General features: G+C 67.7%; 51 protein-coding genes and 1 pseudogene (2 of these 52 only partly in view). 23 read left to right on the top strand and 29 right to left on the bottom strand.

The window, feature by feature from the left end:
- Positions 1–720: the 3' portion of a S1 family peptidase gene (locus tag FHS29_RS24980; RefSeq protein WP_246440797.1), read on the top strand. It extends 171 nt beyond the left edge of the window; only the last 720 of its 891 coding nucleotides appear in the window; the start codon falls outside the window, past its left edge; it ends in the stop codon at positions 718–720.
- A gap of 223 nt (positions 721–943) precedes the next feature.
- On the opposite strand, the gene FHS29_RS24975 is transcribed toward FHS29_RS24980, so the two are convergent.
- Genes FHS29_RS24975 through FHS29_RS24965 form a run of 3 tightly spaced genes read right to left on the bottom strand, consistent with a single transcriptional unit; the run spans position 944 to position 4397 of the window.
- Positions 944–2710 carry a tetratricopeptide repeat protein gene (locus FHS29_RS24975; RefSeq protein ID WP_184694446.1) on the bottom strand — a complete coding sequence of 589 codons (1767 nt, stop codon included), beginning with the start codon at positions 2708–2710 and terminating at the stop codon, positions 944–946.
- Complete coding sequence (locus tag FHS29_RS24970) at positions 2707–3957, bottom strand: ATP-binding protein (protein ID WP_184694444.1); 1251 nt, start codon at positions 3955–3957, stop codon at positions 2707–2709. Before FHS29_RS24970 ends, FHS29_RS24975 begins: the two co-directional genes overlap by 4 nt.
- Positions 3954–4397, bottom strand: coding sequence for a hypothetical protein (locus tag FHS29_RS24965; RefSeq protein WP_184694442.1), 444 nt, complete (start codon positions 4395–4397; stop codon positions 3954–3956). Before FHS29_RS24965 ends, FHS29_RS24970 begins: the two co-directional genes overlap by 4 nt.
- Positions 4398–5187: 790 nt before the next feature.
- Between FHS29_RS24965 and FHS29_RS38280 the strand changes: the two genes are divergently transcribed.
- The gene (locus FHS29_RS38280; protein WP_312865091.1) at positions 5188–6933 is read left to right on the top strand and encodes an AfsR/SARP family transcriptional regulator; all 1746 of its coding nucleotides are present in this window, start codon (positions 5188–5190) and stop codon (positions 6931–6933) included.
- Complete coding sequence (locus FHS29_RS38275; RefSeq protein WP_312865090.1) at positions 6861–7982, top strand: tetratricopeptide repeat protein; 1122 nt, start codon at positions 6861–6863, stop codon at positions 7980–7982. Before FHS29_RS38280 ends, FHS29_RS38275 begins: the two co-directional genes overlap by 73 nt.
- Positions 7983–8321: 339 nt before the next feature.
- On the opposite strand, the gene FHS29_RS24955 is transcribed toward FHS29_RS38275, so the two are convergent.
- A complete protein-coding gene (locus tag FHS29_RS24955; RefSeq protein WP_184694440.1) occupies positions 8322–8612 on the bottom strand; it encodes a DUF4342 domain-containing protein in 291 nt (96 codons plus the stop codon).
- A 333-nt stretch (positions 8613–8945) separates the two neighbouring features.
- Between FHS29_RS24955 and FHS29_RS24950 the strand changes: the two genes are divergently transcribed.
- The 8 genes and pseudogenes from FHS29_RS24950 to FHS29_RS24915 all read left to right on the top strand — a co-directional run bounded on the left by FHS29_RS24950 (position 8946) and on the right by FHS29_RS24915 (position 24471).
- Positions 8946–10100 (top strand): hypothetical protein, encoded by a 1155-nt coding sequence (locus tag FHS29_RS24950; protein ID WP_184694438.1) that lies wholly within the window; start codon positions 8946–8948, stop codon positions 10098–10100.
- 62 nt (positions 10101–10162) lie between these two features.
- A pseudogene (locus tag FHS29_RS24945) lies at positions 10163–10699 on the top strand (transposase family protein); the annotation flags it as partial.
- A 346-nt stretch (positions 10700–11045) separates the two neighbouring features.
- A complete protein-coding gene (locus FHS29_RS24940; protein WP_184694436.1) occupies positions 11046–12617 on the top strand; it encodes a nuclease-related domain-containing DEAD/DEAH box helicase in 1572 nt (523 codons plus the stop codon).
- A complete protein-coding gene (locus tag FHS29_RS24935) occupies positions 12614–15781 on the top strand; it encodes a helicase-related protein (protein ID WP_221456581.1) in 3168 nt (1055 codons plus the stop codon). The genes FHS29_RS24940 and FHS29_RS24935 overlap by 4 nt, the downstream gene beginning before the upstream one ends.
- A gap of 2 nt (positions 15782–15783) precedes the next feature.
- On the top strand, positions 15784–17562 hold the full coding sequence (gene drmB / locus FHS29_RS24930) for an MrfA Zn-binding domain-containing protein (protein ID WP_221456580.1): 1779 nt from the start codon (positions 15784–15786) through the stop codon (positions 17560–17562).
- A 149-nt stretch (positions 17563–17711) separates the two neighbouring features.
- Positions 17712–20714: a sigma-70 family RNA polymerase sigma factor gene (locus tag FHS29_RS24925; RefSeq protein ID WP_184694433.1), complete on the top strand. Its 3003-nt coding sequence runs from the start codon at positions 17712–17714 to the stop codon at positions 20712–20714.
- Positions 20711–22456 carry an AIPR family protein gene (locus FHS29_RS38270; RefSeq protein WP_221456579.1) on the top strand — a complete coding sequence of 582 codons (1746 nt, stop codon included), beginning with the start codon at positions 20711–20713 and terminating at the stop codon, positions 22454–22456. The genes FHS29_RS24925 and FHS29_RS38270 overlap by 4 nt, the downstream gene beginning before the upstream one ends.
- Before the next feature lie 146 nt (positions 22457–22602).
- Complete coding sequence (locus FHS29_RS24915) at positions 22603–24471, top strand: DNA cytosine methyltransferase (protein ID WP_221456578.1); 1869 nt, start codon at positions 22603–22605, stop codon at positions 24469–24471.
- A 350-nt stretch (positions 24472–24821) separates the two neighbouring features.
- Here FHS29_RS24915 and FHS29_RS24910 read toward each other — a convergent pair whose 3' ends face one another.
- From FHS29_RS24910 to FHS29_RS24825, 18 genes are all read right to left on the bottom strand, one after another.
- On the bottom strand, positions 24822–25421 hold the full coding sequence (locus tag FHS29_RS24910) for a hypothetical protein (protein WP_184694429.1): 600 nt from the start codon (positions 25419–25421) through the stop codon (positions 24822–24824).
- A gap of 8 nt (positions 25422–25429) precedes the next feature.
- A complete protein-coding gene (locus FHS29_RS24905) occupies positions 25430–26755 on the bottom strand; it encodes a hypothetical protein (RefSeq protein ID WP_184694427.1) in 1326 nt (441 codons plus the stop codon).
- On the bottom strand, positions 26748–27431 hold the full coding sequence (locus FHS29_RS24900) for an ATP-binding cassette domain-containing protein (RefSeq protein ID WP_312865089.1): 684 nt from the start codon (positions 27429–27431) through the stop codon (positions 26748–26750). The genes FHS29_RS24905 and FHS29_RS24900 overlap by 8 nt, the downstream gene beginning before the upstream one ends.
- A gap of 133 nt (positions 27432–27564) precedes the next feature.
- A complete protein-coding gene (locus FHS29_RS24895; RefSeq protein WP_184694423.1) occupies positions 27565–27942 on the bottom strand; it encodes a hypothetical protein in 378 nt (125 codons plus the stop codon).
- A gap of 1329 nt (positions 27943–29271) precedes the next feature.
- On the bottom strand, positions 29272–29712 hold the full coding sequence (locus tag FHS29_RS24890; protein ID WP_184694421.1) for a hypothetical protein: 441 nt from the start codon (positions 29710–29712) through the stop codon (positions 29272–29274).
- Positions 29713–30064: 352 nt separating this feature from the next.
- Complete coding sequence (locus FHS29_RS24885) at positions 30065–31105, bottom strand: sugar ABC transporter substrate-binding protein (RefSeq protein ID WP_184694419.1); 1041 nt, start codon at positions 31103–31105, stop codon at positions 30065–30067.
- Positions 31106–32816: 1711 nt separating this feature from the next.
- Complete coding sequence (locus FHS29_RS24880) at positions 32817–33827, bottom strand: MvdC/MvdD family ATP grasp protein (RefSeq protein ID WP_184694417.1); 1011 nt, start codon at positions 33825–33827, stop codon at positions 32817–32819.
- Between the two features lie 141 nt (positions 33828–33968).
- Positions 33969–34241: a hypothetical protein gene (locus FHS29_RS24875; protein ID WP_184694415.1), complete on the bottom strand. Its 273-nt coding sequence runs from the start codon at positions 34239–34241 to the stop codon at positions 33969–33971.
- A 93-nt stretch (positions 34242–34334) separates the two neighbouring features.
- Positions 34335–34613, bottom strand: a complete 279-nt coding sequence (locus tag FHS29_RS24870) for a MoaD/ThiS family protein (RefSeq protein ID WP_184694413.1) — start codon at positions 34611–34613, stop codon at positions 34335–34337.
- Positions 34614–34665: 52 nt separating this feature from the next.
- Positions 34666–35826, bottom strand: coding sequence for a YcaO-like family protein (locus FHS29_RS24865; RefSeq protein ID WP_246440826.1), 1161 nt, complete (start codon positions 35824–35826; stop codon positions 34666–34668).
- Positions 35827–35828: 2 nt separating this feature from the next.
- Positions 35829–36989: a TfuA-like protein gene (locus tag FHS29_RS24860; RefSeq protein WP_312865099.1), complete on the bottom strand. Its 1161-nt coding sequence runs from the start codon at positions 36987–36989 to the stop codon at positions 35829–35831.
- Positions 36990–37222: 233 nt separating this feature from the next.
- Positions 37223–39244 carry an ABC transporter ATP-binding protein gene (locus FHS29_RS38265; RefSeq protein ID WP_221456577.1) on the bottom strand — a complete coding sequence of 674 codons (2022 nt, stop codon included), beginning with the start codon at positions 39242–39244 and terminating at the stop codon, positions 37223–37225.
- A 115-nt stretch (positions 39245–39359) separates the two neighbouring features.
- A complete protein-coding gene (locus FHS29_RS38260) occupies positions 39360–40148 on the bottom strand; it encodes an AraC family transcriptional regulator (protein ID WP_184694405.1) in 789 nt (262 codons plus the stop codon).
- Positions 40149–40303: 155 nt separating this feature from the next.
- Positions 40304–40678, bottom strand: a complete 375-nt coding sequence (locus FHS29_RS24845; RefSeq protein WP_184694403.1) for a hypothetical protein — start codon at positions 40676–40678, stop codon at positions 40304–40306.
- Positions 40679–40765: 87 nt separating this feature from the next.
- Entirely contained in the window at positions 40766–41125 is a 360-nt protein-coding gene (locus tag FHS29_RS24840; protein WP_184694402.1) for a beta/gamma crystallin domain-containing protein, read from the bottom strand.
- Positions 41126–41258: 133 nt separating this feature from the next.
- Positions 41259–41621, bottom strand: a complete 363-nt coding sequence (locus FHS29_RS24835) for a beta/gamma crystallin domain-containing protein (protein ID WP_221456576.1) — start codon at positions 41619–41621, stop codon at positions 41259–41261.
- A gap of 232 nt (positions 41622–41853) precedes the next feature.
- Positions 41854–43017, bottom strand: coding sequence for a PucR family transcriptional regulator (locus tag FHS29_RS38255; protein ID WP_184694400.1), 1164 nt, complete (start codon positions 43015–43017; stop codon positions 41854–41856).
- A 602-nt stretch (positions 43018–43619) separates the two neighbouring features.
- Complete coding sequence (locus FHS29_RS24825) at positions 43620–44519, bottom strand: FAD-dependent monooxygenase (protein WP_184694398.1); 900 nt, start codon at positions 44517–44519, stop codon at positions 43620–43622.
- A gap of 356 nt (positions 44520–44875) precedes the next feature.
- Between FHS29_RS24825 and FHS29_RS36345 the strand changes: the two genes are divergently transcribed.
- Positions 44876–45046, top strand: a complete 171-nt coding sequence (locus tag FHS29_RS36345) for a hypothetical protein (protein ID WP_221456575.1) — start codon at positions 44876–44878, stop codon at positions 45044–45046.
- On the opposite strand, the gene FHS29_RS24815 is transcribed toward FHS29_RS36345, so the two are convergent.
- Together FHS29_RS24815 and FHS29_RS24810 are read right to left on the bottom strand one after the other, a co-directional pair.
- The gene (locus FHS29_RS24815; RefSeq protein ID WP_221456574.1) at positions 45031–45828 is read right to left on the bottom strand and encodes a hypothetical protein; all 798 of its coding nucleotides are present in this window, start codon (positions 45826–45828) and stop codon (positions 45031–45033) included. The genes FHS29_RS36345 and FHS29_RS24815 overlap by 16 nt on opposite strands.
- A 99-nt stretch (positions 45829–45927) precedes the next feature.
- Positions 45928–46434, bottom strand: coding sequence for a MarR family winged helix-turn-helix transcriptional regulator (locus FHS29_RS24810; RefSeq protein ID WP_184694396.1), 507 nt, complete (start codon positions 46432–46434; stop codon positions 45928–45930).
- A gap of 106 nt (positions 46435–46540) precedes the next feature.
- On the opposite strand from FHS29_RS24810, the gene FHS29_RS24805 reads away from it, so the two are divergent.
- Entirely contained in the window at positions 46541–46948 is a 408-nt protein-coding gene (locus FHS29_RS24805) for a RidA family protein (protein ID WP_184694394.1), read from the top strand.
- Between the two features lie 21 nt (positions 46949–46969).
- On the opposite strand, the gene FHS29_RS37065 is transcribed toward FHS29_RS24805, so the two are convergent.
- The 3 genes from FHS29_RS37065 to FHS29_RS24795 all read right to left on the bottom strand — a co-directional run bounded on the left by FHS29_RS37065 (position 46970) and on the right by FHS29_RS24795 (position 49624).
- A complete protein-coding gene (locus tag FHS29_RS37065; RefSeq protein WP_312865088.1) occupies positions 46970–47308 on the bottom strand; it encodes a DJ-1/PfpI family protein in 339 nt (112 codons plus the stop codon).
- 56 nt (positions 47309–47364) lie between these two features.
- On the bottom strand, positions 47365–48276 hold the full coding sequence (locus tag FHS29_RS37060; protein ID WP_246440790.1) for a hypothetical protein: 912 nt from the start codon (positions 48274–48276) through the stop codon (positions 47365–47367).
- A gap of 1147 nt (positions 48277–49423) precedes the next feature.
- On the bottom strand, positions 49424–49624 hold the full coding sequence (locus FHS29_RS24795; RefSeq protein ID WP_184694871.1) for a hypothetical protein: 201 nt from the start codon (positions 49622–49624) through the stop codon (positions 49424–49426).
- A gap of 417 nt (positions 49625–50041) precedes the next feature.
- Between FHS29_RS24795 and FHS29_RS24790 the strand changes: the two genes are divergently transcribed.
- The gene (locus tag FHS29_RS24790) at positions 50042–51400 is read left to right on the top strand and encodes a pentapeptide repeat-containing protein (RefSeq protein WP_184694392.1); all 1359 of its coding nucleotides are present in this window, start codon (positions 50042–50044) and stop codon (positions 51398–51400) included.
- Between the two features lie 151 nt (positions 51401–51551).
- Here FHS29_RS24790 and FHS29_RS24785 read toward each other — a convergent pair whose 3' ends face one another.
- Together FHS29_RS24785 and FHS29_RS24780 are read right to left on the bottom strand one after the other, a co-directional pair.
- On the bottom strand, positions 51552–52493 hold the full coding sequence (locus FHS29_RS24785; protein ID WP_312865087.1) for an NAD(P)-dependent oxidoreductase: 942 nt from the start codon (positions 52491–52493) through the stop codon (positions 51552–51554).
- An 8-nt stretch (positions 52494–52501) separates the two neighbouring features.
- Entirely contained in the window at positions 52502–53311 is an 810-nt protein-coding gene (locus tag FHS29_RS24780) for a GntR family transcriptional regulator (protein ID WP_246440789.1), read from the bottom strand.
- Positions 53312–53538: 227 nt separating this feature from the next.
- Between FHS29_RS24780 and FHS29_RS24775 the strand changes: the two genes are divergently transcribed.
- The 9 genes from FHS29_RS24775 to FHS29_RS24735 form a co-directional block, all read left to right on the top strand.
- Positions 53539–53970, top strand: coding sequence for a hypothetical protein (locus tag FHS29_RS24775; RefSeq protein ID WP_184694388.1), 432 nt, complete (start codon positions 53539–53541; stop codon positions 53968–53970).
- Positions 53970–54407: a hypothetical protein gene (locus FHS29_RS24770; RefSeq protein WP_184694386.1), complete on the top strand. Its 438-nt coding sequence runs from the start codon at positions 53970–53972 to the stop codon at positions 54405–54407. Before FHS29_RS24775 ends, FHS29_RS24770 begins: the two co-directional genes overlap by 1 nt.
- Positions 54407–54841: an RRQRL motif-containing zinc-binding protein gene (locus FHS29_RS24765; protein ID WP_221456573.1), complete on the top strand. Its 435-nt coding sequence runs from the start codon at positions 54407–54409 to the stop codon at positions 54839–54841. Before FHS29_RS24770 ends, FHS29_RS24765 begins: the two co-directional genes overlap by 1 nt.
- Entirely contained in the window at positions 54841–55038 is a 198-nt protein-coding gene (locus tag FHS29_RS24760) for a hypothetical protein (protein ID WP_184694384.1), read from the top strand. The genes FHS29_RS24765 and FHS29_RS24760 overlap by 1 nt, the downstream gene beginning before the upstream one ends.
- A gap of 50 nt (positions 55039–55088) precedes the next feature.
- Entirely contained in the window at positions 55089–55553 is a 465-nt protein-coding gene (locus FHS29_RS24755) for an NUDIX domain-containing protein (RefSeq protein ID WP_184694382.1), read from the top strand.
- A 97-nt stretch (positions 55554–55650) separates the two neighbouring features.
- On the top strand, positions 55651–56619 hold the full coding sequence (locus tag FHS29_RS24750; RefSeq protein WP_184694380.1) for a hypothetical protein: 969 nt from the start codon (positions 55651–55653) through the stop codon (positions 56617–56619).
- The gene (locus FHS29_RS24745; protein WP_184694378.1) at positions 56616–56912 is read left to right on the top strand and encodes a hypothetical protein; all 297 of its coding nucleotides are present in this window, start codon (positions 56616–56618) and stop codon (positions 56910–56912) included. The genes FHS29_RS24750 and FHS29_RS24745 overlap by 4 nt, the downstream gene beginning before the upstream one ends.
- Positions 56909–57181, top strand: a complete 273-nt coding sequence (locus FHS29_RS24740) for a hypothetical protein (RefSeq protein ID WP_184694376.1) — start codon at positions 56909–56911, stop codon at positions 57179–57181. Before FHS29_RS24745 ends, FHS29_RS24740 begins: the two co-directional genes overlap by 4 nt.
- A protein-coding gene (locus tag FHS29_RS24735; RefSeq protein ID WP_184694374.1) for an ABC transporter permease crosses the window boundary here: on the top strand, positions 57178–57671 show its 5' portion. Its footprint extends 457 nt past the window's final position; 494 of the gene's 951 nt are visible here — the first part of the coding sequence; its start codon is at positions 57178–57180; its stop codon lies beyond the right edge, outside the window. The genes FHS29_RS24740 and FHS29_RS24735 overlap by 4 nt, the downstream gene beginning before the upstream one ends.

The raw sequence follows: 57671 nt of genomic DNA, 5'->3' as shown, positions 1-57671 counted from the left end.
GTGGTGAACGGGAAGAACTCCACCGAGCGCTACGAGTTCATGGCCTCGATCCCCGAGATCGTGCCCGAGCTGAACAACGCCAAGGGCGTCTGCGGGGCGGTGCTGATCCATCCCCGGTGGGTGGTGACTGCGGCGCACTGCGTCGACCCGGGCCGCAACCCGGCCGTGCCGGAGGGCACCGTGCGCATCGGCAGCCAGCGACGGACCTCCGGCGGCACGGTACGCACGATCGACCGCATGGTGCGCCATCCGGGCTACCAGCCGGGCGAGCCGAACAAGAACGACATCGCACTCGTACGCCTGGACCGGCCGGTCTCCGAACAGCCGATCCGCGTCGCCGACCGCCCCGGCCGCCCTGGCACGCCGACCCGTTTGCTGGGCTTCGGCACCACGGTCGACACCGCCGACATCACCAAGGCGGTGTTCCCCGAACGGCTCCAGCAGCTCGACACCCGCCGCGGGGCGGAGTCCGAGTGCTCGCCCGGCTACGCGGATTCGACCCGGCTGTGCACGGTGAGCCGCAAGCGCGACGCGATGGCGTGCATGGGTGATTCCGGCGGGCCGCAGGTCCAGCGCGGCAAGAGCGGCCGGTGGGAGCTGATCGGCGTCACCTCCGGTCCCGGCGACAACGACGTGCCCTGTGCCAACGGCCCCGGCTTGTACACCAGCGTGCCCGCCTACGCCGACTGGATCCACCGCACCATCCATGGGCGCAACTGATCCCGCCTCGGCACGCTTCAGCGTGACCTGATGCCGGATTCCCACCGCTCGTGACAAGCGGCAATGCCGCTTGTCACGGTCGGTCTCGGATCGACCCTCGCCCGTGCCCGGCCTGGGCCGACCGCGCGGTGCTCACCGCTCTGGCACGCCGACTCCCCCGGCTGCTGCGCGAGCACCGGTTGGAAACGCCTCACTCGCCACAGGACGCCGCCGACGTCATCTCCTACCCGGCCATCGGCCGGCCGGCGGCGGACACGAAGATCCGAGCGAGTTTCCCTGTCTCCCACTCCAAGCCGAGTCGATGCTCGGCGAGGTCGTAGTTGACGGTGACCTCGCCGGTGGCGCGGTTCTCCCAACTGTTGTGCACAAGAGCGCCGTGCGCCTGCACGTAGGCATCGACTGTTCCGTGTTGCCCGTCGAGGTCGAGCCCGGAGATCACGCGGCCGGCGCTCGGACAGAGCGCGACGTCGACGGTGATCTTCTTGACCAGCCCGTCGAGCAACGCGATGTCGACGCCGTCCGGACTCGAGTCCACAGGGTCCAGTGCACTGTGCCGGACGGTCGCGTCGGGGAAGAGCCTGCGCAGTTCCGCGTACGGCGCAGAACGCTCGGACGCACCCAGAGCGGCGTACATCGTCGTGATGACACCGGCCAACGACGTCCCGGGGACAGCGGGCAGGTCGGTCGGGAGAGTCTCGGTCTGCCGAGGTGCTGGTCGCAGGTCCCGACCACCGAAGTCGGCCACCCGGTCCCAGATCCAGTCGGCCATCGACTCGGCGACGGGCTCGTCGGGATGTCCGGGTCGACGCTTGACCAGCGCCCCCAGCGCGACGACGACCAGGTACGCCCCGGCGTCGTCGGTCATCACCTGTTCCCAGACCTCGTTCTCGGGCCAGTCCGGGTGCGCTGCCGGATCGGCCTCGATCTCGGCGCTCATGGCGATGATCTCGGCCGCTGACATCAGGCGGAACGGCTCGGCCAGCCCCCAGGCGGCACCGGAGCCGGGCTGCTGGCCGTCGTGCCAGGCCATCAGTTCCTCCGCGGCCACGGAGCCGAGCTCGTCGCTCTCGGGCACATCGGAGATCGAAGCCCCTGGTCGGAGCGTGGCGCGCAGGCCGGCGGGCATCACGTCGTCCAACGCCGCCAGCGCGGAAGCCAGGTCGATGCCGAGCACCTGGTCGCGAAGTTGTCGCCACCCCACCTCGATCACCCCGGTGCGGCGGATGTCCTCCAGCGTGATGTCCTGGGCGTGAGCGTTCTCGACGATCCGCAGCATCGTCCGAGCCGTCCCCACCAAGCCCTGCAGCAGGTCTTCTGTCGGGTCCTCGCGCAGCAGCCGCAGACCGAGTCGTTCGGCGTCGGCGAACCGGTACTGCACCAGATAGGACCAGCCGAGCATCAGAGCGACCCACGAGTTCGCCGCATCGGCCCGGACGGCCTCCTCGGCCGTGGGGACGAACCGGTCGGGCGGCGCGAAGGTCCCCAGCAGGTACGCCGCGCGTTTCCCGAGCGCGACGGGGAGTTCGTCCGGTGTCGTCCGAGAGCACAGTGCCACCGCCTCGTCGAGTTGGCGCCACCCGTCCTCGTGCTCGCCGCAGAGTGCCTGGGCGAAGCCCAGCTCCATCCAGTCGCCCCACTCCTCCTGGTCCTCGCCCAGCGCCGTGCGCGCCCAGCGCAGCGCCTCGGGGTGATCGTGCTCGGCAAACGCCAGATGTCGAAGGGCACGAGCCGCGTTGACGAACTGGTGGTCGCGGCGGCCGGCCACCTGGAGGTAAAGCCGCCGCGCTTCGTCGGCCTGGCCACAAATCTCACGGTGGTTGGCGAGCAACAGCGACACGCTGCTCCGCTCCGGCTGGACCGCGAGCACCTGCAACGCCAGCTCGGCGACCTTGGGGTGCGCCGGCTGTGCTGCGAAGAGCTCCCAGGCCAGGTCCAGGTTGCGCTCGACGGCGTCGTTGTCGTCGGCGTCCGTGCGGCCGAAGTCCCTCATCGCATGCCTCGCTTGACCCGGTACGCCCGGAGTTGATCGAAGGTGCCGTCGTCGACGCCGTACTCCAGCACCGGCGCCACCTGGTCGAACCAGGACGTCGTGGACGGGGTGATGCCGCCGACCGCGGCCAGCACCGCGTCGGTGGTGACCGGCACCAGCTCACCGCTGTTCATCGACTCGACCATGGCCTGCTGCAGCACGGTGGTCGACAGGTGACTGAGGTCAGCACCGGAGAACCCCTCCGTGGCCGCCGCGACGGCGACGACGTCCACACCGTCGGCGGGCTTGCCCTTCAGCGCGCCTTGGACGATCGCCGCCCTGGCGACCGCGTCAGGTGGCAGCACCAGCACCGTCTTGTCGATCCGGCCCGGTCGGCGCAGCGCGGAGTCGATGTCCCACGGTCGGTTCGTGGCCGCCAGGAAGTAGACCCCGTCGTTCACGCTGGACACGCCGTCGAGCTCCTCCAGCAGCTGGGTGACGAGCATCCGCATCGTCTGCGACCCGCCGCCACCGGAGGTACGCCGTCCGCCGAGCGCGTCGAACTCGTCGAAGAAGATCACGCACGGCGCTGCCGCGCGTGCATCGCGGAACACGCTCTGGATCGCCTTCTCGCTCTCCCCGATCCACTTGCTGAGCAGGTCCGCGAGGGTCACGTGGATGAAGGACGCCCTGAGATCGCCGGCGATCGCCCTGGCGATGAACGTCTTGCCGCACCCGGGTGGGCCGTACATCAGCAGTGACCCGCCCGGCTTCTGCCCGAACGCCGCCGCCAACTCGGGATTGCGCAGCGGAGCCAGGAAAGCGGTGTCCAGGTGCCGCTTGACCTCGGCGAGGCCCGCGACGTCGGCCAGCGTCACCGCCGGGCGTTCGGCGTCCCACAGCGACGCCGACCCGGCAGCGCCGCTGTCCTGACGGTCCTCGTCGGCCGGGGCCGGAACCGGTTTCGGCTCGCGTCCCCCAGGCCGCACCGTCGGCGCGGATGACGTGGCCTGGTGCGCGGTCTCGGCGGGCGGTGGCGGGTTCGAGGTTCGCAACCGCGCCGCCATCAGCCGGGCGCGCAGCAGGCGGACCCGCGCCGGATCACCGCCGACCGCCTCGAACGCTTTCAGTTCGGTGGCGGCGCGGTCCGGGTCCTGCTCCAGCAGCAGCGTGATGAAGTCCTCACGCAACGCCAGGTTGCCGGGGTCGGCCTCCACCTCGCGCGCGATCACCTCGACGAAGCTGTCGCCCGGGTCGGCACCGCTCACTGCCCGGCCCCTTCGATCCAGCCCTTGAGCAGACCCAGGTTCGCCAGCGGGATGTAGTGACCGAGACGCGGGTGGTCCAGCGTCACCCCGAAGACGCCGGCCTTGCCGAACGAGGCGACGTAGTCGATCGCAGCCGGCATCGGCACGCTGAACAACGACGCCGCGCCACTCTGCGGGTCGACCAGTCCGAGGGTGCGGGCGGCTTCATCCGCCCGTGCGGCGCTGCTGTAGAGGCAGATCATCGGCCCCTGCTCGGCGGCCACGGCATAGGGACGGGGACTGTCGGCCGAGCCCCGCGCGATGAAGAACCAGTGCTCCAACGCGGTCACCTGCCGCCACAGCGCGATCTGCGCCGTCGTGTCTCCCGCAGGCGCTGCTTTGACCGCCGCATCGAGGCGGTCCAGCTCGGCGACCGTCTCGGGGTCGTTGTCTCGGGTCATCCGGTTCTCTCTCGTCTGCTCAGCTGTCCACAATGGCGGTCACGACCCTGAACGCGCGCAACCGTCCGGTTTCAAGCCAGAGGCAAGCATGCCGTCGTCGCGTCGGGCAGTTCGACCCACACATCGATGCGTCGGCTGGTGTGAACGCATAGGACACGTCGGCGCGTCAAGCGATCACGATGTCCACAACCATCGCCCAAAGCGAGCACCGTCAGCGCGGAGCCGGACAAGGTCGTTTGTCGACAGTCGACCTCGATCTCGCGACCGACAGGTTATTCGAGTGACGAACGGGCCGCATCGGTCGTTCGCACCACACCCGAGGTTCACGTCACGCCAGCCAAACCGCCACACCTTCCACGCCAACCCGAAACGCTCCCGCAGGCGTTACCCACCCGAACCGGTCACCGTCGCCTGCGCGGACCGGGTTGTCGGGTTCGTTGGCTGGTACTGCGACACGAGGCCGCCGTACTACGCCGGACCACTCCCGCCCGCGACTGGGGTGGTCCGATCGCGGGCGGCGCCCGCCGGACTGACGCCGAGGCGTCCGACCACAGCCCTGAGTTGTGTATTGATCACGGGTTTGCACAATGCGGTCGGCCGTGCTGAGTGCGGCGGCCCGACCCTGTCTCCAGGTGAGACGGCCCGACCCCCAGCATCTCCTCGGGCCGTCTCGGTCTCATGGTGCGCGGCCGTTCGTGTGAACCACTTGCCAGGTTCTGTTTCGCCCTGGTCAACGTGCTATTCCTGACCTCAGGTCGGGTACGCGAGCGGCGGCCGGGCAGGGGCGGACATGCCGGTGGAGTTCGGTTTACTGGGCGAGATCACCATGCTCGTAGATGGGCTGGCGGTGGAGTTGGGCCCGGCCCGGCAGCGATGTGTGCTGGCGGCCTTGGCAGTGGATGCAGGCCGGGTGGTGCCGGTGGAACGGCTGATCGAGCGGGTGTGGGGTGCGGACACGCCGCCGCGGGGACGGGCGGCGTTGCACAGCCACATCTCGCGGCTACGCCACGCTCTGCCGGCGGCGGACGGCGTTCAGATCGTCCTGCGCTCAGGCGGCTACGTCTTGGTGGTGGACCAGGCCGATCACGCGGTGGATCTGCGCCGTTTCCGCGACCTGTGCACCCGCGCCCGCGGCACCGATGACGACATGCGACAGGTGGCGTTGTTGACGGAGGCGTTGGCGTTGTGGCGCGGGGAGCCGTTGACCGGCTTGAGCGGACAGTGGGTCGAGGCCGAACGCGACCGGCTGCGGCAGGAACTGCTGGACGCCGAGCACGACCTAGTCGACGCCCAGCTGCGCGTCGGCAGCGGCGAGGAGCTGGTGGCACAACTGTCAGCGCGTACCGCGCGATACCCATTGGACGAACGGGTGGCCGGGCAGTATCTGCTCGCCCTGTACAGGGCCGGTCGGTCAGCGGATGCCTTGGAGCACTACCGCCGGTTACGCGAAAGTCTGGTCGAGGAACTGGGCGCCGACCCTGGCGGCCCACTGCAGGAACTGCACCGTCGGATTCTGGCTGCGGACTCCACGTTGTCCGCCCCGCCGGGCGCCAGGGTGGAGCCGGCGGTGGTGCCCCGGCAGTTACCCGCCGCACCACCACATTTCACCGGTCGCGACACCGACCTCGCCGCGCTCACCACCATTCTCGACGAGGCGAGACAGGGGCGCATGATGGTGATCTCCGCAATCGCCGGCGCCGGTGGCATCGGCAAGACCTGGCTGGCCGTGCACTGGGCCCACCAGCGGCGGGGCCAGTTCCCGGACGGGCAGTTGTTCGTCGACCTCCGCGGCTTCAGCCCTGACAGCGACCCGACAGCACCTGCGGTGGCACTACGTGGGTTCCTCGACGCCCTCGGCGTAGAACCCCATCGCGTCCCGGCCCACCCGCAGGCACAAACAGCGCTGTTCCGCAGCCTGGTCGCACGGAAACAAATGCTGATCGTGCTGGACAACGCCGCCGACGCCGAGCAGGTAGCACCACTACTGCCGGGCGGGGACTCCTGCACAGTGCTGGTGACGAGCCGCAGAACCCTGACCGGGCTGATCACTCGCCACGGCGCGCATCACCTGACCCTCGACACCCTGAGACGGGACGAGGCACGTGCTCTGCTGACCCGGCGCCTCGGAGCGGAGCGGATAGCGGCCGAACAGGAGTCGGTGGCCGAGCTGGCCGGGTTGTGCGGCGGGTTCCCGCTGGCGCTGGGCATCATCGCCGGCCGAGCCCATGCTCATCCCCGCATCCCATTGGCCGAGTTCGTTACTGAACTGCACGACCTGGGTGTGAACGCCCTGGACGACAACGACTCCTCCACCGGTATGCCTACCGTGCTGTCCTGGTCCTATCGGGCACTGACCTCCGAGCAGCAAATCGTGTTCGGGCTGCTGGGAATCGCACCCGGCCCGGACATCGGCTGCCCGCAGCCGCCAGCCTCACCAGCCTTCACCAGGCACAGGCGAGGCGGGTGCTGCGTGGCCTGGAGGACGCATCGCTGCTTGGTCGAGATGCCCACGGCCGCTACTCGATGCACGACCTGATTCGCCGCTACGCCACCGACACCGCCCACCACCAACTGCCCGATGACCTGCGACATGCGGCGCTGCACCGGGTGGTGGACTTCTATCTGCACACCGCCCATACCGCCGACCGACTCCTGAACCCGCACCGCGCAACCATCCACCTGGATCCTGAAGCGCCCGGCTGCCATCAGCATCCGTTGCACGACGACGCAGCGGCGTTGGCGTGGTTGGACGCCGAATACACCTGTCTACTCGCGTCACACCACGTCGCCTCCACACATCGCTGGGACAAGGCCGTGTGGCAACTGGCGTGGGCCCTGCACACTTTCCATCAACGACGAGGACACCTTCGCAACTACCTTGCAACCTGGCAGGCTGCCCTCGTCGCCACCGATCGCCTCAACGATCCCATCGCTCGAATTCACAGCCAGTGGCATCTCGGCGTCGCATACGCTGAGATGGGGCGCCACGACGAAGCGACGGACCACCTGAACCGCGCACTCGCCCTTGCCGAACATATCGAGGATCGTCCCAAACAGGTCCACACCTACAACGCGCTCGCCTGGGCGTCGGGCAAGAGTGGGGACGACCGCCGTGCCCTCCGCTACGCCGCCCACGCCCTGACGATCTGCCGTACCCTCGACGACCCGCTGCAGGAAGCCACCGCCCTCAACGCGATGGGCTGGTCCTCCGCCCGCCTCGGCGACTACGAGCAGGCACGTGAACACTGCCAGGCCGCACTCGCCCTACAACGCCTCCATCACCACCTGGACGGCGAGGGGGCAACGCTGGACAGCCTCGGTTACATCGCTTACCACGCTGGCTGTCATCAAGAGGCCGTCCAGCACTATTTGCACGCTCTCGCGCTGTTCCGTGCTGTTGGCGATACTTACGCGACAGCCGACAGCCTCGACAGGCTTGGCCACCCGCACGTCGCCCTCGGTGAACTCGAGCAGGCCCGCGCTGTGTGGCGCGAGGCCCTGAAGCTCTACCAGTCCCAACAACGCCAGGACGCCGACCGTGTCCAACAGCAGCTCGACGTCTTCGGCGACTCGGCACAGGACTGACGTCCTCGCTGCCCTGTGCCTGCCGCTGCCCATGAGCGACCGGGACAAGGACGTGGAGATCCTGGTGCTACAGCACCAGATCACCGTCCTGAAGCGTCAACTGGGCAACGCCTGTCCACGTTCCTCGCGGTGACCGGGCGTTTCTCGCGGTACTGCTGCACCGACTCCCGACGCAAGCGCTTCGTCGGTTCCGACTTCTGGTGCGCCAACACCAGCACACTCGCAGCGGTCCCCAGCCACAGCACCGAGCGCGGCGCCGTCACCACCACTGGAGACGGCACCAGCCCCCTGTGTCCTGCCCGCGTTTATGTACCTACCGAGGTGTTCAGCGACTGCCGGCTACACCTGCTCGGTGTGGACCGTCGTCGCGGGCTGGCTACCGGCCTGTCGGCGGTTCTCGAGCGTGATACCGCACCTGCCAATCAGCGCGACACCGGTACCGATCGTCGTGGCCACCGGCGCGGCCAGCGCCGCGACCAACCCGAGAGCCACCGGCACCTCGAGCACCACGTCGTCCTTGCTGTCACGCACGACCACACGGCGGTTGATGCCCTCGTTGACCAGCCCGCGAACGGCGTCGACTACGGCGTCGACGGCGGCACGGGGGGACTCGGGCTTGGATTCGCTCATGACTCTCCTCGAACTGCGGATGTCCCTTGACGCCTCCAGCGTGCCCTCGGTCGGGCGCCCTGCCATCAGGGTTTCCCCTGACCCCCACCTGATTCATCCCTCAGGACACCGCTCACCGCCGCCACCGGCCCTGTACCAAGGTGGACGCCATAACCCGAGCTACCAGCGACGACTCTCCCCGGTGTGATCGCCTTCTCCGGTTCCGGAGGTAATGACCGGATGGTCCAATGGGCTGAATGGGCGACCTGTTCCGCGAGGGACGCCTCACTGGGCCTGCGGGGCCCGGTAGAACTGCGGTTCACCGGCACACCGCGCGGCTTACCGGAGGTTGGCATGGCGGACGCGGATCGGCGGGCTCTGCACCGCACGATGGTCGTGGTCGACGTCGAGAAGTTCGGTTCCCCGGACCGGACTCTGCCCAACCAGATGGCCATCCGCGAGCGCTTGAACCAGGTGGTGTTCGAGGCGCTGGCGGAGGCCGGGGTGCCCTCGGACGTCTCCTACCACGAGGATCGCGGAGACGGCGTGTTCGTGCTCGTCCCGCCGGAGACTCCGAAGGCCTCGCTGGTGGAAACGCTGCCCGCAGCGTTGGCAGCGGCTCTGCGCAGACACAACACCACGAGCGACGACACAGCGCCGGTACGACTGCGGCTGGCATTGCACACAGGCGAAGTCGCCTTCGACGAGCACGGCGCCACCTCCGCCGCGGTGACCACCGCGTTCCGGCTGCTCGACGCCGCCGCGCTCAAGCAGGCCCTCCACGACTCGGCGGCACCCGTCGCAGTGATCGTGTCCCGGCAACTGTTCGACGAGGTCGTACTCCACTCCAGGACCTTGGACCCCGCCACGTTCCGCCAGGTCGACATCACCGTGAAGGACACTCGGGACTCCGCGTGGATCGCCCTGCCCGACTCCCTCATCCGCCATCTCAAGGACGCGGATCACTCCGCCGGCATCCATCAGGTGACGGTCTACACGTCCGGCGACGACGGCACGTCCGTCCGCGACGCTCTGGTCGAACTCCTGGAGACCGCAGGGGGCACGATCACGGCATCAGGGGAACCGGAGCGCGGGTCGTGGTTCCAGCAGCTGTTCGCCCGGCAGAACGACCCGGACGCAGTGAAGAACCTGGCCGAGGCCGTCACTGCCGCCGTAGCCAACGAACTGGCGTCGGACACCATCGAGACTGTCGTGCAAGGGCGCGACATCACCATCGAAGTCCACGCGCCGGACACGACCAGCGAGGAACGAACCGCCCACGCCATCGCACGCCTGCTGGACGCATGTCGGGGTCACGAAGACGTTGTCGTGTACACACGCCACTTCCTCCTGATCAAGATCGGCCCACAGATCACCGCCTGGGAACCCACGGACGACGAGTGCCACTTCCTCGACTGCAACCCCGCACTCCTGCACTCCCCACACGAACTGGTGGCCGCGATGGCCGCCGTCGCACACCGCCCACACGCCGGCAGGCGAGCCCGTTAGACGAGTAGTGCGTAAGTGGAGGCGGTGGCCGGAGACGGACGAAGGGTGTTCAAGATCAGTTTGTGACGACCGACCTGAACACCCTTCTGACCACACTCCACGTCAAGATCGACGACCACCTCGCCGGTAGGCGTCGGATGGGCAGGCCGCCGAAGCTGACCGACGCCGAGCTGGTCACCCTGGCCGTGGCCCAAGCGCTGCTGGGGTTCACCTCCGAGGCCCGCCGGCTGCGGTTCCTGCCCGCCCGGATGCTCGGCCCGTTCCCGTACCTGTCCGGCCAGTCCGGCTACAACCGCCGCCTACGCGCCGCATTGCTTCAGGTCAAGCAGGCCATACGCCGGCCGGCCGCCGACACCGACCTGTGGACCGACACCACCTGGATCGTCGACTCCACCCCGGTCGAATGCGGCCGCTCCCGCCCCACCGTGAAGCGTTCGGAGTTGGCCGGCTGGGCGAAATACAGCTACTGCCGATCGCACTCCCGCTGGTTCTGGGGCCTGCGCCTGCACCTGGTCTGCACTCCCGCCGGACTGCCAATCGCCTGGGCACTGGCCGATGCGAAGATCGGCGAGCGGGAGGTGCTCATGGCGATCTGCGACCAGATCGGTCGCAGTCGCGTTCCGTCCGAACAACTGCCGACTTCAGCGCCTTGAGCTTGTTCGCAGGTACTAGCGCGTAAGCGAGTTACCACCCGGACGACGCGACATGAAACCGCAAAAATTGGGTTCGCGGGCACATTGAAAATGTTCTGACCAGACGGCATGCGCGACATGACCACGTGACTGAAGCTCACATTTTTGTCGTGTAACTATGTCACCCGAACGAACGATGGACCATCCGCGCACGACTGCTTAGGTGATCCAAGAGGGAGACTTCGCTGAGCTTCTCGAACACACTTTCGACCACCTCCCCCACTCGTCGCAAAGCAGGCAGGTTACCGTGCGCATGATCCCGAATTCGGTGCATCCCAGTGCCAGTCAGGCCGAGCAGGAGATCTTCTCCCAGTTGGCCGCAGTCGAAGTGGCCGGGTGGGCATACGCCATGCACAGCACCAACCTGCCCGAGCACGATCGCAAGCGGGTGTGCGAGATCGACTTCCTCTTGCTCGGCGAACGCGGCCTGTTGGCACTCGAAGCCAAAGGTGGCGAGATCCTGCTGAGGAAGGGTGTGTGGCACACGCGCGACCTCAAGGGCAATCGGCACCGGCTGAAGGAGAGCCCTCTCGACCAAGCGCAGACCAGCATGTTCGCCCTGCAGAAGGTCCTCCGCCGGACCACGGCCGACCCGGACTTGGTCGAGCGCACCGTGTTCGGGTACGGGGCTGTCTTCCCTGACAGCGAGTTCGACGCGGTCAGCGTGGAGTGGACCCCGGAAATGGTGATCAACGCGGTCCGCTTGGCGTCCGAGGGGTGGGCGGAGTGCCTCGACCGGTTGGGCGCGTTCTGGGAGAACAAGCTCGGCGGGCGGGGACCTCTGTCGCCCGATGACGTCGAGCGCTACCTCAACGTCCTCCGCCCCGACTTCGACCGCGTGCTGTCCCTGCGCCGCCTCGACGACCTGGTCGAGAAGGAACTCGTCGCCCTGACCAAGAGCCAGTACAAGGCCCTCGACCAGCACCGCAGGAACTCGCGGGTGGTGTTCGAGGGCGGCGCCGGAACGGGCAAGACCATGCTGGCGGTCGAGATGTGCAGGCGGGCCCGGGCTTCCGGCGAACGTGTTCTGCTGACCTGCCGCAGCCACGTCCTGGCGGCCTTCATCCGCTCGCAGCAGGACTTGGACGGCATCACCGCGGTCCCGTTCGACCAGGTGTCGGCTTTCGACGCGGACGCCTTCGACGTGGTCGTGGTGGACGAGGGGCAGGACGTCGTCAACGGGCACGACCTCGACGTGCTGGACACCGTGCTGGTCGGCGGGCTGGCGGACGGCCGCTGGGCGTTCTTCCTGGACTCCAACAACCAGCGAGGACTGGTCGGTCGCTACGAAGACGACGCGAGAGTCAAGCTGGACTCCCACCGCCCCACCATCGTCGACCTGATGGACAACTGCCGGAACACCATCGAGATCGTCCGCGCCACCCAGGAGCGCACAGGAGCCGATCTGGGGGTGACCGAGGCGGGCCACGGCCGCGAGGTCGTAGTGGTCGAGGAGGTCCGCGCGAAGGCGGTCACCGCGGTGTTGGCAGCCTTGACCGAACTCGAAGAACACGATGTGCCTCTGGAGCAGGTCGTGCTGCTGTCACCGCACCAGTTGAGCGCATCGATCTTCGTCGAACTACCTGCGGAATGGCTCGAACGCATCGACGTGCTGGACCTGCTGCGCATGCGCCGGCCCGGCCGAGGGCGCGTCGGGTTCGCCCAGGTAGCCGACTTCAAGGGGTTGGAAAGCCGGTACGTCCTCCTGGAAGTGGATGAGACTGCGGACGAAAAGGCGGCACGCGCGCAGTTGTACGTGGGCATGACCCGGGCCAAGGCCGCCCTGTGGGTCGTCAAGCCGGGCAGAACGGGAGTGGACGGGTGACCGAGGTGCACACCACGGGGTTCCCGGACCGGGACCGGGTGCTCGAGTACCTGCGCGACCAGCTGGTCGGTCCGGTCGACGGGGACGACGAAGTCCTCTACGAGAAGGCGCCGCAGCACCGGTACCTGACCGCCGTGCTGTACCCGATGTCGCTCGCCCCGCTTCCCGCCGAAGCGAGCGGTCCGGCGGATGACGCGGAGGAGGTCGACGACCAGGCAGGTGCCCTGATCGAGGACGACGACGACGACCCCATCACCCTCGCGGGGCAGAGCCGGCCGAGTTCGGCCGGCATCAGCTTCATGATCGCGGACCGGTCCGCGATCACCGTGGAGGTGCGGGCCGCGCGGTACCACCGCCTCTCGGACGAGGCCGACGAGTGGCAGCGCGAACCGCTCGACCTCGTGGGAAGTGCAGCGCTGACGGTCGAGCCCCCGTCCTCCGCGATTCACCGGAAGGTCAACCTGTGGGGCGAGGCGGCCAGCGTCGAGGTGACCTGGCGTCCGCACCCCGGCGGAGTGATCGTCACCGTCATCCTTGTCAACCGCAGAGTGCAGGAGCAGCGCCGGGCGGTGGCTCCGGAGGACTGCCTCTTCCAAGTCGGGCTCCGCTGCCGGGCCGCGGGAAGCGCCATCATCCGCTACCCGACGCAGGCACAGGCCCACAGCGACGACGAAGCGGAAGAACTCGAACTCCAGTACCGCGATGTGCCGGTGTACGCCGTCGGCCACGGAACGGCGGCTCGTTGGGACACCGCGGGCGAACGGCCCGAGTGGGTCGGCACGTCGTTCCTCCCGGTGCACGTGGTGCCGGATGTCGCCTTCGACCTACCCGACGTGGCGGACGCCGTCCGCTTGAACGGCCTCGCCGGGATCGCCACCACTCCGGAGCCCGTGTTCGCGGCCCTGACCCGCTTCGTCGACCGGTACTCGGACTGGATCGGGAAGACCTGGGACGCGGCATCGGCGAACCTCGACCCGCGCCTCCGCCCCGCAGCCGAGCGGTTGCGGGACCGCGCGATCCGGGCCAGGGATCGCATGTTGTCCGGCCTGGACTTCCTGCGCGAGGACCGGGACGCGCTCGAAGCCTTCGCGCTCGCCAACCGGGTGATGGCCATGCAGATGGCACACAGCCGGCCGCACCTCGGCGGCTCGCCGCACGCCCCCTCGGACGCGCCGGACCCGCGGGTCGACTACGACTCGCTCAACCCCACGTGGCGCCCCTTCCAACTCGGTTTCCTGCTGATGACGGTGAAGGGCGTGGTCCAGGATGGCGAGGACCGGGATCTGGTCGACCTGATCTGGTTCCCCACCGGCGGCGGCAAGACCGAGGCGTACCTCGGGCTCGCCGCGTTCACCGTCCTCCACCGGCGTCTGACCCTGGGGGACAGCGGAGCGGGCACCGCGGTCATCACCAGGTACACCCTGCGCCTGCTGACCAGCCAGCAGTTCCAGCGAGCCGCGACCATGATCGCCGCCTGTGAGCTGGTACGCCGCGGCTCCAACGGACGGCTCGGCAGCCGCCCCGTGTCGATCGGCCTGTGGGTCGGCGGCGAGAACAGCCCCAACAGCTTCGTGGACGCCCGCCGATTACTCGCGCGGGCGCGTGACGGTGGCGCGGGCGACAAAGGCTTCCAGATCGAGTCCTGCCCGTGGTGCGGAACGCGGATCGTCCCCGGCGACCAAGACGACGAACAGCGGTGGGGCATCTCGGCGACCAACAACTCCTTCCGGGTGCGGTGCCTGAACAACAAGTGCCCGTTCCGCACCGAACTGCCGATGTCGTCGGTGGACGAGGACCTCTATCAGAACCCGCCCACCATGCTCGTCGGCACGGTCGACAAGTTCGCCCGCACTGTGTGGAACGAGAACACCGGCGCGTTCTTCGGGGCGGGCCGCGACCCCGGTCCGTCGCTGATCATCCAGGACGAGTTCCACCTCATCTCCGGTCCGCTGGGTACCATCGTCGGCCTCTACGAAGCGGCCTTCGACGTGCTGATGGAGCACCTGGGGAACAGGCCGAAGATCGTTGCTGCCACAGCAACCATCCGCCGGGCCGACGAGCAGACCAGGGGTGTCTTCGGGCGGCCCGTCGCGCTGTTCCCACCCGCAGGTCTCGACGCCACCGACTCGTACTTCGTGCGCACGAACCACGCAGCACCGGGTCGTGCCTACATGGGTGTCATGCCACAGGGCCACACACCGCTCACCGCGCTCATCCACGTCGCCGCGGCGCAGTTGCAGGCGCCGCTGGAGGTCGGGCTGGCGCCGGCGGCCGAGGACGCCTACTCGACCCTCGTCGTCTACCACAACAGCCTCCGCGAGCTGGGCAAGACGATCAACCTGGCCTCCGACGACATCCCATCGCGGTTGAAGGTGATCGCGCGGGCCGAGGATCAGGTGCGGCAGCTCCACGACGACAACGTGGTGGAGCTGACCAGCAACGTGGCCTCCGCGCAGATCCCGAAACGCCTCGACCGGCTGAAGGAGCCGCACGACGCACCCGGTGGCGTCGCCTTCCTGGCCAGCACCAACATGATCTCCGTCGGCGTCGACGTCGGTCGGCTGGGCATCATGACCGTCGTCGGCCAACCGAAGACGACCGCCGAGTACATCCAGGCCACCAGCCGCGTGGGACGGAACGTCGACCGCCCCGGTCTCGTGGTGACGGTCTACTCGCCGTCCAAGCCGCGCGACCGGTCGCACTACGAGTCGTTCACCCCCTACCACGCGAGCCTCTACCGCTCGGTGGAGCCGAGTTCGGTGACCCCGTTCTCGGTGCCGGCGCGCCTGCGCGCCCTCCACGCCGACCTGGTCGTGCTGGTGCGCCACGCGCTCGGCCTGTCGGGCGATCAGCAAGCGGCGTCGTTCGACCCCGATGACGAACGCTTCGCCACGCTCGTCGGGAGGTTCCTCAGCCGCGTGGAACGGGCGGATCCGACCGAACTCAAACGAGTCGAGAGCCACTTGGACACCCTGATCGAGAGGTGGGTGAAGCGGGCGGCCGACGCGGAACCCCTCGGCGGGCTGCGCTACAGCCAAGGTGGACGTGAGCGCCCCAAGCTGCTCAAGCGGTTCACCGAGCGGGGTGACGGTTGGGCGACACTCGACTCGATGCGCAGCGTCGACGTCGAGGTCCACGTGCAGGTGAGGGGGCCTCGCAAGTGACGGTGCGCAAAGTTCGACGTTCACAGGTCATCAGCCCGTTCGGACCAGGGGCGATCATCGACCTCGTCGGCGAGTCCTTCGTGGTGGAGGACGCGGGCAGGTGGCCCCACCAACGCGTGCCCGTCGACTTCCCCAGGCTCGCCTCGTACCTCGGGGTGAACTCCCTGGCCTCGCCCATGCCGGGCAGGCCGATCCCCTACTACCGGTTCCCGCAGTGGTTGTTCTGCCCGGCCTGTCGGCGCATGAGCCGGTGGTCGTACACCAGAGAAGTCGCCAACACCCCTCCGAGGTGCGAGCACTGCCCCGCCGGGAAGCAGCTCATCCCCATGCGGTTCGTGGCGGTGTGCGCCGACGGGCACCTGTCGGATGTCGACTGGGTCCGTTGGGCGCACTCGGCCGACCGCCGCGACCGCAACCAGAACCAGTGCCAGCGATCGGACCTGAAGTTCCTGAGCAAGGCCAATGTCGGCGGTGGCCTCAACTCCCTCGTCGTGCGGTGCGTGCCCTGCGGCGGTGAGAGGTCGCTGGACGGGCTGACCACGAGCGTCGGGCTGAAGCACATCGGCAGCAAGTGCACCGGCAGGCAGCCGTGGCAGGACCAAAAAGACGCGAAGGTGTGCGCGAAGCAGGTGGTGGCGATGCAGCGCGGGGCGTCGAGCGTGTACTTCCCGAACGTGGTCAGCGCGATCGACATCCCGCCCGACTCGGATTGGAGTTCCGTCAGCGAGCCGTTGGCGGTCTTGAGGAAGAGAGACGATTTCCGGTTCCTCGTCAACAACCCGGGCTACAAGTTGGCCAAGGCGATGATCGAGGTCATGGCAGACGAGCACGGCCTGTCCGTCGCCGAGGTCGAGGCGGCGCTGGCCAACGAGATGAGCGCACCTCACGCACAGCCCGACGGCGGACCCGAGAACATCCGCCCGGACGAGTGGGCGGCCCTGATCAACCCGAGGGAGGAGGAGCACCACCACCAGGACCAGTTCATCTCACGACGAGCCCATCGCCCGCTGCGCTCCGCGGGCGGAACCGTGAACGGCTGGAGCAGGCTGATCCCGGAGGTCGTGCTGGTCGACCGCCTCCGCGAGGTTCGGGTGCTGACGCACTTCGAGCGCTACGCGATGGAGGAGAAGGTGCCGTCCAACCTGAGCGACGACCCCGACTTCCTGCCGGCCGTCGAGGTGTTCGGGGAGGGGTTCTTCCTCAGGTTCGACGAGGAGGCCCTCGTCCGGTGGGAGGAGTCGGCTCCGGTAGTGCCCCGGTGCCGGCGATTGGCCGAACGTCGCGAGCTGACGGGTGCGACGTGGCTTCCCGAGCCCACACCGCGTTTCGTGCTGTTGCACACCCTCGCGCACCTGCTCCTGCGCAACACCGCCTTCGAAGCCGGCTACTCGACATCTTCGTTGCGCGAGCGTTTGTACGTGACGAAGAACGGTGGCGGTCCCCCCATGTCCGGCGTGCTGATCTACACGGCGGCTGGCGACTCGGAGGGCACACTGGGCGGCCTGGTCAGGATGGGCGAGTTCCCCCGGTTGGTCAGACTCCTCGACATGTCGATCACCACCGCCCTGTGGTGCTCGTTCGACCCGGTGTGCGCGGACCACCCCGGCCAGGGGCCGGACGGGCTGTCGCTGGCCGCGTGCCACGCGTGCTCGCTGGCGCCGGAGACGAGCTGTGAGGCGACGAACCGGCTGCTGGACCGGCGTCTACTGGTCGACCCGGAGTTCGGGTTCTTCAAGGACCTGGCGGCAGCCGTCGGCGGTGTCCCGGGGAGCCTCCTGTGAGCGCCGCGTTACGCGCCTCGGTCCACGAGGCGCCCCATCACGCCGTAGTGGTCGCCGCACCCGCAGTCGACCAAGCGCGCCAAGCCGTTGCGGCCTACCGTCGCCTCCGGGGGCATGGCAAAGAGCTGCACGTCATCACCCGGTCGAGCGTGCTGACGAGCCGCATCCGCACGCTGATGCCGTTCGAGAGCCGCGGCGACACCGTGATGACCTACCACTCGTACTTCGCCAACGTGTGGCGCACGGTGCTGCGGATCAACCAGCCGAAGGCGGACGACTACGACATCAACTTCTGGGAGTTCAAGCGACACCTCCGGGCTCGTTACGTTCGACCGCTGGACAGACGACACGTCATCGTCGTCCAAGGGCAGCAACTGCCACCTGACTTCTACACGGTGCTCCGCCTGCTCAGCGTCGAGGCGACGGTGTTCGTCGACCCCGTGCAGACGGTCGACGCCTCCGGCACGACGCTGGAGGATCTGACCGCTCTCCTCGGCGCAGGAACCGCCACCACCTCGCACGAGGTCGACGGCGGTACCGCGCAGATCCACGAGTTGCTGGCGCACCTCGGCGACAGGTCCTTCCCGGTGGCCGCGCCTCACCGCGAAGGCCCACGACCGGTGCTGGTCGACCACGAAGACGTCGACGAGGAGATCCGGTTCGTCGTGGAGCAGGCGGCAGCGCACCGCGACCGGCAGATCGGTGTGTTCCTCCCGACCCGGGAACTGGCCCAAGTCTTCAAGGACGGGATCGGGGACCTGTTCGACGGCAGGACGCAATGGCACCTGTCGGGCGTCAAGGTCCCGAAGCACGCCACGATCACCTGGGCCGACCCCGGCGTGAAGGTGCTGACGTGGGTCAGCGCCATCGGGATGCGGTTCGACCACGTCGTGTTGGCGGGGCTCGACCACGTGGAGGACCGCTTCCGGTTGGAGAACGCGCTGCGGGTACTCGGTCCGACGACACGTTCGGAGTTGTTCCTCTCCTACTCCGGTGTCGGGCGACCCACCTCGTTGAGCGGGCTGACGCCGGCCTTTCTCGACGACCGAACCCGCGACGCGCCTGGCGGGGAGTGGGTGGAGGCGGACGGCGCGACCGTCGAGTTCCCGACGCCCCATCCCGCGGTGCCGGAGCAAACGGCTCCGCCCACCCGGTCGGCGGTCGACAGCGCTCGCGCCCTGCTCGTGGCCCCGATGCGGAGCAACGCTCGGTCCAAGCGCCTGCTCACCGCCGACCAAGAGGTCGGGTTGGCACAGCTCATGCGATCAGCCGACGAAGACCTGTCGGACGAACTGCCGAAGGGCTTCCGCTCGACCCTGCGTGACAACGACGTGCGGGCCCGAGCATTCGACGCGATGGTGCTGCACAACACCGGTCTCGTCGGTTCGTGCATCGGCAGGCACCTCGGTGCGGGACTCGACTACGAAGACCTGTACCAGCACGGGCTGCTGGGTCTGATGCGGGCGATCGAGAAGTGGGACGCCTCGCGGGGACTGAAGTTCTCCACCTACGCGGTGAACTGGATCAACCAGCACATGGGCCGCGCCGTTCCCGACGAGGGCGCGACGATCCGGCTGCCGGTCCACAAGCACGAGGAAGTCCGCAAGGTCCGCGCCGTCCGGAACAGGCTGCTCCTCGAGCAGGAGGACGCCCCGATCGCGGAGATCGCCAAGCGCACCGGGTTCTCCTGGGAGAAGGTGGTGGACTGCTTGCGGTTGTCCAGGGGTGTGATCAGCCTGGACGCGCCTTTGGGCGCGGATGGGGAGATCTCGCTCGCGGAACTGGTCCCCGCTCCGTTCGAACACCACTCGAACCCCGACTACGTGCTCGACAACGAACTCGGCGCCGAACTCGTGCGGAAAGCCTTGTCACTGTTGAAGGAGCGCGAGGCCGAGGTGCTCAGGTTGCGGTTCGGCTTCGACGGTGGTGACGACCGTACCCTGGAGAAGATCGGCGAGCACTTCTCGGTCACGCGCGAGCGGATACGGCAGATCGAGAGCAAGGCGAAGAGCAAGCTCGTCGGGAAACTGGCAGACGTGGGACTCACCGCCGGTGGCGCGACCCCCACTCCCTCGAAAGAGGTCTCGCTCCGCCGGTTGAGCGTCGTGCGGACACCGGTCCACGAGCTGCGGCGGCCTGGCACGGAGATCGCCACGGGGTCGGGGTTGGTGGAACGGCTCGGCGCCGCGGGTGAGGACAGCGCCTTCGGCCACCTGCTGATCGCCTTGGTGGACCGCGCGTTGTGGTCCGGTGCCCGTCATGTCCGGATTAGAACCGCGGGCGCGGGCACGAGTTCCAGGCTCGCCTTGGTCCACGACGGAGCCGCCTTCGCCGGGCACGAGCTGCTCTCGAACCTCCGCGAAGGGCAGGAGGTGTCGCGCGGATCCGCGACCCTCGGTGTCGCCGCCGCCCTGTACGACGAGGTCACCGCCTGGGATGCCCACACGTCCTCGGCGTGCCTGGTCCTCACCTCTGCGGCGGACACCGACACCTGGTGGCTGCACCGCGCCACGCGCAGGCTGCCCACCGGACTGCTGCCCGAGGTGAAGTCGGACCAGTGGTCGGTCGTGCTGCTCCGGGCACCGCGGCCCCAGGTCGCACGTACGCGCGTCGGCGTGGTCCTCGACCGGTGCGTCCGCGACCTCGGCGTGGTGTTCGGCGAGTTGTTGCGGCGCAAGGCCGAGATCGACGTCAACGGACGTGCGGTCACCGCTCAGGACCCCTTCCTGTGGGGCAACCCGGCCGGGCAGCACCTCGGGGAGGAGCGGGTGACCGCCGCAGGGCTGTCGGTGGTGGCGAGCCCTCGCGTGCTCCCACACCCGGACGCCCTGCGGGCGGGTGACACAGCTTCGGTGGGCGACCCCGCCGACTGGCAGATGAGCCAGGGCTTCTACGTGCGCTGCGACGGTCGATACCTCTCCCGCGGCGGCTGGCTCGGGATCGACGGCTTGGAGATGACCGAGGACACCGCTCTGGCCAGGGTGCTCGTCGAGGTGCCGTCCGAACAGCGCGCCGCGTGGGGTGGAGAGCACCCCGGCGCCACCGTCGTGCCGCCGGAGCCGCTCCGGTCGAGGTTGGCTGCTCTCGCCCGCATAGCGCGCGGCAAGTCCGAACTCGTGATCGAACGACACCGAAGTGGGGGGACGACGTGACGGACGGTGAACTCGCCGCCTTCGCAGCCGAGCTGCGGCGCAGGGTGGACGACCGGGTCCAGGCCGAACCGGAGCTGATGACGCGGGACGCGTTCGTGACCCTGGTCGGCGAGCACCTGATCGACGACGGGGCGCTGGACGACCTGGACACCTGCTACCTCTTCATGCCCTGGCAGAACCGCCGCGTCGAGGTCGCCGGGTACGACATCACGGGCGACGGCACGATCCTGCACCTCGTCACGTCCGAGTACGGCATGGACGCCGAGCCGTTGAAGCGCGAGCGGCTCACCCAGCTGGTCCGCCACGTGGGCGCGTTCGCGGAGTTCTGCCGCAACGGCGTGCACGAGCAGCTGGAGCGGTCGAGTCCGGCGTACGACATGGTCGAGCGCATCCACAGCGCGTGGCCCCAGCTCCAGATGATCAAAATTCTCGTCTTCACCGACGGGAGGACCGGGCTGCGCCGCGCGGAGGAGGCCACCGTCGCCGGTCTCCCGACTCTGGTGAACGTGTGGGACGTCAGCCGCCTCCAGAAGCTGATCAGCTCGGGCGCCCAGCAGGAGGACATCCTCATCGACGTCGCGAAGATGGGGTACGAGGTGCCGTGCCTGGAGTCATCCGAGCAGGCCGACGGGTACCGCTGCCTGATGGCGATGCTGCCCGGGAAGCTGCTCGCCGACCTGTACGACGAACACCACAGCCGCCTGCTCCAGCGCAACGTGCGCGCCTACCTCCAGGCGCGTGGGAAGGTCAACAAGGGGATCGCAGAGACGATCAAGGAACAGCCCGGTCGGTTCCTGGCCTACAACAACGGCGTCTCCGCGACCGCTCGTGCGGCGGACCTCGAACGGACGTCGAACGGACTGGTGCTGCGCAGCCTGACCGAGTTGCAGATCGTCAACGGGGGGCAGACCACGGCCTCGCTGCACCACGCGGCCCGCAAGGGGGTCGACCTGTCCGCGGTCACCGTACCCGCGAAGATCACCCTGATCCCCGACGACCGTCTGGACAGCATGGTCCCGGAGATCTCCCGCTACGCGAACTCGCAGAACGCCGTCACGCCAGCCGACTTCGAGGGCAACAGCCGCTTCCACGTGGGGCTGGAGCGGTGGTCCCGCACCACCTGGGTGACGCCTCTCGGTGTGGACGTCGAGCAGACCCGTTGGTACTACGAGCGCGTGCGCGGGCAGTACGACGTCGAGAAGAACAAGTTCACGACCGCCGCCACGCGGCGCAAGTTCGACCGCGAGAACCCCGTGCGGCAGCGGTTCGGCAAGACCGACGCCGCGAAGTACGAGTACGCCTACTCGCTTCGGCCGGAGGTCGTGTGCCAGGGCGCCGAGAAGTGCTTCCGGACGTGGACGTCGGACGAGGGTTTGGCCGAGCGCGAAGCCCCCGACGACGTGTACTTCCGCCACTTGGTCGCCAAGGGGATCGTGTTCCGCCAAGTGCGGTCGATCATCCAGAAGCAGAACTTCGGCGGCTACCTCGGACAGACCGCAGCACACACCGTGTCGCTGATCGTGCACACGCTCGGTGGGCTCGACCTGGACCGGATCTGGCGCGAGCAGACGCTGCCCAAGGCGATCGCCACGGCGGTGCCCGACGTCGCGAAGGCGGTGCGGCGGTTGCTCACCTCACCCCCGAGCGGGGGGAACATCACCGAGTGGGCGAAGAAAACCGCCTGCTGGGACCGTGTACGCGCGATGGGGTGGGCTCCCCCCTCCGACGTTCTCGCCGGTTAGGCGACTTCATCCCCGTTTTCATCGTTCGCGCGTCGGGGCGGCCGAACGGACCGGTCCCGGGAAGTGGCATGGCAGAAGTTGAGCAGAACCAGATCGTCGGTGGTGGAGGTCCCGCGCGGATCCCTGTTCGGAGGACAGGAGGCGACGTGGCGGTCTACGCGGTGAAGCTCGAGCGCAGCGACCTGCTGCAGTTGCCGGTGCACCCTGAAGCGTGCACCGAGGAGACGTTCGAGCAGTGGTGCGCCGAGCGGGTGGCGAACGGCGCCCGGCTCGCGGTCGACCTGTTCTCCGGCGGCGGTGGGTTGAGCCTGGGCTTGACCGACGCCGGGTGGACCGTCGCGGCCTCGGTCGACCACAACAAGTTTGCGCTGCAGACCCACCGGGCGAACTTCCCCGGCCTCGCGCTCGACGTGGACCTGGGAGACCCGAAGAAGCGCGCCGCGTTGATCAGGGTGCTCAAGCGCGTCGACATCGACCTCATCGCCGGTGGACCACCGTGCCAACCGTTCAGCAGGGCCGGACGCAGCAAGATCCGCAGCCTGGTGGACGCGGGTGTGCGCGACGAGTTCGACGAGCGCAAGGAGCTGTGGCAGGCCTACGTCGATGTCGTGCTCAAGGTAAAGCCTCGTGCGGTGCTCATGGAGAACGTCCCGGACATGGCCTTGGGCGACGACTTCCACGTCGTGCGACGGATCGTGGACATGCTGGAGGACGTCGGGTACCGGACCAACCTCCGCCTTGTCGACGCCTGGCAATACGGCGTTCCCCAGCACCGCAAGCGCCTGATCCTGCTCGCCCGCCTCGACAGCGACACCTTCACCTGGCCCAGCCCCGGCGAAGCGGTGACCGTGCGGGACGCGATCGCCGACTTACCCGACCTCGGCCTCACAACTGGCGGCCGGGACCTGCCCTACTCGCCCAACGACGAGGTGTCGGAGTTCGCCGAGGTGATGAGGCGCGGCACCGACGAGGAGAGGGTGTGGGACCACATGACCCGACCGGTTCGCGACGACGATCGCGAGATCTTCGCCTTGATGACGTCCAAGACGCTCTACGCGCACATCGACCCCAGCCTGCGCAGGTACACGGCGGAAACGTTCGACGACAAGTACAAGCGGTTGGACTGGGACGAGCTGAGCCGCTCCATCACCGCGCACATCGCGAAGGACGGCTACTGGTACATCCACCCGTCGGAGCACCGCACCCTCACCGTCCGCGAGGCCGCCCGCATCCAGACGTTCCCGGACGACTTCCGCTTCGCGGGCAGCCGCAGCCACGCGTTCCAGCAGATCGGCAACGCCGTGCCGCCGATGCTGGGCAAAGCCGCGGCCACCGCCTTGGTTCCGGTACCGGTCACCGACAAAGCCCGGCAGAACCGGTGGCGCGTTCTCGCCAACCGCTTGGCCGCTTGGGCCGAGGAGCGGCGTGCTGGGAACTACTGGTGCGTGCTCCCCGGGGACCAGCTGACGCCGCCCGTCGCCGCGGTCGTGGCGATGCTGGACCCGTCACCCGTTGAACTCGCCGCGTACGCTCCCGGCCTCCGTGAAGTGGCCAGGAAGGGACGGGTCACCAAGCGAGCGGTGGACCTCATCGAACAGGCGGCAGTCAGGCGCGGGGCTGCTGCAGCGGTAACGCGTTTGCGGCAGTTGCAGGATGACCGGAAGCTCTGGTTGCACCCCCAGGACATGCCCGAGGTCTTAGCCCTCCCACCTGGTAAGACCGTCCTTTTGAAGCTCTTGGCGGGCGATGACGTCCTGTTGACCAGTCAGCCGGTCATCCGCGTGTCGTCACGTGTGCTCAACACCAGCTCGGAACGGGCGAACAGCCTCACCGACGGCAGGGTCGACCTCTCCCGCTTGGTGGGAGGTGACGCCAAGGCACCGTTGCGCATGGCCGCGTTGCGACTGGTCGGCCAACTCCACTGCCACAAGCAAGCACCGATGTGCGAGGGGTGTCCACTGGCCCGCCAGTGCGCGACCGCCCACGACAACGAGTTCTCGGACAGGCTGTTCTGACCCGAATCGCAGATGATGCTGACGGCCCGGTCGACACCGGCATCGCCCGGACCGGGCCGTCAGCAAAGGCGGAAGCCGCTCATCTGCACACCGAGGAATTCGCCGGTTCAGAATGCGATAGTTAAATTGGTCCAGCGCTTGATGACCTTCGAGCCTTCCACGGGGTGCTCAGCCGAGTGGGTGATCACGACCGGCTCGCCGGTGCGGTCCACCCCCAGGCGCGGATCCGATCGCACAGCCTTTGTGCGAGGCGATCCCCCAGCTCACCGTGGCCGTGTGCCTGCCGACAACTCCATCCGTTCAGGTGGGAAGCGCGGTCAGGACACGGGCCCGGGACGTTCATCGGGAGTTCAGTCGGTCAGTCGGCGTGACCACCGGGTGGCTCCGCGAGTGCGGCCGTGCACAACCAAAGCCAGCAACACCACCGAGCTCGCCACCGTCCAGTGTGTCTCCGGCCCCGGATACCCCGTGACCGGCAGGACGTCCTGAGCCCACGGGGCCAGGTGATTCACCACTCCGCAGCCCAGGTAGAGCACCAGGGTCGTCCCGCCGGCCAGCGCCGGCCCCAGCACGGGGCCGAGGCAGAACGCGATCCCGGCGAAAACCAGGTAGTTGGAGACCTGCCAGGACCACGGAACGCCCGGCGGCAGCCGGGTCGATCCGAGCAGGACGATCACCACCGGCAGCAGCATGCCCGACAGCGCGCAAGCCACCGACACCAGTGACGCACGCCGGGTGGCCACCCGGTCCCATTCCCAGAGACGTGGCCGCAGCACGGTGGCGGTGACGACGGCTCCCACGACGGCGCACAACTCGGGGAACGGCAAGCGGTTTTGCGGCACGGCGGCAGACAGGTGGATCACGACGGCACGGGCTCCCAGGATTGTGCTCAGCACGCTGAGTGCGACCGTCGCGGCCACGAAGAAGTGGAACGACCTCGATGCCAGCACAACGCGGATCATCGGCTGGGCAGGCTCTCCGGTGTCAGGGTGCAGCCCGCGATCCGGTCGACGTTCGCGGCGATCCACTGCCGGACGGCGGAATCGGGTAGACCGGCGAAGGCGTTGTGCGATCGGACTGTCCCGGCCAGCCAACCGCCGAGGTCGTCGGCCAACCGGACCGACTCCGGGTCGGCTGCGTCGCCCAGTCGGCGGCAGGCCCCGGAGCCGGACAGGACGTAGACCGCCTGGACCGGCCGGGTCTCCGTGGGGTTCTGGGGCTGGATCGGGATCCAGAGGACGGTGTCGGGCGCCTCCGGCCGCCACTCGTCCGTTCCGTCGACCGGGCGTCCACGAAGGGCTTCGTCGTAGACCCGGGTGAACGGCGCGGGCCTGCCGTACCGCTGCACGGCGGCGTCCGTGGCGGCCACCAGGAGGTCCAATCGGGAGCGATGTCCCCCGTGCACGCAGTACTCGACTCCGCCGGCCGCTCGACACACCTGCGGCACTTCGGCCTCGTAGGCGAACAGGGCGGGCTTCGACAGCAACGGCGGCACGGCCAACACGGCGGGCAGGAGCAGTGGCAGCAGCGCGGCGGCCCCGCGGAACCGACCGCTCACGCGGTGCCGACGCAGCAGGCCGACGGCCGTCCACACGACCGCGATGGCGCACACCGTCAGGAACGCCAGCCTGTAGACGACGAACGGAGTGGACTGCACGCTGCCGAGCACGGGCGTGATGTAGAGAACCGGAGCCAGTGACGAGAACGTGTCACCGCTGCTGCCCACCACGGCAGCGCCGAACAGCAGTACGAAGGACAGCGGTGCGGTCAAGGCGGTCCGGGTCACCGCACCGACCAGGTAGCCGACAGCAGTCGCCAACGCCAGTCCGAGCACCCCTGTGAGCATCGCCCCTATGTCGGGTCCGCCGTGCTCTGCGTCGGACACCGTGACGACGACCAAGGGCAGGAGTCCGAGCAGGTATGCGGCCACGAACACGCCGATGAGCAAACCCAGGTGCTGTGCGACCGTCTGCCGGCCCGCGCGTGCGGCGGAGGGAAGCGCGAAGACTCGTGACGGCGGCAGCAGACGCCCGGCGAAGTACGTGGCCGCCGCCGCCGCGATCGGAGCCGTGAACACGTTCTGCTGGTGGAACTCGGCGGAGGTCTGCACCCACTCCTGGTAGGGCCACGACCGCATACGACCGGTCGCGGCGACCACCACGCCGGTGATCGCCAACGCGGGCAACAGAACGGGCCAAGCGCCCAACGGAGAGCGGAGTCGGGCCTTGGGGAAGGCGGGGGTGCTCTCCGGCCGTGTCGGGAAGGTCGTGCGGAGGTCAGTCACGGTCGGCCCCCAGCTTCGCGACCAGCGCGTGGTACGCACGCTCGAATGGCGAGCCCAGCACTCCCGGAGAGGGCGTGCTGTCGACCAAGTCGGTCAACTCCGCTTCGGTCCCGTCGAAGACCAACCTGCCCTCGGCAAGAACGCCGACCCGTTGGCACAAGTGGGAAATGTCCTCGATCAGGTGCGTGGACAGCAACACCGTCCTGGTGCGCCCGATGTCGGCGATGACTTCCCGCAACCGCATCCGCTGCGCCGGATCGAGCCCCACTGTCGGCTCGTCCAGCACCAGCAGATCCGGTTCATGGGCGAGCGCCGCTGCCACACCCAACCGCTGGCGCTGCCCGCCGGACAACGTCCGAACACGAGCGGCCGCCAGGTCGTCAAGCCGCACCGCCGCCAGCGCCCGAACCGCCGCCACAGCGCAGTCGACCCTGTCCACGCCGTTGACCCACGCTGCGTAGGCGACGGTGTCCAGCACCCGCATCCCGCCGACCAAGGAGAACCGCTGCGGCACGAAGCCGATCGCACCCGAGGTGGCGCCCTCGAACCGAAGAACGCCGGAATCCGGTTTCTCCAACCCGACCAGCAGGCTGAGCAACGTGGTCTTACCTGCGCCGTTGGGGCCGAGCAGCCCGGTCACCCCGGTGCCGACCACCCAATCAACCCCGGACAACACCGATTTCTTGCCATATCGGAACCGGACGTCATCGATGACTATTCGCACGTATGGGCGCCGCTTCTGCTCGGTTGACCTGTCGAACAGTGCCTCGTGCGGCGCGGACCCGGTCCGCGCCGCACGATCTGTCATCCTAGCAGGTCTTCGTTCGACCGGATTCGATCTCGTTGCCCGACGAACTGGTGGTCCAGGTGTAGTAGTCGTCATATCCGGCACAGGCGCCGTCTACACTGACGTTGCCGTTGCCGAACTCTGTCCTGGTCTCGGTACCGTGGATGGTGTCGGGCTGGAAGGGCCGGTCCTTGGCGATCCGCACGGTTAACGTAACCGTGCCGCCGCAGTCCGTACGGCTGCCGACCCCGCGAATCGTGCCGTCGGACACCCAATACGGGCTGTCCGCGCCGAGTCCACAGGCTTGCAGGTCAGGTGCGCCCCACGCGGGAGCAGTCAGCGCCACTCCTGCAGCCGAGAATGCCGTAGCCAGGACCGCGCCGATGACAAGACGTTTCACACCGCTCCTTTTTCTACCCATCGGAAGGAAAGCCAGGCAGAACATCGAGTACCGGGTTGGGTAAAGTGCTCCGAGGGCCCCCAGCGAATCTCACCGTAGCCAGGAATGACAATGAGTCGCGATCACCCAAACGAGGGATATGGTCATCACACCTCTGCGGCGTATCGAGATGCCCCGACCGTTCCTATCAACCGGCTCCCCCATCAGCAGCAATCTGCTCCGGCTGCTCCGACCCTGTGCGCCCAATCCCATGCATCTCCGTGGGGATGTTCTGGCGTGGCGCACAGCGCCCTCCCCGATCCGCCGCGAGCCAACGCCTACGCCGAACGGTTCATCGGGACCGTAGACGCGAAGTCACCGACCGACCACTCGTCTCAACGCACACCACCCGCGAGTGGTGCTGGACCGCTACGCGGCCCACTACAACCACTGCCGACTCCACCGAGCCCGGCAACTCGCGGCACCACGACCAGACCAACCGACCACGAAGCCGGGCTACACGTCGATACTCGCCGACCAGTCCTCGGCGATCGATCAACGAGTACGAACCCACAGCCGCCTAACCGCAGGTCAAACCACGTGGCCACTTTTCACACCCCACCCCCAGTGCCAGCTCTGAGCCGCGGCCCCCGCTCACCGCCGAGGAGGCCCGCGCGTTCCTCGTCGCGACAGCAACCATCGGCTGAACGCACTGTTCGAATTCGCCCTGCGTACCGGGCTCCGCAAGGGCGAACTTCTCGGCCTGCACTGGGAGGACCTCGACCTGGTCGCCGGACAGCCGGCATCCGCTGCACCCTCCAAGTGCACCGACAGCAGCGGCCTGACTGCCCTACCGCCGAAGACGCGAAGCGGCGGATCGCACTGCCCACACCGTGCCGACGCTCTCTTGAACAGCACCGCAGCCAACAACTCCAAGAACGTGGGCGGCAGGCGAAAGCTGGCAGAACAGCGGCTACGTCTTTACCTGGTCCAACGGTGCCCCGGTCGAAGGAACCACGCTCACCCGGCACTTCACCACCCTGCTCCGTCGTGCCAGGCTCCGCCGCATCCGGTTCCACGACCTCCGGCACTTCACCGCGAGCCTCCTCCTAGAACAGGTAGTCGAATCGTGACCAAGGAACTCCTCGGTCACGCCCACATCGGTGTCACCGCAACCGGCTACGCCCACGTCCGACTCCGTCTCCAGCGCGACGCCATCGATCTCCTCGGCCACTCCCTTCATAGCCCCTCCACGCCGCACCCGCCCGCTGACGTTGCCGCCAACCACTGCCGTCAAAAGCTTCAGAGGCCCCACCGGATTCAAAATTCCCGCCGGAGCCTATGCCTCGTTCAAACTGACAGCTCCCGCTGCGCCTCGGCATACGAATTGACCGGGACAAGCTCGGACATCTTCCTGAAGAAGATCAACCCAGCCGCTTTGACAGCATCCAGGAAATCCGCGGATGAAGTATTTACCGTCTTCGTTTCCTCACCGATCTTGGCGATCACCAGGACGCGAGACCCTGCGGCCCGAAAAGAGAGCTTGATCGGCTGATCCGGGAAATATGTCTCCGCATAACCCAACGACTGCATTTTCGTCACCATCTCGGCGATATAACACCAGAGCTGGTCAACGTAGTCCCACTCTTCAGTGCCGATGATTTCCGATCCATCAATGGACAGTCGAATGGCACCTTCGATGTAGTCGGGGTCGGGCGGCGGGGTACGGCATGATTGCACCGGCACGAATCCGCCGGCCGGACTCTTCAGGAACGTCTCGATCTCAACCACGTTTCAGACCCTTCGGTGGTCATCCCGGATAGAACTGACCCACTCGACCGCTAATTCATGTCGAGTGGGTGCTTGACGCCGTTGGCGTTCCCACGAATCCGATACATTCCTTGACTGCCTCGCTGGACCAACGTATCGCGATTCTAACGCATGACTTGACCGATACAACCTTGGACGTCATCAACAGACATGCTCGAATCGAAGAAGGACTACGTTCATGTGCGTTCGTCAAGTATCCAGAGCCTTCGCCGGCAGCAGCACGGCTGCGGCTATAACAGCTACTTCGTCGACGGCCAGAGTTGCTGTAGGACCTCCGACACCGCCCCATAGGATCCGATCGCGTCCAGAGGATTCACCGGATCTGATACACCTCAGGCTTAAGGATGGTGCGCGTCATCGTTTGACGGCCATCGAGCATCCTCTGCAGTACCTCGGCGGCGCTCTCGGTGAGACGGTGGGGATCCTGCACCACTGTGGCCCGCAGCGGACTCGTGGCGGTCGCGATGAGGTGTCGGGCCTCGGGGATCCCGTCGATGCCGATGACAGTGGTCTCTCTGGTGAGCGGTGAGTCCGTCGCGCGCAGTGCGTCGACCGCCCCCAGCGCCATCTCGTCATTGGTGCAGAACATTGCGTCCAGACGGGGCGACCGCACGGCTTGTGACCGAATGTGGGCCTGGACCGCGTCGTAGGCACGTGAGCGGCTGAAGGCGCAAGTGTCGTCAATGCTGATCGACACGTTGCCCAGGCCGGTTCGCAGGACGTCCGCGCAGGACTTCTGCCGCTCGGAGTGCTCACGGCTGGCGACGATCAGCACGTGTGGCCGCCGCACACCACGTTGCCGCAGGTGGCCCACCAACCAACGACCCGCTTCCGTCCCGAGGTCGGAGCTGACGTAGCCGACGAACGAGGTGTTGGCAGGGTACTCGCTCTCGTCGTCGAATGGATCGACATCGGTGAACACCACCGGCAGCGCCAGTTCGGCGCAGAACTCCACCAGCAGTGGGCGCATCCGGTGCAGCTCGGTCGGGACGACGAACCCACCCAGGTAGCTGTCCTTGGTGTTGAGCACCCTTCGCAAGTCGTGGCCTTGCGACGCGGCGTCGTAGTCCCGGTCGGGCACCTTCAGTACCAGGTTGATGCCCTTGCGGTCGAGCGCACGGTGCAGACGTTGCACGAACTCGGCGACCCAGTACTTCTGACTGAAGGCTGAGGTGACGAGGAATGCCTGGCGCGTGTCCGCCATCCGTGTCCTCCTACGCAGCAGAAGCGGAACGATTGCGAGTGACACCGCCACGGGAACCGTCCAGGCGGGCACCAGCTCGAGCAGTACACCACTGCGGATGACGATGACGCTGCCCACGAGAACGGCCGCACCACAGATCACCACCAACATGGTGGTCCACACCGGGGTTGATCGGACCACCGATGCCCGATGGTGGACGTGCTGCTCGAATGTGACCACTGCGTCTCTGCCCGCCTGAACTACAGCACCGGAGGACGAGGCGCGACCCCGCTGCCGGACAGCACGACCACGACGATTCGACGTCCCGACAGAGTCCCGTCGTCTACGGGCGTCCGATCCGTCTCCGTCGTCAGCCTGGGAACCATTGCTCATCGCGGATCCCCCTTGGCGCCTCGACGCCTTCACACACAGAAGCTAGGCATAGCCGATTCCGGCCATGCTGATCACGCACTTCTGCGGACAAGGTGTTTTGGGAAGAAACCGAAGAAGAGCGTGCCGCCGCCGAGCGGAGGTTGCCCGCCGTCACCGGGCAACCGCAGCAGAACGTCGACTGGGTGAACGACGCGCCGACGACGGCGGGCCGCCCTCACCGCGGCGCGCTGGCGGAGGTCCTGGCCCTGCGCCTGCGCCAGGCGCAGCGCGGCAACCCGACGTTTCCTTCCTGGTACACCTGGAGGGACCTTGGGGCGCGGGCAAGACCACGTCGCCGAACCTGCCGCCGCGCCGCCTGGCGGACCCGCCCAACGCCAGCCTCGTGGTCACGTTCGGCGCGTGGCGACACGCCAGGGTGGACCCTCCCGTGCGCCGTGATCACCTGCCTGCGCGACCAGCGGTCCGCGTAGGTGCAGCAGCTTGAGGTCACGAAATCAAACACGGCTTGCAGTACGTGGTGCTTCGGCGGCTCGGTGTGGGTCGTTGTTGTCGTGTCAGTTAGTCGGTCGTGTGCCGTACAGATTGAGTATGTGGCCGTAGTTGTGTGGTGTGTGGCGGTGTGCCGAACGTGATGATCTCCTGAACGGCCATCGATCCAGCAGGCGGTCGTGTCGGCGCGGCGGCCTCGCCGATCGGCAAGTCACCCTCGACACCGAGCGCGACCAGTCGCCGTCGCGCCTCCACCGGATCGGGATGCGCTCCCCGAACGAGACCAACCGCAGACCCACCTCCGCGTCGGTGGCCGGGTGCGGGGAGGCGCCCAGTCGATCAGGAACGGGGCGGACCGCCGAACTCCAGCAGGTCCGGCGGCAGGGCCAGCCGCCAAGCCAGGCGCACACCGTCCGGGCGGGTGCGCGTCATCGCCGTCGCCCGGCCCGGGTCGACGCCGTGGGCGCGCGCCCGGTCTCGGCGGCGTCCAGGTCGTGCACCCGCCGCTCACGCGATCAGGCAGGGCTCGGTCCGCACCCACGGCATCATCGACGCCCTGTCCAACGTGAACATCCCGTACAGGGCGGACAAGGCCCATCGAGCAGCGGGCGGTCCGATCCGCTTCCCCCACCGCGGCAGGTGGCACGACCTCCCGCCCGATCAGCAGGCGGTCAACCGCTCCCACGCCCGCATCCGAGCACTCGGCGAACGCGCCGTCTCCATCCTCGAAGCCCGACGGCCACTGCGCAGACCCCGCTGCTCCACCACCCTCATCACCAACCCGACCCGACCGTCCTCGCACTCCACCACGCCACCGGATGAGGTCGGAAAGGGCTCAGTGCCCCGCACCCGCGTCCTGGGCGGCCTTGTCAACGAGTACAGACATGCCGCTCGACCAGCCGCGATGACTTTTCGAGCGGCGCACGTTCGTGGCGGCTGCGGGCACGCTGGTGGCGGCATGGTGGACGAGACCGCCCGATCAGAGCGCGTGGCCCACAACTCAAGAGTTGCGCACCATGATGTCGACGAACGCCTGCATCAGGCGCAACTGCGGAACCCACTCCTGGACGAACAGCCACTGGCCATTGGGGTTCATCTCCAGGAAGACGTGCCGGTCGTCCGGGGTCACGATGAAGTCGAACGCCGCGTAGCGCAGGTCGAACTCCTCCATCAGCGCCAGGCACGCGGCGGCGACGGGCTCGGGCAGGTCGCCGGCGACGGCCTTGGGCGGTGCGTCCTGACGTCGCCAGTCGTAGCGGGTGAGGTCGCTCTCCTGTGAGCGGATCTCGCAGGTGAAGACCTGATCTTCGAATACGGTGACCCGCAGCTCGTGCTTCTTCTCGACCAGCTCCTGGAACATGCAGGCGTTGTGCCGCGCACTGCCCACGTTCGCCATGTCCTCGGTCGTGAACGGGCGGACGAGGGGAATTCCCGGCATGTCGACCTGGAACTTGAACTCGTCCACCTGCCCGGGCACCAGGAACGGGCCGGTCATGGACTTGAACACCATCTCGCCGGAGCACTCGTCGTAGAAGGCGCGCACGCGCTCGGGATCGTTGGTCACGATGGTCCTCGGGGATTCCAGTCCGTGAGCGGCGGCGCGCGACATCTGCAGCAACTTGTCGTCGGCCCTTCGGATGCTCCACGGACTGTTCATCCAGTAGACGTCCGGGTCCGCCAGCAGCAGGTCCCACAGACCCCGGAGCGCATAATCGTTCTCGCGCCTGGCGTACGGGAACTCGACCGGCGGGAGGGATCGCGGTGGGCGGTTCGGCAGCGGCTTCCGCCACCACACGGCCTTGACGTTGTCAAGATCGATGGTTCCGTCGTCCGTGCGCAACCGGCTCGACCACCTGCCCTGCCGGAAGTCCGCACTGAGCTGCGCGCGTTGCGGGAAGTCCTCGGGGAAGAAGAGGAACGGCGTCCGGCCGTTCCTGCGCAGGATCTCCGCTCCGGCGAAAGCGGTCGAATCCCACCTCGCCGTGACGATCAGGATCGCAGAGTCATTCATGAGTCGTCCTCGTCTCCTCGGGTGGGAAGCGCCGGTCGGCGAGCCCGCCCGCCTCATCGGCCACGCCGGTCAGCGGCCCGTGCGTCCGGTGTTCCGACGCCGTGATCCGAGCCGCTGACCGGCGTGCACGCCCCCGTGGGATCAGTCGTGGTCCGAGTCGAAGTCGGACTCGTTGTCGCTGTCCGCGTCAGGGATCGTGTTCGTGTTCGAGGCGCCGGTGTCGGTGTAGGTGTCGGTCACCGTCGCGGTGCTGCCGGAGGTCCGGTACGGCGTGGTCCCCCCCGCGAGCAGGTAGTCGACGAGGCGGTCGATCTCCTGCTTCGCCTCAGCGTCCGCGGTGACGTCGAGCGTGCCCTTGATGGGCTCGACCTTGCTCAGCAAGTGACTGGCGAGTACCCGTGTCTGAGTTTCCATCATCCTTCTTCCGATCGCTTGATCCACGAAATGCGGGCTTTCGAGCGCTGGGACTGGTTCGTCGTTCCGGGCCCACCCCCTTCTTCCCGGTCTTCATCCGCCGGCGACTGCGGTCAGGATCGACACCGTGGCGTCGGGCGCAATGACCGAGTCGATCGAGCCGAGGTCGCGCACGTCCTCGTCTCCGACGTAGATGCGCACGAACGGCATCGGCTCCAGGTGTTCGTCCACGACTCGCCCGGAAAGGCTCGGGTACAGCTCGCTGACCCGTTCCATCACCTGCCGCACGGTGCCGCCCGGCACCGAGAACTTCCGGACGCCTCCGGTGAACCGGGCCAGCGACGAGGAAAGGATGACCTGGATGTCGCTCAAGATGTCTCCTCGGCAAGGGGCGGATGTGACCGTTCTCGACAGTCCCGACAGGTCAAGAAGCAGGCGCAGCAGGCTGGATGCGCGGAATCCTGTTCCCGCCGCCACGCGGATACCCAAGGCCGGGGCACACCACCTTGACCACGGTGAACAGCTCGGGACGGGTGGAGATGTCGACCACGATCGGTGAGAAGCCGGTTCGCGCTCCAACCCTGCCGGCGACCTCCAGCAGTTCCTCTTCTAGGTCGTCGTAGGCAGCACCACAACCCTTGACCACGTCGTCGAGTGGCTGACTTTCCGGAGTGGAGAGCAAAGGGTCCGCGTCGTGGGGCGGTCGGTAATCGGAGGGGAGGTTGTCCCGTGTGGTGGTTATCCTCGTGAGCCGTGTCTGCACCGCCTCGGTCACCGCACGGCTCATGGCGACCGTGACATCCATGTGGGCGCCGGAACCCGCCGCGACGAGTGGGTAGAGGGGCGACCAGATGAAGGCGACGAAAACCGGGATCGACAACTCATTCGGCACCATGGCCACCTCGCATCGGACACCTGCGGCCCTCAACCGGTCGAGCAGGGACACGAGGTGCTCGTCCCGGACCGTCGAGAGGTCCACGTTGATGCGGGGATCCCTTCGAGGGGACGGTCCGAGACCGGCCAGCGCGTGGCGTTCGATCACTTCGTAGATGCCGTGCAGGCAGGCCTCCGCGAAGGAGTTGCCCGACGCGAGGCCGTTGGAGGTGTGCCTGAACACGTGGGGCTCCCAGCAGTCCGCCTCGACGAAGGAAAGGCGCAGCGCCTGCACCGGGAGCGGGACGGGAGCATCGCCGACGATGGACCGGGCCCAGGTCCAGCCGAGCTTCACGTGATCCAGGGGTTGAGCGGTCCGAGCCGTGCTGAGCGCGCTCACGGGATAGGGCAGGGCCAGCTCGTGTGCTGTGGACTCGAAGCGAGCGACGGCCGGGTTCTCGGCGTGCCACATCTCGATGGACTCCATCGCCGCGGATATCCGGGCCAACAGCGGCGTGGCACCCTTCCCCTGGGAGGTCCCGTACGTCTCCGACAACGGCCGGACCGCCACCATCACCGGAACGCCGATGTGGTCCAAGTCCGTCACGTCCGCGACCCTGGTGATCCCGAAGTCCTCCAGGGTCGGCTCGATGCGGGCCCACGTGGCTTCTGCGGGCAGGGCGCGGTGGGTTCCCGCGAGCACCAGCTTCATCGTCACGCCGTCTCCCCGCGCCAGTGGGTTCCGGCCTTCAGGACGCCGACGACGAACGGCTGGAGAAGTCTTGTCGCCCTCCCCGCATCGGGGATGCCACGCTTGCGGCACTCACCGCCGAGCCCTTCGGCGGGAACTCCCCAGATGCGGGAGAGCAGCAGCTCGGCGGCGTGGCGGGAGAGCACCTTCCGCGTGCGCCGGCCTGCCGGCCCCGGGTTCGCGTCGGCGAACGCCAGGCCGTGCCCGAGGTGATCGGACACGGCTTCGACGTCCGAGGGGGCTTCCCCCGCGAGCAGGAGTTCCACCTCGCGGTCGTCGGAGAAATCCGGCACCGGGCAGAGGAAGTCGAAGAAGCGGTCCTCGCCCCCCGGAGCGGGTGGGAACCGGTCGACCCCGGTCCGGTCGGCGATGAAGTCGGTCACCCGCAGCGCGGCGCCGGGCAGCAGCGGCCGGCCCCGGCGCGCGTAGGTTTCTTGCAGGTAGCGCTCCCAGACCCACCGGTAGTCCGGGTTGAAGATCTGCTGGTAGGCGATGCGCTGAGCCAGCGGAGGAGCACCTGCCCGGCCGATGAAGTGGTTGCGCCAGTGGCGAACGAAGGAGGTCTTCCACCGGCCGCTCTCCCCTCCGATGACGTGCCCGCGGGCACCGGCCCCGATGATCCCACGTGCCGCTTCGATCGCCGAAAAACAGTCGAGCCGCTTCTGGTCGAACGCTTGGGGGTCGTCGGCGGTGTGCTGGTGGAACCAATCCGCGAATCGCGGGGCTCCCACTTTCCGGAGGACATCGACGACCTTCGCCCGCGTCCGCGCGGGATAGTAAACCGCTCGCAGCGCGGACATGACGTCGGCTATTTGTTCCGCGCGCAGCACCCCGGCCGCGCAGGCAGCCCGGGCCGCCGCGTGGAGGTTGACGATCGGCACGCTCAGACTCCGGTACGGAGGATCTTCTTCATGCGCCACCGCCACCGCGTCATCGCCGTCGAATATGCCGGCACGGTACTGCCGGTAGATCACGCCGCAACCCTGCATGCCGAAAGCGCTGAGCTCCAGCGCGCGCAGAGCGCCCATGCTCGCGGCACCCACCACGGAGACGCCTCGGTCCAACGCGTGCAGGTACTCCTTGTGCCGCAGACCGAGCGCGTGGTGGTAGAGACCGTCGACCACCACGGCCACGTCTCCCGGGGCGATCTCCGGGGAGAAGAAATCGCCATGAGCGGCGGGCGGGTGGATCACCACTTCGGGAAATCGCTCGAGCACCTCCTGCGGCGGGCAAGTCGGACCGATGTAGACGTGGATCCTTCCTGGCACCACTACCTCCTCCCGGGCTTCGCGGTTCCCGCGACGACGGTTTCCCGGCGAATACCGGAACCGCTGCCGACCCGTTCCCCTGCTCAACCCTAGGGCTGCCCGGGAAGCGGGTGTCGACCGTCGTTGCGGGACTTACCGCCGATATTGCGGTCTGTCGGTCCACCGGTCCGCCTCACGACGGTTTCTTCGTTGTACTGGTCGGCTTGGATGCGGTACATCTCCGCGTAACGCCCACCGCGCGCCATCAGTTCGTCGTGCGTGCCGCGCTCGACGATCCGTCCTCGGTGCAGCACGCAGATCACGTCGGCGTGACGCACGGCCGCCATCCGGTGCGTGATGAGCACGACCGCCCGGTCCGGACCGGCGAGCCCGCGGATCTTCTCGAAGATCGACACTTCGGCCGCGGGATCGAGGGCGGAGGTCGGTTCGTCGACGACGAGGATCGACGGGTCGCGGTAGTGGATGCGGGCGAGCCCGATCTTCTGCCACTGCCCGCCGGACAGCTCCGACGAGCCGCGGAACTGCCGCGCCAGCAGGGTGTCGAGCCCGTTGCGCAGTGCGGCGACGATGTCCGACGCGTCCGCGTAGGAGACCGCGTCCTCGATGCCGGAGCGCGCCGGTGTCCCCTGAGGACGTCCGATGTGGATGTTCGCGGCAACGGTGAAGGGCCAGCGTTCCAAGTCCTGGGTGAGCACGCCGACCCGATCGAACACCTGCCACCGGTCGGCATCGGCGAGGTCCACGTCCGACCACCTGATGCGCCCGACGTCGGGGAGGTACAACCCCGCGAGCAGCTTGACGAGGGTGGACTTGCCCGATCCGTTCTCACCGACGAGCGCGAGCACCTGCCCGGTCCGAACGGTGAGGTCGATGTTCTCGAGGGCGGGGCGATCGCTGTCGGGGTAGGTGAAGCCGACTCCGTCGAAGTGCACGTCCCGGACGGACTCGGGCAGGTCGGCGCCACCGCGCGGGATGTGCCGCGGCCGCGCGAGCTCGGCGAACCGCTCCAGGTCGCGCACGTACAACCCCTGTTCGTGCAGCCGGTTCGCGTGGTCCACCGTCGCGTTGAGCCCGCTCACCCCGGATCGGATGGCCATGATCGCGGTGCCGGCCGTGGCGAGCGCGAGCCCGCCGGTGAAGATCATCGCTGCCAGCAGCGCGTAGGTGGCGGTGATCAGCGCGCCGGACACCGCCGCCGTGAGCAACTCGGTGCGGGCCTGGGCTCCGGCCAGGCGACCCTGCTCCGCTTCGGCGGCCTCCGCCAGCCCGTGGTGGTGGGCGAGCAGGTACTGCCCGGCTCCGTGCACCCGCACCTCCGGCGCCGCGGTCCTCGACGTCAGCATCCGGCCGATCAGCTGGCTCGCTCGGAGGTGTTCGACCCAGCGCAGGACGGACAGGTGCCGCCGCTGGGCGACCCGCATCGCACCCCACGCCCGGGGGATGACGATGAGCACCAGCAGCACGGTGAGGACGGGCTGCAACACGGAGAGCACGACGCCGGTGGCAACGAGGTTCAGCAGTGACATCACGATGCGCACGCTCGGGTCGATCATCTGCCGTGACGCGGTGGCCCCGGTTTGGGCCGTCTGCAGGAGCCGTTGGAACGCTGGGTCTTCGATCGCGTCGAGCTCCACCGCAGCGGCGGCGCTCAGGTAGCGCTCCGTGGACACCCGCTCGACCTTGGCCTCGATCCGGCGCGTCACCGCGGCCGACAACGCGCGCAGGACGGCGCCGGCCGCGGAGGCGCCGGCCAGGACCGCTGCCGCGGGTATTGCCGCCCGGACACCGGCCCTGAGGTCCTGAGCGGGGACCAGCACGTCGCCCAGCAGCGCCAGCAGCGCCAGCAGCGCCGTCGTCCCGCACGCGCACTGCCCCACCGCGGCGAGGACGACGAACACGAGGCCGGGTCGTTCGGCGTGCCAGGCCAGGCGCGTGGCTCCGGCGACCAGGCGCGGCAGTTCCCTCAGCGATCGGCGCAGCGACGTGTCGGCGATGGCGTGCTCGTGGGTCGCGAACCCCGTGTCCCCTCGCAGTGGCCCGCCGAACAGCTCGCTCTCGCCGTCCGAAATCTGCTGCCGGCCGGAGCCGCCGCGAGAACACCAACCGTTCACGGTCCTGCCGCCTCCTCCCCGCTCGATCGGCCACAGCCGGGATCGGTGCGGCAGCCCCATTGCCGAAACGGCGGCACGGCCAGGTGGGAGGACGGGTGCGTCCACTGCACCACCCTCATGCCACGCCGCCGTGGCGTGCGCGGTACTCGGATGGCGTGACGCCGACATGCCGGCGGAACGCGCGCGTGAAGCCGGCGGCAGTCGGGAAACCGCATACGCGGCCGATGTGCGCGATCGTGTCGTCGGTGTCCGCGTCGAGGTAGCGGGCCGCGACACCGACCCGCAGGGCGGTCAGGTAGTGGTGCGGTGTGTCCCCGACGGCCTCGGTGAACCGCCTGACGAAGTGGAACCGGCTGTAGCCGATCAGCCCGGCGAGCACGTCGACGCTGATGTGCTCGGCGAGGTGCTCGCGCATGTAGTCGAGCACCGGCACGAAGCGTTCTTCTACGGCCCGGCCGCCGCTGGTGCCGGTGTCCTGGGCCAAGGCGGCCTGGAGCACCTGGCGGAGACCGCTCGACACCACGCGCCAGTCGGCGGTTCGCGGCATCGACTCGGTGATCTCGAGCAGGACGCGCAGCACACTCGTCGCCGTGGTGTTGCGCCGGGGGAAACGCGACCGGGTCGCGCCCGCGGCAGCCGCGGATTCGAGCACGGCCGCCGGGAAGCTGGTGCACGCGAACTCGGCGCCGCGCCGCGACAGCGCGAGGTACCGGACGCGCGGAGAGCGTTGCGGACAACGCCAGAACACATCGCCCTCCGCCGCGATGAAGGCTGTGTCCGACGAGCAGAACTTCACCACTCCGGAAAGGATCGTCACCATACCCGGGGTTTCCGCCGTCAGCGAGCCTGACGACTGCTCCTCGGTTCGCGCCACCACGCGGTGGATGCGAAGATCGTCCGACACCGACTTCTCCTCGGTTGGGTATCCGGTTCGCCTCCGGCCGGACGCCCGACGACCGCACTTGCGGCGCCGCGACTACCGGCGGTCACGCGGAAGGCTTCGTCGCGGCTGACCGCGAAACGCGGTCGACCACGACGAAGCCGCGTCCTGCAGTGGGCTCAGACGATCCGGATCTGGTCGATCCGCACCCCTCCGGGGTGGTTCGGCCACGTGAAAGAGGTGTACTTCCCGATCGGCTGTTCCGGCTGCCACCGCCCGTCCCCGTACCACTGGACGCGGTTGTTCCCGGTCCAGATCCTGGTGATCCACGTCCGTTGCCATTCCGGTTCCCAGCCGCCCGCAGTGCCGGGGTTCGCGTAACAGAGGTCGTACTTCCTGTCGTCGCCCCCGATATGGTGAAGCGTGATTCGCAGGAAATTGTCGTTGTTGCACGGGACGTTGTCGATCGCCCACGCCGAGCCGCCGGGGACCGCGACTGTCACCGCGATGGCGGCCAGTGCGGCCGATGCGAGTTTCCTGAGCTTGCCGGCCAATTGAATTCCTCCACAGCACGAGCGCTGATTCCCTGAAACCGACTCCGGCGACGAGTGCCCGCGGTGTGACCGCGTGCCGCAGCCGACTCACATGATCCGGATCCCTTCCATCCTCACGCCACCGGGGTGATTCGGCCACGTGAAGGAGGTCCACCTGTCGATCGGGTGCTCCGGCTGCCACCGCCCGTCCCCGTACCACTGGACGCGGTTGTTCCCGGTCCAGATCCTGGTAATCCAGAAGCGTCCCAACCCGGGGTTGTAGAATCCTGCGTTCGCATAACAGGAGTCTTGATCGGGTTGACCGTACACGTGAAGCGTGACTCGCAGGTACCCGTCGTTGTTGCACGGGACGTCGTTGATCGCCCACGCCGAGCCGCCGGGGACCGCGACTGTCACCGCGATGGCGGCCAGTGCGGCCGATGCGAGTTTCCTGAGCTTGCCAGCCAATTGAATTCCTCCACAGCACGAGCGCTGATTCCCTGAAACCGACTCCGGCGCGATGCCGAAGGACTCGTCACCCCTCGAACGCGGCCGCCACACCCCGGAGGTCTGCTCCTGTCGCCAGGTCACGGCGGGTGGTTCAGAGGATTCGGAGCGCGAACATCCTCACTCCACCGGGGTGGTTCGGCCACGTGAAAGAGGTGTACTTACCGATCGGCTGTTCCGGCTGCCACCGCCCGTCCCCGTACCACTGGACGCGGTTGTTCCCGGTCCAGATGCTGGTGACCCACCAGTCCACGTTGTCGGTGTAATCCACGGCGCCGCGGTTCGCATAACAACGGTCCCAAGCGGGACCACTGCTCTGGTGCGCCGTGATCTGCAAGAAGTCGCGGTTGCCGCACGGCACCCGGTCGATCGCCCACGCCGAGCCGCCGGGGATCGCGACCGTCATCGCGACGGCGGCCAGTGCGACCGATGCGAATTTCTTGAGCTTGCCGGCCAATTGAACTCCTCCACAGCACGAGCGCTGATTTTTCGAAACCGACTCCGGCCACGTATGCCAGCCAGAAGAACGTAGCAATCACCCCGAGAAGCAGGCAATGTACTGCGGTACAACATCGGTGGACGTCGAATGGAGATCCGCACAATTCGTGATACCGAAGGGCCGGCCACACCTCGAACGCGGCTTCGGAATCACGAAAGGTTCCCGCACGCTGCCGACTCGGTCCACCGCGTCAACCGTGTTGGGTCGAGGATCCGCACACCCTGCGGTACTGGAGGGCCCACCACACCTCGAACACGGTTTCGGTGTCCTGGAGGTCCGCTTTGGTCAGGGAGGTGAACCGCTCCAGCCGGTTGCGCAGGGTGTTGACGTGCACGGACAGGGCGACGGCGGCCTCGGTAATCGACCGCCGCCGGGAGAGGTAGGTCTCGACGCTGGCGAGCAGGACCTCACCCATGGCGCTCTCCGCCTCCACCGGTTCGACGTAGCGGGTGTGGAGGTACTTCCCCAGTTCGGGTTCGTTCGCCACGGCCCGCTGCAGCGCCATGCGCCGGCGGTCCACGGTTCCGCGGTGGCCGAACAGGACGGCCAACCTGAGCAGTTGCGTGGCCTCGGCGAAACTCGCGCGCAACTGCGACAGGCCGGCCGGGCCGGCCAGCCCGACGGTGATGTCGTCGGGCAGCGCGCCGATGACGGGACGGGAGAGCACGGCCGCCACGTCACTGCCGTAGGGGGCGACCAGGGTCGTGCCCTGCGCACCGGCCGCGCGTTCCAGCACTCGGGCCAGCTCGACCGGGTCGGTGCCGGCGGACCGGGCCCGCAGCACCCAGTAGTCGTGCTCGGCGGTGAGCCCGAACCCGACCCCCGCCACGGCCACCTGGTCGGTGGTCATCGTGCCTTCCAGCAGGCAGGCGAGCAGGGTCGTCCGCCGCCGCTCCTCGCGACGGGTGAGATCGAGTTCGGCTTCGCGGTAACCGGCGAGGAGCACCTCGCCGTAGTGGTCACCCAGTTCCCAGATCCGCTGGACACCGACTAGCACGGCGTCGGCGGAAATGCCGTGGTTCCGGGCGGTCCGGAGAAACTCGTCGCGCAGCAACGCGATACCCCTTCGGTGGGCGGCCAGCACGTCGGTGAGGGGTATGCACTGCAGTGCCCGGCGCCACCCGGTCTCCCGCTCGTCCTCCACCACACCGCCCGGGAGGTCCTCCCCGCCGTGGAAGGCGGCGACCACGCGGACGACGTTGCGGCGCGCGGCCGGCCGGAGCTCCGACGGGGGAACCACGCGGTACGGGCCGATCCCACCCATCAACCGCAACTGCGCGGCCACCAACTCCTCGGTCTGCTGCTGCAGGTGTGCGGCCACCGGAGCGAGTTCGGCTTCGAGGTGCTCGGGCACTGCCTGCTCCTCCACCTCGGTTTCGGACCGCGGGTGCGGTGGTGGTCAGGGTTTCCACTCGCCGGTCATCTCGACGTAGTTCTCGCCACGGACGTTCCTGCCGTTGTACTTACCGGTGAATTCCGCCGTGGCTTCCAGGTAGCCGCCTCCGTCGGGGGTTTCGATCTCCGCCCCGGCGCGTGCCGGCCCAGGTCGACCCCGGGATCGACCAGGGCCGGAATCCCCGACGTGACCTGACTCGCGGCGGGTGCCGCCGACAGAGCGGCCTGGACGGAAGACCCGATCGGCACGCCGAATGCCACAGTCACCGCTGTGGCGACCCGGGCCACCGCTCGGCGCCTGGTTCGGATTGCGGACATGAGGACTCTCCTTGCATCTGAGTAGAACGACAACGTCGTGCTGTCCACGTTGGTTCGGAGCTGGAGGCTGTCAACAACGTGCTGGGGCCAACTGCCCGGCATCCTGGGCCTCCACCCGGACAAGCGGGCTTCTTGCCGGCGGCTCGCGCGTTCAGGCGGCCGCAGTGGGGTTACCGGCGTTGTCGAGATCCCTTTCTTCGTTGATCTTGCTGTTGGCCTGGAGGAAGCGGAGGGCGTCGCCGATCAGCGGAAGCCGGGTGCTGCGCGCGATGATCGGCCGAAGTGCGATCGCGACCAGGTGTCCATCCGGGTCTGTTCCACGGTGTCGAACAGGAAGTCGCCGGTGTTGTCGAGCGCGTCCAGTGCCGGTCCGAGCAGGGGGCCGGCCGGTGCCGGGCCGAAGGCGGCGCGGACCCGGTCGGCGGGTCGTCCGGTGAACTGCCCGTCGATGTCGTCGGTGCGGTAGGACAAGAGCAGGCTGTGCGGCCGGTCGGCGAAGGGGAAGAGCCACATCGCGCGGCCTGGTTCGAACAGGCTGACGCCGTCGTGCGCGGAGACTCCGTCGAGCGGGTCCGACAGGGCGAAGGCGGCGATCATGTGGCCGAGCCGGTGCAGGTGGTGCCCGTGCGGGCCGAAGACGAGCTGTCGGACGGTGGAGCGCAGGCCGTCGGCGCCCACGACGAGGGCGAACCGCTCCGTGGTGACCGCGCCGTCGTGGTCGAGGGTCACGTCCACACCGGACTCGTCCTGCTCGATCCTCGTGGGTCGGGTCGTGAAGCGGATCTCCACGTCGCCGGGGAGTGCGTCGAACGCGGCGGCCTCCACGTCGCCGCGCAGCATCATCCGCCAGTCACCCGGGAGGTCTCCGAATCCCAGACCCGGTTTGCGGTCGCCGACCCGGTTGACGACGAAGGTCCTGCCGTCACGTACGGACCGGTCGGGGATGGCGTGGTCGAAGCCGAGTCGTCGCGCGGCTGCCCGACCGGCGCCGGAGAGGGCGACGAAGTAGCCGTCCGACCGACGGCCCGGCGCCCGCTCCACTATCACCGGTTCCCAACCGATCCGGCGCAACCGGATCGCGGTGGCCAGACCGCTGATGCCGAGACCGACGACGAGACAACGCTTCTGACTGTTGGCGGGCATGGTTCTTCCTGGGATGGGTGGGAACTGGTGGACCGGTGCGCTACTGGACGTGGACGACGTGGTCGCCCGTCTTCATTAGTTTGTATTACCTACTATCCCGAGTTTGGTTGGTAAGTCAAACTATGTCAAGCAGGATCGCGGCATAAGATCTGACGACGCGCTCGAGGACGCTCTCATCCGAACGTCCTCCCGGGTGATGGCCGTGCTCACCCGCATCGGCTCCGAACACGACCTTGTGCCTGCCGATAACTCCGTCCATGCAGGTCAGAGGCGCGATTAGGACACGGGCTCGGGATGCCCCGCAGGGATGCTCGTGTTCCACGGGCTCGTCGGGTGACGCGGCATGACGACCGGCTGTGCTGCTCCAACTGGCCCACCTGGGCGTCACCAACGCCTTTGCGCTGCTGCGCCTGTTGCCCGCGAGCGATCGGGACGTGGAAGGCACCGTCCACTTGACGATCCCCCAGGCCGACTTGGCCGCTCGACGCTTCGAACGGACGCACGTCACCACTTACTGGAACCCCTGAGACCCGGCACGCCACTGCGGGTGTCGGGCAGGCTTCCGTCCAATGTGGCCACCATGATGAATCCGCCGGGGTCGACGCCCGTGTTGCGTCGGGAGGCGCCGAGCCGATCGCTCCAGCAGTTCGGCGGCGTCCTTTTGCCTTCCTCGGCGGACGGCCGCCGCAGCGAGTTCGGCCAGGACGGTGTACGAGACGTGGTAATGGACAGGCTCGCCGTCGTCGGTGAAAGCGGAGCGGAATTGAACATAGGCGGTGGCGTAGTCGCCCTCGGCCGCGGCCGCCAGGCCAATGGCACGGCGTGCGAGGACCGCGACGGAGCGGTTTTCCAGAGGGTCGACCAGGATCAGTGCCTGCTCGGCGCGGTGTCGGGCGTCGGCTGGCTCGCCAAGCAGTGCGAGCGCCGTCGCGTCGAGCGCATGGGCACACGCCTCGGCGTGGTCCAGCCCGGCCGTTGATGCCACCGTCGAGATCTCGGCGGCCACCGAGCGGGCCTCGGCCCGCCGGCCCTGCTCCAGATAGGCCCAGCCGACGGCGCACCTCAGACCGTCCGGCAGTGAGCCACGGGCCTGCCACCGGTCGGACGCCTCGTCGAAGGTTTTGGCGGCCAAGGCGGTCTGGTCCAGGATCCAGGCCACGATGGCGAGCGCGGTCAGAGTGCCGGCGTCGTCTTTGGCCTCGGCGATGAGTACGGGCAGCGCCGGGGCGAGAGAGGCTCCGGCGCCGTTGGGGTCGGAGACGGCCTGTACCCAGGCACGCAGAACGCCCCCGGCGGTGGAGTCCGGCATGGCGGAGAGCAGGTTCTCGATCTGTTGTTGCTGGGACTCCTCGCCCGAGCTACGACGGGATGCGGAGTTCCACGAGTACGGTGAGCGGTTCGGCCAGTCTCAGCGCGCGTCCTGGTGGTAGTCCGACGGACGGGTGCGGAGCTTGGCGGCGATGCGGGCCAGCGCCCGCCGGTCGGCCTTGCTGAGCGGGTCGAGCACGAGCTCCCGCACCGCGCGCAGGTGCACCGGCGCGGCGGCGACGAGGAGTTCGTAACCGCTGCTGGTGAGGGCGGCGAGTGTGTAGCGGCCGTCCGCCGGGTCGGGTGAGCGCGTCACCAAGCCCCGCTGTTCGAGCCGTTTGACGACGTTCGACAGCCGGGACAGCGAGCCGTTGGTCAGGTAGGCCAGCTCGCTCATGCGGATCACGCGCCCCGGTGCTTCGGAGATCTGGCTCAGCGTCATGTACTCGAACAGCGTCAGGCCGGACTCCTGGTGCAGGGGCGCTTCCAAGCGGCCCGGCATCAGCAGCGCCATCGAGATGAGGCCGGTCCACGCTTCCTTCTCGGCGGCGTCGAGCCAGCGCGGCTCCGCCGAAGCGTCTCGGTCAGCTTCCCGTTCTGAGGACACCGGGACACCCTATCGGGACTGATTTGACTTCACCCTTGAAGTCACTGCATCATGAGATGACTTCAAGGGTGAAGTCATCCCACAAGGTCTGAGGAGTGCGAGAGTCATGACGGTTTCCTTGATCAACCCCGACGGACACGTCCAGGTGCCGCTCTACCACCACGTGGCCGTGGCAACCGGCAGCAAGCAGATCCACGTCGCCGGTCAGGTCGCCTGGGACGGCAACGGCGAGCTGGTCGCGCCGGGCGACTTGGCGGGACAGGTCGCGCAGGTGTACCGCAACGTCGCGAAGTCGCTGGCGGCGGCAGGGGCGACGTTCGACGACGTCGTCCGCTTCACCTGGTACGCGGCCGGCTGGAAGCGGGAGATGTACGACGCGTTCGTCGCCGGCGTCGAGCAGGCAGCGACGGAACTGGGCATCACGGCGACCCCGCCGGCGGCGCTGATCGGCGTCGAGGTCCTCTTCGAGCCGGGCATCCTGGTCGAGGCGGAGGTCACCGCGGTCGTCGGCTGATCAGAAGCGGCACGCTGGTAATCACCTGCGCCACACGGTTCCCCGGCGTTCGTACTCCATCACCGTCTCCACCTGGTGGGCGGCCACACCGGGGAACCGTTCGACCAGCCACAGCACGACGTCCGGCCCCGAGGTGATGCCGCCGCTGATCAGCTCGCCGTCGTCGACCACGCGTGCGTTGATCACCGTCGCGTTCCGGGCGGCGAGGTCCGCCTTCGCGGCGTGGTGCGTGGTCGTGTTGCGGACACGGGTGATCTCTGCGGCGGACAGCACCATGACACCGGTGCAGATGCCGACCGGCAGGACCGGCGCGGCGGCCGGCCGGCGCAGGAAGTCCGCGTCCGCGAAGACCTTCCGCACTGGGCTCGAACCTGCGCACGTTCCGTTCGGAGCGTCGTAGCGGACGGTCCGGGGTTTCACAGGCGGAAGGGTCGACGCGGGTCGCGTGGGGTCATGTGGTCGAAGGTGGTGAACCAGGCGCGGGGTCGGTAGTCGCCCATGTTCAGGTGGCGGTTGTGGTTGTCGTCGGGGTCTTCGATGCCGTCGCGGCCGGGGTCGAACAGTTCCAGGATGTCGTGGTCCTTGAACAGCACGTCCGACAGCAGCATCCAGTCCAGGTCGTCCTCCCGTTCGGGGAGACCGGCGAAGTGGGTGTCCAGACCGGACCAGCCGTCGTCCACCGCCGACTCCGCGTACCGCAGGACCAGGTGCAGCGCCATCTCCTCCGCCGCGCACCGCGGTCGGGGCCACTCCCCCGCCGCCAAGTCTGCGACCAGGTCGTCACAGGAGCGGGCGGCCTGGCGCCGCCACACCGCGTCCTGACGCCAGGTGATCCGCGGGAACTCGTCGAACACCGCCCACATTTCGTCGGCCGGGTCGACCGGGTCGTCGCCGAACTCGATCACGTCGTTGTAGGCCAGGTCGGCCAGGAACTCCGCCGCAGACCACAACACCGCGGCCGTCCTCGGCGTCACCATGGCCTCCGCGCACACGTCGCACGACTCGTCCCCGCACCCGCACTCCGGGAACAGACCGGCGAAATCCGGCCGCACAGGCACCGCGCGCCAGTGCTCGTCCGTCTCGACGGCCGAATACTCCGCGCCGTCGACCTCGACACCGTCGCAGTCGACAATCGCGTACGGGTCGAGCACGGTCTCCAACGCCACCACCGGGTCACCCCGCACGCCCTCGGACTCCTCCTCGCGGACCTGCTCCACGCTCCGCCGGGAGCCGTCCTCGACGACGTCGTCCGCCTCGGCGATCGAGCGCAGCGCGGCCCGCTCCAACACCACCTCGTCAGCCACCTCGACCAGCACCTCGACGGTCACCCTGAAGCGACGCCGACCGCACCATTCCCGGCCACGCGACGACCCTACGACCGACCCACACTCCAGGGCCGCCGATCCACGTCTGTTCACGTCGGTTCACGCACGGCGGGGCAGGTCAGAGCAGGTACGGCAGATTCACCCGATCGGGTGGCGACCCCACACGCCGCCGGCAGAAAATCAGGAGCGAGTCGCTCCTGATCCGCTCCTTCACAGCACCACCGAAGATCGTTTCGATACCGTCCCGTGACCATTTCCAAGATCGTTCCGAGCGCACGAAAAAGCCCGCCGACCTGGGCTTTAGCTCCAGAGCCAGCGGGCTTCTTCAGACCGTCGGGACGACAGGATTTGAACCTGCGACCCCTTGACCCCCAGGCACCTTCCAGCAGCTTGCCACCTGCGAAGAACAGCGCTCTGACCGGCGCGAACAGTCCACTGACGTCCACCGACGTCCGGGCGGGTACACGCCGTTTGTCACTCAGTTAGTCACTCGGCCACTCAGCATCACCGTCCACCTTGGACATATCCCGCGCAGCCACTACGCCGGAACCCGGCCGCGCCGCTCCAGCCCTGAAAGCACCCCTAAGCCAGCGGATCGTTCGCGCGCAGCTGACCGCGATCAGTGCCCCAAGACGAACCGCACGCGCGGGCCGTCGGCGCTGCGGTCGCCGGATCGCCTTCTACGGCACCCACCGACAGATCGGCCAGCACTGGTCACCACACTAGGTCGGCCGGTTCAACACGCGGGCTGTAGCCGTGGGGGGTGAACCACTGCCTGCCCTAGCGGCCCGACCCGGCACCCCTCTCCCCGACCCGCAAAGTGCCGCAAGTGCCGCAAACATGCAGGTCAACCACCTTGCGGATAGCTCAGCTCATCCGCAAGGACCTTGCACATCCGCAAGGCACCTTGCGGATCGAAAAATCTATCCGCAAGGTACTTGACCTGCGCGTTTGCGGCACTTGCGGCACTTTGCGGGTTCCAGCCCCCCGCTGGCTACAGCCAGACCAATCAGCACCGGTTTGCTGCGCGGCGGTCCGTGGCTCGCCCAGCGACTACAGCCACCAGCCGACATGAAGGACAGGGCTCCCTCAGGAGTGACCATCTACCGGTGTCCTGAAGGGACGGCCGTTGCTCTCCAGCCACACGGACCTACTCGGGTTGCTTGCCTCGCAGCAGTTCCAAGATGGCGTCCAGCTTCGCCCCGTGCTCCGCCTGAGCGGTCGCGATCTCGGCGAGCCGGTTGCCCTGCCGCTTCTGCGTGGCCTCGATCGTGGCAAGCATCTCGTAGATCGACTGGACGTCGTTGTCAAGCTGTCGCACCTTGCGCTCAAGCTCCGCTGGACTCGCCATAGCAGGAGAGCCTAGCTGTCCGGCTGGGGACAGAGGCAGGATGTAGCGCAAGATGCGTTCACCAGACGAGGCCAGAGCTAGCTGGAGTCCAAGCTTCTCGCAGATCAAGCAAAACGAGCGCGACGGATCTACAGCATCCTGCCTGTACTCCTCTGACCAGCGCTTACAGCACTCGGTACGGCCGCTTCGGTACGCATCCGGCACAGGCATCCACTGCATCCTGCCGCTCGGCAAGCCGACTGATCCGGACGCGCACTTGCAGGAAACATAGCCACTGCGACCGTCGATGATGCAGACATGCCCGAAGACCGTCCCACTCCCACACCATTACCCCACGCCACCCTGGGCGAACAGCCTGCCGCCCATGCACCCATGCCGGTACCGACACCATCCACATCACGCACGCCGCTGGAGCCAATGCCGCGCAAGGTGATCGCAACCGTGGCGGCCCTGATCGCCACAGCAACGATCGGCCTGGTGGTGGTGTTGTGGTGGGCGGGTACAGCGGGCCTGTCCGGAGCGGAGTTGGTGAACGCGCGGTTCAACGCGCTGCGCACCGGGTTGAGCATCGGCGTTGGCGGAGGCGGACTCTTCGCGCTGTACCTGGCGTGGCGACGCCAGCACGCCACCGAGATCGGACTGGTACAGAAGGAACGCGACCAGGCTGACGTCGCCCGCGCCTACGAACTGCAACGCGAGACCGCCGAGCACACCCGCCAGCACGCCGAACGCGTCGCGGCTACAACCGAACGCGATGCCGAAGCCCGCCGGATCACCGACCTATACGCGAAATCTGTGGAACAGCTCGGGTCAGACAAGGCCCCAGTACGTCACGGCGGCCTGTATGCCTTGGAACGCCTTGCTCAAGACCACCCAGACCACCCCGCGCTGCGCCAAACCGTAGCCAATGTGCTCTGCGCCTACCTTCGCGCCCCGTTCGACCTTCCTGGCAACCCGCCCGAGGCCGACGTCGACCGAGCCGTCCGCGACGAGTACCGGGAACGAGTCCAGGAACGTGAGGTTCGGCTGACCGCCCAACGCATTCTTACGACCCACCTGCACCCTGGCGACGATGCCGACCGACCCTCGGCGACCTTTTGGGCAGACACCCAGCTCGACCTTACTGGCGCAGTCCTCATTGACTGGAGTACGAAGAACTGTGTGTTGGGCATGGCGACGTTCCGTCAGGCCATCTTCGTTGGGATCGCCCGGTTCGACGGCGTGACGTTCACCGGGGTCGCTCGATTCAGTGGGGCAAAGTTCACCGATGACGCCTTGTTCAACGAGGTGCAGTTCGCTGAGGAAGCCGGATTCAATGAAGTAGAATTTTCTAGGGACGTTTGGTTTGGCGAAGCGAAATTCACAGAGACGATCTGGTTCAGTAAAGCGAAGTTCACAGGAGATGCCTTGTTTGATGGCGCGTCGTTCAACGGGAGGACCCTGTTCAATTCGGCACATTTCGTCAGGAGTGCCTCGTTCAGCGGAGTGGCATTTGAACAGGACGTCATGTTCACGGAAACAACGTTCACTGGTGATGTCGTGTTCAGCGGAGCCGCGTTTGCCAGAATCTCCGAGTTCAACGGAGCGACGTTCGCGGGAGAGGCTCGGTGCAACGGAGCGATGTCCCGCCACCTCCAGCCTGGAGCTACATTCAGGGAGTCATCATGGCCAGCCGGGTGGCAGCTTTCGCCCGACCAAAAATATTTCAAAGGACGCAAGGGTACTTGGCATCTGCTTCTGATGACCGCCTCTGTGTCAAGCCCCTCCGACTGCTGATTCCCGAGGCCGCTAGGGATTCAATCCCCAGTCTGCTCTCGGCCGCAGTCCATGCCTCGGGAGGGGCGCGGTGTCGTGAGCTGCGGGGCAGGCGGGACAATGCCGCCTCGGAAAATCCGTACGAGACCTCGATATACCATGAAACCGACATTTAAGAGGCATCCTTGCGTACCGCATTATCCGGCACGTGCCCATCGGCGAACGACCGGATCTGCTTCGCGGCTACCTCATAGCACAAACGGTTGGTACCCGGAACAGTGCGGGCAGAATGTGGACTGATGATGACACCAGGGCGCGCCCATAGTGGATGTCCAGGCGGAAGCGGTTCAGGATCGGTTACATCTAGTGCCGCCCGCAGGCGACCGCTAGTCAACTCCGCGACCAGTGCGTCTGTGTCGACAATTTGGCCACGCGCGGCATTTATCAGCAGTGCACCGTCATCCATCGCTGCCAGGAAGTTGCCGTCAACGAGCCTGTATGTATCTCGGTTCAACGGAGCAGTAATCACCACTACGCTATGACCGCCGATCAAATTCGGAAGCTCCGCCGAACCATGTATGCCGGCACGCGCGCTACTCGCGACCAGTGTTGATGTCGCGTCGAAGGCTGCGAGTCGTCTTGCAACGGACATTCCAATGCTTCCTGCGCCAATGATGAGCGCCCGTTTTCCGGCCAATGTTTCCGCATCGAATCGGCGATGCGCCCACGTCTCAGAGTCTTGGAACCTTACGAGAGTGGGCCATTGGCGAAGTTGGGCAAGAATTGCCGAAAGGACCCACTCGGATACCGGGCCCGCGTGCGCTCCACGGGCACTGGCCAGCGCCACATGTACAGGGACATGCTCAAGCCACTCGTCCACTCCAGCAGTCAAGAGCTGAACCATCCGCAATTTGGGTAGCTGTGCCAACAACTGAATTGGCCGGTGACTACTCCGATATGGCGGTATCAAAACTTCGGCTGCTCGTTGAAGGTCGCTCGGCCGTGCTTCATTGGGATCGTAGGTGATAATTTCCACCCCAGGGATGATGCGCAGTTCTTCCAGGCCGACCCGATCGTCAGGTTCCTCGCTAACAAGAACCTTGATGCGCGCCACCACTATGGTTATCCTTCGCTTACGATCGCGGAAATGAGCTGCCGAGCCTGAGTCTGCAATGGGGCGCCAGACGCACTATTATCAATTACCAGGTGCGGCACGGGCGGACGAAAATCAATATCGACAGTCTCAAGGTAGCTCAACCAATTGTCCAGTTTGAAGGAATCGCGCGCAGCACCACGATGCCGTATGTACGTGTGCATAGTTTCCGCATCGCAATAGACCCAAACGATGGATACTTTCGCGCCCATATCTCCGTACGCTACCTCCATCCTGTTCAACCATGCGAGGTCGTTGAACTCTCTGATGAATGGGGCGGTCACGATGGCGCTGTTCCCACACTGAACGTTCTCGGTGAGCGCATTGATCAACGCTTCATACTCACGCGGACGAATGCGCGATAGATACTCTTCAGATTCACGGTCATTCGGCGAACGACCTAGAATATTTAGAGCAGCTTCAACTACAGGCCTTGTCAGTGTGTCTTTGTCAAGCATCGGCCAGCCGGTTTCCCGCGCAAGTACCCGCCCAAGTTCCGTCTTCCCGCTTCCAGCATAACCACCGACCAATAGAACATGTGGCTTATCGGTGCGCATTTCGTGACGGACAGCCTGATCGGGGGCATTAACGACACGTCCTGCGCGAGGCTTACTTACTACCACGTTCTCCTGCGCAAGAATTTGCATCGCCTTGTCGATCGTGAAGACACTCACCTGCCACTGCTCCGCAAGTTCACGGGTCGAAGGCAACGACTGGCCATGGCGTAGCTCGCCAGCAGCGATCTTGTTGCGGATGTTCCGGGCCACCTGCTGCTGCAAGGGCTCCCCCCGCGTAACGCGAGGACCTGGGCCTGACATGCCACCTCCGGGTGCTTGGCCTCCAAGTCAGGAGCATACCAGGGACATAACAGCTGACTAGCTGGTGTTTCCGCAGGTAGGTGACCTGTTGCCGGACAATCGAAGCCAGGCAGTTGACCTGGTATCCATGCAACTGTTAGCTTCCTCTCGTGACCTGATGTGTCGGTCACCACACGAGAGGACTTGCGATGAACGACGAACAGGACGACTACCGGATCAGCCCGGACGAACTGGATCTCGCCGAGTTGAGGACGTTGGAGGACTACGCCCTGAGCGGTCCGGGCTTCGCGCCTGACGGCGTGGCCCTTCAGGCAGTTGAGTCGCTGTTGGCGCAGGTGTCGACGGAGATCGGCATTTCGTCCGGACCGACGTCGGCGTTGTTGGACGGTTCGGCGTTGGAGCGGCGGAACCGTCGGATCCTCAACCGGGTGTTGGCGGGTGTCACGGTCCGGTACGGGGTGACGTTGGCTCAGGCGGAAGCCGAGTCGGCGAGGCCGGTGCCGGTGACCGTGACGACGATTCCCGCTCCGGTGTTCGGCAGGTCCAAGGCCACTGGTCGTAGGGCGCGGCGTGCGGCTGCGCGTGTCGCCGGCCGCCTGTCCGGGGCGGAGGCGGCGTGATGGGTGACAGGGCGGCGTTGACGCGAGCGGCGGCCGTGGCCGCTGTGCTGCTGGCCGACTACGGCGACGAGGTGAATGCCTGGGCGGTGGACCTGCGCAGCAGGCCGAACTGTCAGACGGGTGCGGTGGTGTCGTTCCAGCTCGGGCACGTTCCGGCGTGGGACTGGGAAGCGTGCTTGGTGGCGTTGGCACGGTCGGCCGTGGCGTTGGGCTTCTCCGAGGTGGAGTTGGTGCCGCAGGGCGATTACGTGCGGGTGGTGGCGGTGGGCGAGGTGTCCACGTCGGCCGGTGCCGCGCGGGTGGAGGTCTGGGACCACCTCACCGGTGATGCCGTCCGGTCGGCCGCCGACCGGTTGCAGATCGTGCTGGACCGTGACGCCGGTCCGGTGACCGTCCCCGTGGCGCACCTGTTGCAGACGTTCGCGGTGATGGCGTGATGGCGGGCAAGACGTTCCCGTGGGTGCTCGCGCCGGTTCCGTGGGCGGATGGTGCGCAGTACACCCGTGGCTCCCACGACGGGCTACCGCTGTTGTCCTACGGCTGCGCCCCGCGCGACCGGTTGGCCACCTACCGGCAGTTGCGGGAGATGGGTCTGCGGCCGGGCGGTCAGGACCCGGTGGCCGTGCTCTACGTGCGGCACCACGAATCGGGCAAGACCTCCTTCGCGTCGCTGTACCTGATCGACCTCGCCAAGCCGGTCCGGCCGATGACACCCGCCAAGTGGACCGCGCTGGCCAAGGCCAACCTCGGCCGCCGCATCTGCCCGCAGTGCGGCAAGGACCACGGCTACGTCATCCCGCCCTCGCTGGGCTGCTGCTTCACCTGCGTGATGGCCAACGAGACCGGCGAGCGGGAAAGGCAGGCCGCGTGATGTACGTCCCCGACCCCGAGGGCACCGCCCGCAACTGCCCGCACGGCTGCGGCCTGACCACTGTGCTGGCCCGGTTCGGCGACGGCCGCCCGATCCGGGTGCACTGCGGCACCCACCGGGCGCAGTGCCCCGGCCGACCGACCCGCCAGGTTCCCCGCACCTGGACCGCGTTCCACCGCCCCGCGCACGCCGCCTGACCCTTTCTCGCTTTCCCCTACGCACCAACACCGTTGAGGAGATCGCTGTCGTGAAGGACAACAACGCTTCCATCACCACCGATGTGCTGCTGTTCGCCCGGGACGACGCCGGTCAGTGGCGGGTGCTGCTGATCGAGCGGGGTCACGACCCGTTCGCGGGTCGGTGGGCGCTGCCCGGCGGCTACGTCGACCCGCACGAGACCTTCGCCGCCGCCGCCGTGCGCGAGCTGCACGAGGAAACCGGCGTGGCGTTCGAGGAATGGAGCCTGGACCAGGTCGGCGTGTACGACACCCCCGACCGCGACCCGCGCGGCCGTGTCATGTCCGTGGCCTTCGCCGCAGTGCTCGACCACATGCCCGCCGCCGTCGGTGGCGACGACGCCCGCCAGGCCCGCTGGTGGCCGGTGGCCGAGGTCATGTCGACCGACTTCGGCGCGCTGGCGTTCGACCACGACCAGATCCTCACCGACGCCGTGGAGCTGTTCATGGCCCAGGGCATCACCCTCGCGCACTGACTCCGCCCGGACCGGCGGCCACTCCGGCAAGAGAAACGCCGCCGGTCCGGTCCACCCCAACACCGCCCCAGAGGGGGCGGGTCAGGAGAACACCAGCATGTCCGACAGGACACCACGACACCACACCGGGATCACCGCCGGGCACTTCCCGACACCGCACCTGGCGCTACGCGGTACCGCCGACGAAACCCAGGTGCGAGGGTTCGCCGAGGAGCAGGCCCGCGCTGCGCGGTCGCAGGCCCGCGCTGCGCGGTCGATCGTGCCGCAACTGGCCGGGATGGAGGTCCTGGGCGCGACCAACCGGATCGCGTTGTTGACGGCCGTGTACGACGCGGTGGTGCGTTGGCGGCACGCGTTGGCCGCCACCACGGCCGATGCCCGCTACACCGCCGGGGGCAGCCCGTCCGCGTCGCGCTACCAGGTGACGCTGGACGAGGCCGGGCCGAACTACGACCGGCTCGGGGAGGTCGGCCGGTTGCGGGCCGGTGCCCGCTGGGACGAGGCCACGGGCAGGTGGGTGGGCGGCACCGACACGCCGGCCAGCCTGGTCACCGCCGCGTACGGCCGTGCCGCCCTGGCCCGGTTCGCGGTCGAGGCACCCCGCCACGATCGGTTGCACAACCGGGTCACCCTGCCGGTGTCCGGCGGCACCGTGCGCGGCAACATGCTCGTGCGCGGCGCGTTGGCGGTGATGGTGGCACGGGGACTGGCCGGACGGCTCGCCGCGCGCCGTGGCGTCACCCGGGTGGAGACCACCGGGGACCTGCTCTACGCGGTCACCGCAGACAGCGCCGAGCGCAAGGCCATGTTCGGCGAGGCCATGAGGGTCCTGGCGTCTGCCGGGTCCGGTGATGTGGCCGCGTGGTGGAACGCCGCCTATCTGCTCTACCAGGCCCCGTGGTTCAAGAAGGGCAGCGACGCGGTGAACCGGGTGTTCCTGGTCGCGGTCGGCACGGTCCTGCTGGGTGAGCCCCCGGTGCTGCCCCACGACCTGGACCTGCAGTGCATGGTCCTCGGGCAGACCACCGTCACGGCCGTCCCGTTCGTGTGCGGGGGTGCGGCATGAGCGCCGTTCCCGTGCACTGTCCGACATCGCACCACCTGCGCGCGCTGCTCGCCGTGGTCGTCCACGTTGTGGCACGGCCCGTGCCCAACGCGCCGGCCGACGACCACGCCGATTGGTGGTTCGTGTTGGGCGACCTGTGGTGCGAGTTCGCACGCAAGACCGGCGATCCGTTCGCCTGGGAACAGGCCCACGACCTGGCGGAGCATGCCGACCGGCAGGCCCGCCGGATCACAGACGGCATCCCGGGCACCCCGTGGCCGGCCGACGCAGACGCCGGGAGCGTGACGCGATGAGCGCCGTGCCGATGCTGCTGGTGGTGCTGGGTGCCGTGGTCGCGCTGGTGGTGGTGGTGGTGGTGGTGTGGAAGCTGCTGCTGGCCGCCGGGCTGCTCGGGTTGGCGCAGTGGGCGGTGGTCACCCAGACCGACGACCCCACCCTCGTGGTCCTGGTGCTCGGGGTGCCGTCGCTGATCACCGTGGTCGCCGTGTCCCGTCTGGTGTCCCGACCGTCCGCCGGGTTGCGGCGTGGCCGGTCCCGTCTGAAGGGGGTTGTGCTGCGATGACCAGCGCCTACCCGATCGAGCTGGACCGGTTGGCCCGTCAGGTCAGCGAGTGGGCCGACCGGGAGGGACGGCTGCCCTCCCGCAATCAGGTCATGCGCGCGTTCAAGGTCGGCGGGCCCAAGGCCCGCGCGGCGCTGGACACGGTCAAGGCCGTCCGCTCCGCAGCCCCGGACCCCCGCCCGGCGACCGGGTCCGACGCCCCTGACACCGGTCCCGTGCGGCTGCTGCACTCCGTGCCCGCACCCGCCGGTCCCTCCGACGACACCCCCGACCACGTCGAGTCGGAGCCGGTGGACCTTCCGGACGGGCGGGACCGGACCACGCCGGCCCCGGTGATGGACGACGCGGACGCACCCGACCCGTCACCGCAGCCCAGCATGTCCGCAGGCCCGGACACCACACCCGGTCCGGCCGCCGATCCCGCCCCGCCGGGGAGGGTGGGTGCCGCCTGGGCGGTGCTCACCGGCCGCACCCCGCCGCCCGGTCGCAG

The sequence above is a fragment of the Saccharothrix tamanrassetensis genome (genome assembly GCF_014203665.1).
Classification (GTDB): Bacteria; Actinomycetota; Actinomycetes; order Mycobacteriales; family Pseudonocardiaceae; genus Actinosynnema; species Actinosynnema tamanrassetense.
This window is presented reverse-complemented; position numbering and strand designations above follow the sequence as displayed.

What these genes read in the sequence shown, in the direction of transcription:
- FHS29_RS24815 (WP_221456574.1), bottom strand. Translation starts at nt 45,828, where the DNA reads ATGCCGGACTCCACCGCCGGGGGCGTTCTGCGTGCCTGGGTACAGGCC.
- FHS29_RS24975 (WP_184694446.1), bottom strand. Translation starts at nt 2,710, where the DNA reads ATGAGGGACTTCGGCCGCACGGACGCCGACGACAACGACGCCGTCGAG.
- FHS29_RS24875 (WP_184694415.1), bottom strand. Translation starts at nt 34,241, where the DNA reads ATGGAAACTCAGACACGGGTACTCGCCAGTCACTTGCTGAGCAAGGTC.
- FHS29_RS24760 (WP_184694384.1), top strand. Translation starts at nt 54,841, where the DNA reads ATGTACGTCCCCGACCCCGAGGGCACCGCCCGCAACTGCCCGCACGGC.
- FHS29_RS24790 (WP_184694392.1), top strand. Translation starts at nt 50,042, where the DNA reads ATGCCGCGCAAGGTGATCGCAACCGTGGCGGCCCTGATCGCCACAGCA.
- FHS29_RS24795 (WP_184694871.1), bottom strand. Translation starts at nt 49,624, where the DNA reads ATGGCGAGTCCAGCGGAGCTTGAGCGCAAGGTGCGACAGCTTGACAAC.
- FHS29_RS24745 (WP_184694378.1), top strand. Translation starts at nt 56,616, where the DNA reads ATGAGCGCCGTTCCCGTGCACTGTCCGACATCGCACCACCTGCGCGCG.
- FHS29_RS24825 (WP_184694398.1), bottom strand. Translation starts at nt 44,519, where the DNA reads ATGCCCGCCAACAGTCAGAAGCGTTGTCTCGTCGTCGGTCTCGGCATC.
- FHS29_RS24740 (WP_184694376.1), top strand. Translation starts at nt 56,909, where the DNA reads ATGAGCGCCGTGCCGATGCTGCTGGTGGTGCTGGGTGCCGTGGTCGCG.
- FHS29_RS24770 (WP_184694386.1), top strand. Translation starts at nt 53,970, where the DNA reads ATGGGTGACAGGGCGGCGTTGACGCGAGCGGCGGCCGTGGCCGCTGTG.
- FHS29_RS24885 (WP_184694419.1), bottom strand. Translation starts at nt 31,105, where the DNA reads ATGTTGGTGGTGATCTGTGGTGCGGCCGTTCTCGTGGGCAGCGTCATC.
- FHS29_RS24965 (WP_184694442.1), bottom strand. Translation starts at nt 4,397, where the DNA reads ATGACCCGAGACAACGACCCCGAGACGGTCGCCGAGCTGGACCGCCTC.
- FHS29_RS24775 (WP_184694388.1), top strand. Translation starts at nt 53,539, where the DNA reads ATGAACGACGAACAGGACGACTACCGGATCAGCCCGGACGAACTGGAT.
- FHS29_RS24805 (WP_184694394.1), top strand. Translation starts at nt 46,541, where the DNA reads ATGACGGTTTCCTTGATCAACCCCGACGGACACGTCCAGGTGCCGCTC.
- FHS29_RS24750 (WP_184694380.1), top strand. Translation starts at nt 55,651, where the DNA reads ATGTCCGACAGGACACCACGACACCACACCGGGATCACCGCCGGGCAC.
- FHS29_RS38280 (WP_312865091.1), top strand. Translation starts at nt 5,188, where the DNA reads ATGCCGGTGGAGTTCGGTTTACTGGGCGAGATCACCATGCTCGTAGAT.
- FHS29_RS24765 (WP_221456573.1), top strand. Translation starts at nt 54,407, where the DNA reads ATGGCGGGCAAGACGTTCCCGTGGGTGCTCGCGCCGGTTCCGTGGGCG.
- FHS29_RS24865 (WP_246440826.1), bottom strand. Translation starts at nt 35,826, where the DNA reads ATGAAGCTGGTGCTCGCGGGAACCCACCGCGCCCTGCCCGCAGAAGCC.
- FHS29_RS24955 (WP_184694440.1), bottom strand. Translation starts at nt 8,612, where the DNA reads ATGAGCGAATCCAAGCCCGAGTCCCCCCGTGCCGCCGTCGACGCCGTA.
- FHS29_RS24880 (WP_184694417.1), bottom strand. Translation starts at nt 33,827, where the DNA reads ATGAATGACTCTGCGATCCTGATCGTCACGGCGAGGTGGGATTCGACC.
- FHS29_RS24950 (WP_184694438.1), top strand. Translation starts at nt 8,946, where the DNA reads ATGGCGGACGCGGATCGGCGGGCTCTGCACCGCACGATGGTCGTGGTC.
- FHS29_RS24940 (WP_184694436.1), top strand. Translation starts at nt 11,046, where the DNA reads ATGATCCCGAATTCGGTGCATCCCAGTGCCAGTCAGGCCGAGCAGGAG.